Source organism: Streptomyces venezuelae (assembly GCF_008642275.1).
GTDB classification, from domain to species: domain Bacteria; phylum Actinomycetota; class Actinomycetes; order Streptomycetales; family Streptomycetaceae; genus Streptomyces; species Streptomyces venezuelae_E.
The window spans coordinates 1,720,001-1,774,616 of record NZ_CP029189.1; the positions used below are offsets into that span (position 1 = coordinate 1,720,001).

Sequence of the window (54,616 nt, forward strand, 5' to 3'; positions counted from 1 at the left end):
CGTTGGGGGTCTTTGCCTTTCGGCGTTCCACCACTTTAGCGCTTATCCCTTGCGGCTCATAATCGAGCCACTGGCCAGGAATTCGGGCATGCCGAATAGAACCCCGCCAGGGGTAAGTCGTAGGTGTTGGGTTGGCCGCTCTGGGACCTGCCGACAGCAGTGCCCGTTCAAGCGGCTCGGGCTACGTTAGGCGTCCGGCAGGGCCGAGTCAAGTTGAGCGGCGGCGTGGTGAGTGGGGGCGATACGGGCTCACCGTCGGGTCGTGGGTGACCCAGAAGCGGTACGGATGGTCCGCGCCGGCTCCGCCGACTCCCGTACGTGGGCCGCTGCTCGTCAGGTCCGCCGAGGTCGGGGTGCCCGTGAGGACGGACAAGGGGGAATCGGGGCCCCCGCAGAGGTCGGTGCCGTCGAGGGAACGGTCCACGTCCAGGGCTGTGGCCAGGCGGGCCGGCCCTTTGGCCAGTTCTCTCGGGTTTCTGGCCGAGATTCGACGTTTCGCGGCCAGCTCGGCGCCCACCGTGACCTCGCCCGCGCGCAGCAGTACCCCGCTCGCCCGGCCCGGGGGGCCGCACACCAGATTGAGGCTGAACCACATGCCATAGATGAAGTAGACGTACGCGTGTCCGGGTGGACCGAACATCGATGCGTTGCGGGCGGTGCGGCCGCGGTAGGCGTGGGAGCCGGGGTCGGTCTCCCCCTCGTACGCCTCGACCTCCGTGATGCGCAGTTCGAGGGGGCCGTCCGTGGTGCGGCGGACCAGGGTGCGGCCCAGGAGATCCGGGGCCACGCTGAGGACCGGGCGGTCGAAGAAGGACCTGGGCAGGGGCGTACGGTCAGGGCGCGCGCTCATCCGGTCGAGCGTAGTGGAACGCGTCCGCCTGGAACCGGGGCCTAAGGTTCCGCGTTGGTACGGGGTAGTCGCGGCGTAGTCGCCAAGATCCTTCAAGGGGAGTTAGAGCATGGGCTTCAAGAAGCTGTTCGCGAGCCTGGGCGCCGGTGGTGCTTCGGTGGACACGATCATCACCGAGCCGAACGTCGTGCCGGGCGGAATCGTCCAGGGCGAGGTCCGGATCCAGGGCGGATCCGTGGAGCAGCAGATCGAGGGGCTGTCCGTCGGGCTGCAGGCGCGGGTCGAGGTCGAGGGCGGTGACCAGGAGTACAAGCAGGACATCGTCTTCACCAAGCAGCGGCTGGGCGGTGCCTTCAAGGTGCAGCCGGGTGCGCTGCACGTGGTGCCGTTCGGGCTGGAGATCCCCTGGGAGACGCCGATCACCCACTTCGGTGGTCAGCACCTGCACGGGATGAACATCGGGGTCAGCACCGAGCTGGAGATCGCGCGCGCGGTGGACGCGGGCGACCTCGACGCGATCAACGTGCACCCGGTGCCGGCGCAGCAGGCGATCCTCGATGCCTTCCGGCAGCTCGGCTTCACGTTCCGCAGCGCGGACATGGAGCGCGGGCACATCCGGGGCACGCGCCAGTCGCTGCCCTTCTACCAGGAGATCGAGTTCCTGCCGCCGTCGCAGTACCGCGGGCTGCACCAGGTCGAGCTCACCTTCATCTCCGACGGCCGGGAGATGGACGTCGTCCTGGAGATGGACAAGAAGCCCGGTCTGTTCACCGAGGGCAGTGACACCTACCGCTGCTTCCAGGTGGGGCTGCAGTCGTACCAGGGCACGGACTGGGCGGCGTACCTGAACCAGTGGATCGCGAGCGTCGGTTCGCAGCGCAACTGGTTCTAGGCTCGGAGCCGCGTCCGTCCGCGGGCGCGGTTCGTTGTGTCGTTTTCCCGGAGGTTCAGCAGTGTCAGAGCAGAGCAGGGCGCCCCTTCCGCACGACTTCCACCCCGAGGTCGCGTCCTTCACGGTGACGAGCGAGGACGTCGCCCACGGAGCCGATCTGCACGCGGCTCAGGTCCTGACGGGGAAGAACGTCTCGCCGCACCTGCGGTGGGAAGGGTTCCCCGAGGGCACGAAGAGTTTTGCGGTGACCTGCTTCGACCCGGACGCGCCCACGGGCAGCGGGTTCTGGCACTGGGTCCTCTTCGACCTGCCCGTCTCGGTGACGGAGCTGCCGGCGGGGGCGGGCACCGGGGACTTCGCGGGGCTGCCTGCGGGTGCCGTGCACGCGCGCAACGACTACGGGACGAGGGACTTCGGCGGTGCGGCACCGCCGCGCGGGGAGCGGCACCGCTACGTGTTCACCGTGTACGCGGTGGGCCAGGAGCACCTCGGCCCCGACGAGGACTCGTCGCCGGCCGTCGTCGGCTTCCATCTGCGGTTCCACGCCCTGGGGCGTGCGCAGCTCGTCGCCGAGTACGAGGCGCCTCCCGCGCGCTGATCGTTTCCCGAGCGTTCGCCCGGTCCTGGTCTAAAGAAGGCCAGGACCGGGCATTTTTATTGCGTTGTCCCGCGTGGCGCGCGCGGCCAGAGTGGTTGCGGGCCCTGCCGCACGGGGTGGTCGCGGGCCTGCACACGGGAGGTGGGCGAGATGCGGGACACGCTGGTGCTGAATGCGAGCTTCGAGCCGCTGTCGACGGTGACTCTGAACCGGGCTGTGGTTCTGGTGCTCCAGGACAAGGCCGTCGTGGAACAGTCGCACCCCGAGCTCCGTGTGCGCGCGGCCACCATGGATCTTCCGATGCCGCGGGTGATCAGGCTCTGCAGGTACGTCCGGGTGCCGTTCCGAAGACATGCTCCCTGGTCGCGGAGGGGGGTGCTGGTCCGGGACCAGCACCGTTGCGCGTACTGCGGGAAGCGCGCGACGACCGTGGACCATGTGCTGCCGCGGGCTCAGGGGGGTGGGGACAGCTGGCTGAACACGGTGGCTTCCTGCGCCGAGGACAACCACCGCAAGGCGGCGCGGACTCCGGAGGAGGCGGGTATGCCGCTCCTCCGGAAGCCCTTCGTGCCGTCGCCGGCGGACGCGATGCTGCTGGCCCTGGGGGTGGCCGGGCAGGAGGGGCTCCCGGAGTGGCTGGAGCGTTCCGCCTAGGCGGATCCCCTGTATGCAGGAGGGACGGTCGCGCTGGGCGGCGTAGTTTTTCTACGTCGCTCAGCTGACGAGCAGTTGGACGATGGCGATGACGCCGACCGTCACGATGACTGCGCGCAGGACGGTCGGCGAGAGGCGGCGGCCGACCTTGGCTCCGATCTGGCCGCCGATCGTCGAGCCGACGGCGATGAGGACGACGGCCGTCCAGTCGAACTCGGCGACGAAGAGGAAGACGACGGCCGCGATGCCGTTCACGAGAGCCGCGATGACGTTCTTGACGGCGTTGACCCGTTGCAGGTCCTCGCGGAGCAGCAGGCCCATCAGGCCGAGGTAGAGCACGCCCTGGGCGGCACCGAAGTAGCCGCCGTAGGCGCTGGAGAGCAGCATGCCGCCGAGCAGGGCCGGTCCGCCGTCGGGGTGGCCGGCGTCGCCTCCGGCGGCGTCCTGGCGTCGGCGCAGCGCGGCGGCGAGCCGGGGCTGGAGGACGACGAGGACGAGGGCCAGGGCGATCAGGACGGGCACGATCGTGTCGAAGGACTCGGACGGCAGGGTGAGGAGCAGGATCGCTCCCGCGAGCCCGCCGACGAGGGACACGGAGCCGAGCCGCAGGATGCGGGCGCGCTGCCCTTGGAGCTCCTTGCGGTAGCCGATGGCTCCGCTGATCGAACCGGGCACCAGGCCGAGGGTGTTGGACACGTTGGCGGTGACCGGGGGCAGGCCGGTGGCGAGCAGCACCGGGAAGGTGATCAGGGTGCCGGAGCCGACGATGGTGTTGATCGTGCCCGCGCCGATGCCGGCGGCGAAGACAGCGAGGGATTCCCAGATGGACATGGACGGTGCCATCCCCTTTGCATGAGTGAGTCGCCTCCCCGCCATGAAGGTCGAGGGGCCTCACTGATCATGCAGGAAGAGGGTGGCGGGTCAGTCGATGGGGGGCTGTTCGCGGCGGTCCGCGGCGTCCTTGTCCCGGGCTGCCGGGATGCCGCCGCCGTCCTTGCCGGTGTTCTGCGGGTTGAAGCCGGAGCCTCCGCCCATGGGGCCGAAGTTGCCCATGGCGCCGGAGAGGCCCTTGAGGGCGTCGCCGATCTCGCTCGGGACGATCCAGAGCTTGTTGGCGTCACCTTCGGCGATCTTCGGGAGCATCTGGAGGTACTGGTAGGCGAGGAGCTTCTGGTCGGCGTCGCCGGCGTGGATGGACTCGAAGACCGTGCGGATGGCCTGGGCTTCGCCCTCGGCGCGCAGTGCGGCGGCCTTGGCGTCACCTTCGGCGCGCAGGATGGAGGACTGCTTCTCGCCTTCGGCGCGCAGGATCTCGGACTGCCGGACACCTTCGGCCTGGAGGATGGCGGCGCGCTTGTCGCGGTCGGCGCGCATCTGCTTCTCCATCGAGTCCTGGATGGAGGTCGGCGGCTCGATGGCCTTGAGCTCGACGCGGTTGACGCGGATGCCCCACTTGCCGGTGGCCTCGTCGAGGACTCCGCGCAGGGCCGCGTTGATCTCCTCGCGGGAGGTGAGGGTCCGCTCCAGGTCCATGCCGCCGATGATGTTGCGGAGGGTGGTGACGGTGAGCTGTTCGATGGCCTGGATGTAGCTGGCCACCTCGTAGGTCGCGGCCCGCGCGTCGGTCACCTGGTAGTAGATGACGGTGTCGATGTTGACGACCAGGTTGTCCTGGGTGATGACGGGCTGCGGCGGGAAGGGGACGACCTGTTCGCGGAGGTCGATCCGGTTGCGGATCGAGTCGATGAACGGGACGACGATGTTGAGGCCCGCGTTGAGGGTGCGGGTGTAGCGGCCGAACCGCTCGACGATGGCGGCGCTGGCCTGCGGGATCACCTGGATCGTCTTGACCAGTGCGATGAAGACCAGAACCACCAGAATGATCAGGACGATGATGATCGGTTGCATGCGGTTCCCCGTGCCCTTCCGGCTGTCTGTGCTGCCCCGTTGATCGGAGTCTCGCAGACCTGGGGGCCGCGAGCAGGCTGGTTCTCACATCACGACGGCGGTCGCCCCGTCGATCTCGACCACGTCGACGGACTGTCCGGGTTCGAAGCTGGTGTCCGCGTCGAGGGTGCGCGCGGACCAGACCTCGCCGGCGAGCTTGATGCGGCCGCCGCTGCCGTCGACGCGTTCCAGGACGACGGCGGATCTGCCCTTCAACGCGTCGATTCCGCTGCGGTGTTGGGGGCGCTGGGTGCGGTGCCGGTTGGCGATGGGCCGTACGACGGCGATGAGCGCGACCGACACGACGACGAAGACCAGGACCTGCGCCACGACTTCGCCGCCGAGGGCGGCCGTGACGGCGGCCGCGACCGCGCCCACGGCGAACATGCCGAACTCCGGCATGGCGGTCAGGACGAGGGGGATGCCCAGTCCGACCGCGCCGATGAGCCACCACACCCACGCGTCGATGTCCACGTGGTCATGGTAGGTCGGGTGGGCGCGGTCGGGACAGGGTGCGGGGACCCGCAAGAGGGGCTCAGCCGAGCGGAAGGCCCTGGGCGGTCCAGCGGTCGGTTCCGTTGCGCTCGACGACCAGCGGGAGGCCGAAGCAGAGGGAGAGGTTGCGGGAGGTCAGTTCGAGGTCGATCGGGCCCGCGGTGACGACCTTGCCCTGACGGATCATCAGGACGTGGGTGAAGCCGGGGGCGATCTCCTCGACGTGGTGCGTGACCATGACCATCGACGGGGCGAGCGGGTCGCGGGCCAGGCGGCCGAGGCGGCGTACGAGGTCCTCGCGGCCGCCGAGGTCCAGGCCGGCGGCGGGCTCGTCGAGGAGCAGCAGCTCGGGGTCGGTCATCAGGGCGCGGGCGATCAGCGTGCGCTTGCGCTCGCCCTCGGAGAGGGTGCCGAACTTGCGGTCGAGGTACTCGGTCATGCCGAGGCGGTCGAGGAAGGCGCGGGCGCGCTGCTCGTCGACGTCCTCGTACTCCTCCTGCCAGGTCGCCGTCATGCCGTAGGCGGCGGTGAGGACGGTCTGCAGGACGGTCTGCCGCTTGGGCAGCTTGTCGGCCATCGCGATGCCGGCGACACCGATGCGGGGGCGCAGCTCGAAGACGTCCACCTTGCCGAGGGTGCTGCCGAGGATGGTGGCGGAGCCCTTGGTGGGGAAGAGGTAGCTGGAGGCGAGGTTCAGCAGTGTGGTCTTGCCGGCGCCGTTGGGGCCGAGGATCACCCAGCGCTCCCCCTCCTTCACCGACCAGGAGACCTGGTCCACCAGAGCCCGGCCCTCGCGGACCACGGATACGTCCACCAGCTCCAGAACATCGCTCATGAGCGTGTTGTCACCCCTTGCAGTCACGGTTTGCTGTGCGCCGGTAGACGCAGCCCCTATGGGAAAACCTACGCCACTCGGAGCGGGCTCCGGGGCCGGGGCCCTGTGCCGGGGCCGATCCGTAGAGTAGGGGGATGCTTTTCGAACCACGTTCAGGGCGCTTGGCCGCCTGGGGGAACGCACTGCTGGCCGGTCTGGTCTCGCCCGACGAGGCCGTGTTGTCGATCGTGGGCGAGGACGCCGTGCACCGGGTGGAGGGGCTGCCGGGCGAGACCGGTCCGGTCGGGCTCACCCTGGCGCTCGGCCGGCTGCGGGCCCTGGGGGTGTCGGGGCTGCGGGTGGCGCTGCCGGCGCCGGGGCATCCGCTGGGGCTGAGCGGGCCGCCGGAGTTCAATGCGCGGGCGCTGGAGGCGGAGGAGGCGGTCGTCGCGGTGGGGGCGGCGCTGGGTCTGGTGCCGGAGGTGTCCGAGGCCGGGCCGGCCGGGGACGTGCACGTGTCGGTGACCTGGCACGTGCTGCCGGTACGGGAGGCCCCGCCGGCCGACGTGCCTTCGCTGAGCGAGGCGGAGCGGGAGCTCGCGGAGGCGCTGCGCGAGGCCACGGAGGTGCTGACCCGGCTGGACGTGGCGGGGTCCGGGCCGGTCGCGGAGGCCGCGCTGTCGGCGTACCGGGCGCGGGCCGAGGCGGGGCGGGAGACGCTGGCGCCGGGGTATCCGCCGCGGGCGGTGCGGGTGCTGGCGCTGGCGCAGCGGGTCGACCTGATGGTCTCGCTGGCGTACGAGAACGGGCACGGGGGCGCGGTGGCCGCCTCGGAGATGGCGGCGCGGGCGGAGGCGCTGCGGCCGGTCGAGCGGGTCGCTCGGCGGGCGCTGGTGGCGGCGTACAACTCGGCCGTCGAGGAGCGCGAGCGGGGGTGACCCCCGGGCGGGCGGGTGGGGTGCGGCGCCGCTGCGCGGGCCCCGGCTGCGCCGGGCTTCGTGGGGCTCCGCCCCACACCCCGCGCCTCAAACTCCCCCAGCTACCGCTGGGAGGTGCCCCCTGGCGAGGCTGGAATGGGCGCGCCTCTACGTCGAAGGGGCAGAGTGGGCGCGCCTCGACACCGACGAGGCAGAGTGGGTGCGCCTCGACGTCGAAGGGGCAGAGTGGGCGTGCCTCTGCGTCGAAGGGGCTGATCGGGCGTGCCTCACGTCAGCGCGGGGTTGGTTGCGTCGTGACGCCGGTCGGGCCGTCGCCGACCGGGACCGTGACCGTCCGGCCCGTTCTCGTGTCGATCACCGACAGGGTGTCCGAGTCGAAGTTGCTGACGTGGACGCTGCAGCCGTCCGGGCCGACGGCGAGGCCGTTGGGGCCGTCGCCCACGGGGATGGTGTCCGTGACGGTGCGGCTGCGGGTGTCGATCACCGAGACGTCGTCCGACCCGAGGTCGGCCACGTAGACGCGGCTGCCGTCCGGAAGGACTCCGATCCCGGTCGGCTGGTCCCCGACCGGGATGCGGTCCGTCTCCGTGCGGGCCCGGGTGTCGACCACCGACACGTCGTCCGAGGTGAGGTTGGAGACGTAGAGGTGCCGGCCGTCGGGGGTGAGGGCCAGGGCGGTGGGTCCGCTGCCCACGGGGACGGTGGCGGTGACCGTTCCGCTGTCGGTGCCGACCACCGAGACGCTGTCGGAGCCGGCGGTGGCGACGTACAGCGTGCGTCCGTCCGGTGTCACCGCCAGGCCCAGGGGTGCCTCGCCCACGGCGATGGTGTCCGCGACGGCGAGGGTGCGGGTGCTGATCACCGACACGGTGCCCGCGGCGACGTTGGCCACGTAGACGTATCTGTTGTCCGGGGAGACCGTCACCCTGCTCGGTTCGTGCCCGACTCCGACGGTTTCGACGACCGTTCTGGTGCGGGTGTCGACCACGGACACCGTGTCCGCCGCGGAGTTGGTGACGTAGAGCCGGGAGCCGTCGGGAGCGAGCGCCGCGCTGTCGGGCCCGTCCCCCACGGGAACGCCGTCCACGACGGTGCCGGAGCGGGTGTCGACGACCGAGACGGTGTCGGAGTGGAGGTTCGCCACGTAGACGAGGGTTCCGGGCCGCGCGGGCGGCGGTGCGGCCGTCAGGCCCGTCAGGGCAGCCACGGCGCAGAGCACGCCGGCGGTCCGCAGGGCGATCTCCTGGTTCCTCGTCATGCGGGTCACGCTAGGGGTGCCGGTGGGGCGGCGAGGCGAGGCTCGCGCGGGGGTCGCCCGACCGGCACACCGCTGCGGCCCTGCTTCCAGGGAGAGGGGGGAAGCGGGGCCGCAGGTCGGGGCGGGGTCAGGCGTTGACGCCGGTGTTGCCGAAGGCGCCGTTGAGCAGACCGATCACGTTGACGGTGTTGCCGACCACGTTGACGGGGACGTGCACGGGGACCTGGACCTGGTTCCCGGAGGCCACGCCGGGCGAGTTCAGGGCCTCGCCCTCCGCCGACGCACCGCCGTGCGCCGAGGAGACACCGGCGCCGGCGGCGAGGAGGCCGCCCGCGATCATGGTGACGGCTGCGGCCTTCTTGAAGTTCTTCACGTTCTCGTCCTCCAGTGCGTCTGCCGCGACCAGCCGTCGCGGCACGCATGGAAGAACGGCCCGGCCCGCGATCGGGATACGCCATGTGGGCTACATACACCCGACCGTATGAATCTCAGTCCGGAACGAGACGATCCGATTTACCTCAGATCACTCGGCGATTCCGTGCCTGACCGCCCACAACGCTGCCTGGGTCCGATCGGAAAGGTCCAACTTCATCAGGATGTTCGAGACATGGGTCTTGACCGTCTTCTCGGACAGGACCAGCGCGCGGGCGATCTCGCGGTTGGAGCGGCCGTCGGCGATCAGGCCCAGGACCTCGCGTTCGCGGTCGGTCAGCGAGCCGGGCCGGCCCGCCGGGGAGCCCTGGTCGTCCTGGGAGAGCAGGGCCAGGGCCACCTCCGGCTGGAGCAGCACGTGGCCCGCGTGGACGGAGCGGATGGCTCCGGCCAGCGCCTCCGGGTCGATGTCCTTGTAGACGTATCCGGCCGCCCCGGCCCGCAGGGCGGGGACCACGGTCCGCTGCTCGGTGAAGCTGGTGACGATCAGCACCCGGGCCGGGTTCGCCAGCGCGCGCAGCCTGCGCAGCGCCTCGATGCCGTCGGTCCCGGGCATCTTGACGTCCATCAGGATCACGTCGGGCCCCAGCTCCTCGGCGCGGGCGATGCCCTCCTCGCCGTCGGAGGCCTCGCCGACCACCTCGATGTCCTCCTGGACCTCCAGGAAGGTGCGCAGGCCCCGCCGGACCACCTGGTGGTCGTCGACCAGCAGTACCCGAATGCCACTGCCGCCGCCGCGGCCGGTGCCGTCAGCCACCGGGGACCTCCATCTCGATCGTGGTGCCCCGACCGGGCTCCGAGTGCACGGTGAGCCGGCCGCCGACGCCGCCGGCGCGGTCCCGCATGGAGACCAGGCCCAGGTGTCGGCCCGCCCGGCGGACGGCCTTGGGGTCGAAGCCCTTGCCGGTGTCGAGGACCCTGAGGACCGCGCCCCCGGAGGGGGTCCGGGCCAGGGTCACCTCGACGCGGTCGCCGGCCGAGTGGCGCAGGGCGTTGTGCAGGGCCTCCTGCGCGACGCGGAGCAGGGCTTCCTCCTGGGCCGCGGGCAGCGCCCGTACTCCGTCACAGGTGAAGGTGACGTGCGCGGTGTGGGCGCGGTCGAGGACGTGGACGTGCGTACGGAGGGTGGCGACCAGTCCGTCCTCGTCCAGGGCGGCCGGTCGCAGCTCGGTCACGGCGGCGCGCAGTTCGTCGGCGGCCTCCGCCGCCAGGGCTGCCACCTGCTGGAGCTCGTCCTTCGCCCGGGCCGGGTCGCGGTCGACGAGGGTGGCGGCGGCCTGGGCGGTGAGGCGCAGCGAGAACAGTTTCTGGCTGACGGCGTCGTGGAGCTCGTGGGCGAGCCGGGAGCGCTCCTCGGCGATGGTCAGCTCGCGGCTGCGCTCGTAGAGATGGGCGTTGGTGAGGGCGATGGCCGCGTGCTGGGCGAGGAGGGAGAGGAGTTCCTGGTCCTCGTCCGTGAAGCCGCGAGGGCCGCGTTTGTTCGCGAGGAAGAGGGCGCCCAGGGTCTCCTCGCCGTCGCGCACGGGCATGCCCAGGAAGTCGGACATCTCCGGGTGGGCGTCGGGCCAGCCCTCGAAGCGCGGGTCCTCGCGTACGTCGGCCAGGCGCTCGGGGCCTGGCTCGTGGAGCATCGCCGCGAGGATGCCGTGCTGGCGGGGCAGCGGGCCGATGCGGCGCCACTGCTCGGGGCTGATGCCGTCCACGACGAACTGGGCGAAGCCGCCGTGGTCGTCCGGGACGCCCAGGGCCGCGTACTCGGCGTCCAGGAGTTCGCGGGCCGACACGACGATCGTGCGCAGGACGTCGCGGACCTCCAGGCGGCGGCTCATGGCGAGCAGTGCGGTGCTCACGGCGGCCAGGCCGCTGGGGGGCCCGCCGTGCGGGGGGCTACCGGTCATGGGCTCACCGTACCCGCGGCTGTGACCTGCGGGATCGGGCCGTGGACGTAGGTCGAAGGGACCTGCGGGGGTGGGGCTCGTGGCCGACGCGGTGCGGAGGGGGGCGTTCCTAGGTTGGGGGCATCTGCTGATCGGTACGGAAGGCGAGGGTGCTGTCATGTCGGTGGCGATCGTGACGGGGGCGTCCAGGGGGCTCGGCCGGGCACTGGCCGGGGAGCTGGCGGCGCGGGGCTGGGACCTGGTGCTGAGCGCGCGGGGTGCGGCGGCGCTGGAGGAGGCCGCGGCCGGCCTGGCGCCCGGGACCAGGGTGGCGGCGGTGGCCGGGGACGTGTCCTCGGCGGCGCACCGGGCGGCGCTGGTGGCGGCGGCGCGGGAGCTGGGCGGGCTGGACCTGCTGGTGAACAACGCGGGGGTGCTCGGGACCGAGCCGCTGGTGCCGCTGGCGGAGCATGCGCTGGACGGGCTGCGGGAGGCCTTCGAGGTCAACGTGGTGGGGCCGCTGGGCCTGGTCCAGGAGGGGCTCACGCTGCTGCGTGCGGCGGGAGCCGGGGCGGTGCTGAACATCAGCTCGGACGCGGCAGTGGTGGCGTACGCGACGTGGGGGGCGTACGGCGCGACCAAGGCGGCGGGGGACCTGATGTCGGCGGTGCTGGCGGTGGAGGAGCCGGGGCTGCGGGTGTGGTGGGCGGACCCGGGGTCGATGCGGACGCGGATGATGGCGGCGGCCGAGCCGGACGAGGACCTGGCGGGGCTGCCGACGCCGGAGGAGGTGGCTCCGGCGCTGCTGCGGCTGGTGGAGGGGGCGCTGCCGAGCGGGCGCTACACGGCGCGGGAGCTGGCGGCGGAGGAGCGGGCGGGCGCGGGGGCGGGGGCGGGCTCAGGGGCGGGGACCGGGGGCGGGCGGTGAGCGGGTCCCGGGCCTTGCACGAGGAGGGTCTATATATAACGGACATACCGCCGCATTTGATGGCCCGGATTCCGGCCGAGCAGCGGGGGCCGGGGCTGAGGCGGGACTCCGTACGGCTGCTGGTGTCACGAGGCACCGAGCGAGTGTCGCTGCACGCCTTCCGGGAGCTGCCGGGGCTGCTGCGGCCCGGGGACGTGCTGGTGGTGAACACCTCGGCCACGCTGGCGGCCGCCGTGGACGCCCGGCTGGGCGGCGAGGGCCTGGTGGTGCACTTCTCGACCCGGGGCGACGACGCCCGCTGGGCGGTGGAGCTGCGCACCCCGGCCGGCGACGGGACGACGCGGCCGCGCGCCGGGGGGCCACCCGGGGCGGTGCTGGAACTGCCGGACGGCCACCGCCTCACGATCGAGGAGCCCCTCGCGGCGGGCGCGGACCGGCTGTGGTGGGCGCGGCCCTCGCGCGGGCCGGACGGCGTGCCGGCGCTGCTGCGGGCGTACGGGCGGCCGATCCGGTACGCGTACACGGAGCGCGACCAGCCGCTCTCGGCCTATCAAACGGTGTTCGCGGTGCCCTCCCCCGACGGCTCGGGCTCGGCGGAGATGCCGAGCGCGGGCCGACCCTTCACGGCGGAGCTGGTGGCGCGCCTGGTGAGCCGGGGGGTGCAGTTCGCCCCGCTGGTCCTGCACACGGGGGTGGCCTCGCAGGAGGCGCACGAGCCTCCCTACCCGGAGCGGTACGAGGTGTCCGCCACGACGGCGGGGCTGGTGAACGCCGCCAGGGCCGCCGGGGGGCGGGTCATCGCGGTGGGAACCACGGCGGTACGGGCCCTGGAGTCGGCCGCGGACGCGCAGGGACGGGTGCGGCCGGCCGCCGGGTGGACCGGCCTGGTGGTCACTCCGGAGCGCGGCGTGCGGGTGGTGGACGGGCTGCTGACCGGCTTCCACGAGCCCGAGGCGTCCCATCTGCTGATGCTGGAGGCGGTTGCGGGGCGGGCCGCCGTACGGCTCGGGTATGCCGAGGCGCGGGCCCGGCTCTGCCTCTGGCACGAGTTCGGGGACGTCCATCTGCTACTCAAGGATGAGAACCGTGACCATATGCATTGCGACAGCAACTCACGGTGAAACGGATCTCCGGGCGATGTGACCCCGCACATAGGACCCACATCACTTACGAAGCCGCCTAGTGGACGCATAAAGACCCTGTCAGTGCTGTCCCACCTAGCGCCGAGGCCCGAAATCGGGCTTCGGCGCCCGTGCGTGATCCACTAAGCGGGATCGTACGTCACACCTTTGCCACAGGATTTTGCCGCCGCTAAGAATTGCTCCCGTCGCACAGCACCGCGGATCCCCGGATCCACAAAGCGCCTTCCTGCGACTCCCGCTATTCGAAGAGGTTGCCCCGCCATGTCTGCTTCCCGCACTCCCGGTCACAGTCGTCTGACGAAGGCACACAAGCTGTCCATCGCCGGTGTCGCCACGCTGAGCGCCGCCGCCGTCGCCTTCTCCCTCGTGCCGGCCGACGCCGCCGAGGCCGAGGTCGTCACCGCCGCCCCCGTCGCCTGGACCCAGGCCGTGGGTGGCGCGCAGACGAAGACGCTGCAGGGCAACCTCTCCGCACAGCAGGTCATCTCCCAGGCGAACGCGAAGGCCGCGGCCAAGATCAAGGCCGACGCCGACGCCAAGGCCAAGGCCGAGGCCGCCGCGAAGAAGGCCCGCGAGCAGAAGGCTGCCGCGAGCCGCTCCGCCGCCCGCACCCCGGTCTTCGCGAACAACCTCGACGGCTGGATCAAGGAAGCCCTCTTCATCATGAAGAAGGAGGGCATTCCGGGCACCTACGCCGGAATCCACAAGAACATCATGCGCGAGTCCAGCGGTAACCCGATGGCGATCAACAACTGGGACATCAACGCCCAGAACGGCATCCCCAGCAAGGGTCTGCTCCAGGTCATCTACCCGACCTTCAAGGCGTACCACGTCAAGGGCACCAAGTTCGACCAGTACGACCCGGTCGCCAACATCGTCGCCGCCTGCAACTACGCGGCCGACCGCTACGGCTCCATGGACAACGTCAACAGCGCCTACTAGGCCCTGACGCACCCTGGCCCCATGCGCCTCAGGGCGGCACCCGGACTTCCGGATGCCGCCCTGAGGCGTTTGCCGTGCGCGCGGGCGGTCGTGCCGCCCGCGCGCCGGGGTGCTACTTGCCCGCGCGCATGACCTCGGGCTCGTGGCGGCGCAGCAGGCGCTGCACCGCGAAGCCGCAGGCGACGCCGATGAGCAGCAGGATGGTGATGTTCAGGCTCCACTGCCCGATCGTGGCGTCCCAGAGCGGGTCGGTGTTGGTCGGGTTCTCCGCGTCCCACGGCGGCATGAGCTTGCCGAGGTTCAGCGTGGTGCCCGCGGCGGCGATGGCCCAGCGGGACGGCATCAGCCAGGCGAACTGCTCCAGGCCCGGGGAGTCGTAGACCTGGAAGAGGATGCCGGTGAAGACGACCTGGACGATCGCGAACATGACCAGCAGCGGCATGGTCTTCTCGGCGGTCTTCACCAGCGAGGAGATCACCAGGCCGAACATCATCGAGGTGAAGCCGAGCGCGATGACCGACAGGCAGATCTCGACGGCCGGCGGCATGATCAGGCCCTCGGCGGGCAGGTCGCGCGGGAAGAAGCCGATCGCGCAGATGATCACGCCCTGGATGGCCGTGATGACGCCGAGGACGATCACCTTCGACATGAGGTAGGCGGACCGGTACAGGCCGGTCGCGCGTTCCCGCTCGTAGATGACCCGTTCCTTGATCAGCTCACGGACCGAGTTGGCGGCACCCGAGAAGCACATGCCGACCGCGAGGATCAGCATGATCGTGCCGGCGTCGCCGTTGAAGCGGGACGGCGCGACGGGCGGCGCCAGGCCGAACTTCGCGGGGATCACGGTGGAGACCACGCCCAGGACGGCCGGCAGGAGCACCATCAGGGCCAGGAAGCCCACGTCCGACGCGATCACCGAGACGTAGCGGCGGATCAGCGTCCACAGCTGCGAGCCCCAGCCCTGCGGCTTGGTCGGGCGCATCTGCTGGGCCGGGGGCATCGCGACGGACTGCGGGGCGACCGCGTCGATGTCGGCTGCGTACAGCTGGTAGTGCTGGGAACCCTTCCAGCGGCCGGCCCAGTCGTACTCGCGGTAGTTCTCGAAGGCCGAGAACACGTCCGCCCACGTGGTGTAGCCGAAGAAGTTCAGCGCCTCGTCCGGCGGGCCGAAGTAGGCGACCGAACCGCCCGGGGCCATGACCAGCAGCTTGTCGCAGATGGCCAGCTCGGCAACCGAGTGGGTGACGACGAGGACCGTGCGGCCGTCGTCGGCGAGGCCGCGCAGCAGCTGCATGACGTCGCGGTCCATGCCCGGGTCGAGACCCGAGGTCGGCTCGTCCAGGAAGATCAGCGAGGGCTTGGTGAGCAGCTCCAGGGCCACGGACACGCGCTTGCGCTGACCACCCGAGAGCGCGGTGATCTTCTTGTCCTTGTGGATGTCGAGCTTGAGCTCGCGCAGCACCTCGTCGATGCGGGCGGCACGCTCGGACTCGGCGGTGTCGCCGGGGAAGCGGAGCTTGGCCGCGTACTTGAGGGCCGTGCTGACCTTCAGCTCCTTGTGCAGGATGTCGTCCTGCGGGACCAGGCCGATGCGCTGGCGGAGTTCCGCGAACTGCTTGTACAGGTTGCGGTTGTCGTAGAGGACGTCACCCTCGTTGGCGGGCCGGTAGCCGGTGAGCGCCTTGAGGAGGGTGGACTTGCCGGAGCCGGAGGGGCCGATGACGCCGATCAGCGACTTCTCCGGGACTCCGAAGGTGACGTCCTTGAGAATCTGCTTGCCGCCGTCGACCGTGACCGTCAGGTGGCGGGCCGAGAAGGAGACCTCGCCGGTGTCGACGAACTCCTCCAGCCGGTCGCCGACGATCCGGAACGTCGAGTGGCCGACGCCGACGATGTCGTTCGGGCCGATCAGCGCGCTGCCGGACTTCGCCAGCGGCTGGCCGTTGACGTACGTGCCGTTGTGGCTGCCGAGGTCGTGGATCTCGAAGCGGCCGCCGGGCATCGAACGGAACTCGGCGTGGTGGCGGGAGACCTGGAGGTCGGAGACCACCAGCTCGTTCTCCAGCGCACGGCCGATCCGCATGACGTGACCCAGCGAGAGCTGGTGGAACGTCGTCGGGCTGCGGTCTCCGTAGGCCGGGGCCCCGCCCTGCGCCGAGCGGGGAGCGGCGGCGCCCTGCTGGTGCGGGAGGTGTACCTGCGGCTGCTGCGGCTGCTGCTGCGCGTACTGCTGCTGACCCCAGGCCTGCTGCTGGGGCTGCTGCTGCGGGGCCTGGTAGGCCGGCGCCTGCGGCTGGGCGTACGCCTGGGCCGGGGCCTGCTGTGCCTGCTGTGCCACGGCCGGCTGCGGCGCGGCGGCGCCGGCGGTGCTCAGATTCAGCCGAGGGCCGTCCGTCGCGTTGCCCAGGTGGACCGGCGTGCCGGGCACGAGCTCGGTCTGCTGGACCCTGGCCCCGTGCACATAGGTGCCGTTGGTGCTGCCGTGGTCCTCGATGCCCCAACCCCGGCCGTTCCAGGTGATAGTGGCGTGCCGCCACGACACCCGGGCATCGTCGATCACCACGTCTCCCTGGGGGTCGCGCCCCAGCGAGTACGACCTGGACGGATCGAGCGTCCAGGTCCTTCCGTTCAATTCCAGTACGAGTTCCGGCACTCCAGCCCCACTTAAGTCCCCCGAGAATCCCCCATGACGTCAGGGAGTCTAGGGATGGCGAACATCCGGGGGAACTATTTCAGGCCTACCGCCGTATGTGGAATCCGGGCCTTGCCGGGGCGTCTACGACCGCCCGTTGACGGGGTCGAAACTCACCCGGAGAGTGAGATACGGGACTTCTCGCCCGGTGGTCCCGTTCGCGTACCACTCGGTAGGCATCGGGGGTTCACCGTATGCGCCGCATTCGCTGGGGGGACGTGCTGCTGTCCTCCGTCGCCGCCGTGGGCTGGTCCCTGATCACGATGGCCGCCGTGGCCGGACTCGGGCTGCATCTGCTGGGCGCCGACGCCGCGGGCGCCGGTGCCCCGGAGGCTTCGCTCGGCGCGATGACGGCCGCCGCGGTGGTCCTCGCGATCGGTGGAACCGTGACCCCCTCCGGTGACGTCTCGGTCCTCGGAGTCATCGGTACGGGAGCCGAAACCTCCCTGGACGTGATGCCCTTGGGGGTGTCGCTGGCCGGAGCGCTGGTCCTGGCGCCACTGTTCCTCCGTTCGCTGCGGGCCGGCGCGGGCCACGGGGAGACGGCGGTCCGGGTGGTGGTGCTCGCGGGGCTGTTCGTCGCGACGGCGGGCGGACTGGCGCGGGTCGGGCACGACGTGGTCACCTTCGACGGGACGCCCCCGCTGCCACGGACGCCCGCGAAGGTCGAGGTCCCGGGGATCGGCGACATCGGCGGGCTGCTCCCGGACCGCGTCGGGGACCTGATCGAGACCCGGACCCGGGTGGGGTTCGCGGTGGAGCCGGAGCCGACCCTGCTGGGCGCGGGGCTCTGGGCGCTCGCCGTACTGGCGCTCGCGCTGCTGGTGTCGCGGCGCGGGCCGGCCGCGCTCGCCCGGCTGCGGCCCGCCGCCTCGGCGGTGGTGGCGATGCTGCTGGTCGCGGTGGCGGCCGGGTGGGCCGCGGCGGGGTGGGCGGCGCTGGGCGACGACCGGCCGCGTCGGGTGCTCGGCGGAGCACTGCTGGGGGCACCGAACGGCAGCTGGCCGGGGGTGCTGCTGGGACTGGGCGTGCCGGTGCACGGCCGGGTCTCGGGGGCTCCGGCCCGGCTGCTGCCCGATCCGCTGGACGATCTGCTGGGGGCGTCCGCGCGGGAGCCGGTGACGGTGGCCCGCCTCGCCGAGTACGACGAGCGGGTCTGGCTGCTGGTCGCGGGGGCGGCCCTGCTGCTGCTCTACGCGGGCGTGCTGGCGGGCGCCCGGACTCCCGGGCGCGGGGTCCTGGGGTGCGCGGCGCGACTGTCGGCCTGCACCGCCGTGGCCATGGTGGTGCTGGTGTGGCTGACGGGGTTCTCGGCGGACTCCTCGCTCGCGGTGGTGGGTGTGGAGGTGGTGGACGCGGGGGTGGAGCTGCGGGGGGACGCTCCGTACGCGCTGCTGCTGGGCGGGCTCTGGGGGGCGGGGGCCGGGGCCGCGGGCGCGCTGCTGACCCGCAGGCGCCGGGCGGCCCTGCCGGATCCGTACGCCGGGGCGGCGGGTGCGGGCCGGAGCGACCGGCGGCCCGGCTTCCCCGCCGCGGACGCGCCCACGGCCGCGTACCCGGGGAGCCCCGGCGGCGGCCGGGGCGGGCAGGATCCGCCGCCGGGCTGGGCGCACCCGGCACACCAGCACCCGTATCGGCACCCGGATCCGGATCCGGACGTCTCCTGGGACGTGACGGTCACCGGTGTCCCGCCGCGCCCGCCCAGGCACGTGCGGCCCGCCCGGCGGCCGCCCTTCACCCCGCCTCCGCCGCCGGGTGCCCCGCCGCCGCCCCCGAGGCCTCCCGGACCACCCGGGCCGCCGAAGCCTCCCGGGCCACGGTGACGGCCCGGGCGTGCCCGCCCGGCCGGGCGACCGGCACGTTCAGGAAATGGGACGGGGGTCCTGTCACCTGGGCCGGGAAGATACGGTGAGGGCACCATGAGCGCATCGCAGACCTCCGACGTCCCCACCCTCCTCGTCAAGATCTTCGGCAAGGACCGTCCCGGGATCACCGCCGGGCTGTTCGACACCCTCGCCGCCTACTCCGTCGACGTCGTCGACATCGAGCAGGTCGTCACCCGTGGCCGCATCGTCCTGTGCGCCCTCGTCACCAAGCCCGACGGCGGAGCCGAGGGCGATCTGCGGGCCACGGTCCACAGCTGGGCCGAATCCCTCAGGATGCAGGCCGAGATCCTCTCCGGTACCGGTGACAACCGGCCGCGCGGCAGCGGCCGCTCGCACGTCACCGTGCTCGGGCACCCGCTGACCGCCGAGTCCACGGCGGCCATCGCCGCGAAGATCACCGGCACCGGCGGCAACATCGACCGTATCTTCCGGCTCGCCAAGTACCCGGTGACAGCGGTGGAGTTCGCCGTCTCCGGTGTCGAGACGGAGCCGCTGCGCACCGCGCTGGCCACCGCCTCCGCGCACATCGGCGTGGACGTGGCCGTGGTCTCGGCCGGACTGCACCGCCGGGCCCAGCGCCTGGTCGTCATGGACGTGGACTCGACCCTCATCCAGGACGAGGTCATCGAGCTGTTCGCGGCGCACGCCGGGTGCGAGGCCGAGGTCGCCGAGGTCACCGAGCGGGCCATGCGCGGTGAGCTGGACTTCGAACAGTCGCTGCACGCCCGGGTGGCGCTGCTGGCGGGCCTGGACGCGTCCGTGGTGGACAAGGTGCGCGCCGAGGTGCAGCTGACGCCGGGTGCGCGGACCCTGATCCGCACGCTCAAGCGGCTCGGCTACCAGGTGGGTGTGGTCTCCGGCGGCTTCACCCAGGTGACGGACGATCTGCGGGAGCGGCTGGGGCTGGACTTCGCCTCCGCCAACACCCTGGAGATCGTCGACGGGAAGCTGACGGGCAAGGTCACCGGCGAGATCGTGGACCGCGCGGGCAAGGCCCGGCTGCTGCGCCGCTTCGCCGCGGAGGCCGACGTACCGCTGTCCCAGACGGTGGCCATCGGCGACGGCGCCAACGACCTGGACATGCTGAACGCGGCGGGGCTGGGTGTGGCCTTCAACGCCAAGCCGGTGGTCCGCGAGGCCGCGCACACGGCGGTGAACGTGCCCTTCCTCGACGCGGTGCTGTACCTGCTCGGCATCACCCGCGAGGAGATCGAGGCCGCCGACCTGGTCTGAGCCCGACCCCCTGACCCGACGAGCACGAACGGGCCCCGGCAGCCGATGCGGTTGCCGGGGCCCGTCGGTGTGCCGGGCTCGTCGCTGGGCCGGGCCCTTCGGCGGGCCGGGCCCTTCGGTGGGCCGGGACCCTCCGGTGTCCTCGGACCCCCGGTGTCCCGGGACCTCCGGTCAGAGGCCCTTGGGGGTCCAGTAGTCGAGCAGGGTGCCCACTCCGTGTTCCACGGACTTCCACGATCCGGTGAAGGAGACCACGGCGAGGGCCGCGGTCGGGAAGCCCGTACGGGTCATACGCGTCATGGTGTCGCCCTCCGCGCGCCCCGAGAGGGCGTCGGCGAGGGCGTGCATGCCGGGGTTGTGCCCGATGACGAGGAGGTCGGAGACCTCGTCGGAGGTCTCGTTGAGCAGGGCGATGAGCTCGCCCAGCGAGGCGTCGTAGAGCCTCTCCTCGTAGTGGGTCTTGGGCCGGTGCGGCATCTCCTGGACGGCGAGCTTCCAGGTCTCGCGGGTGCGGGCGGCGGTGGAGCACAGGGCCAGGTCGAAGACGATGCCGGTTTCGGCGAGCTTCAGACCGACGGCCGGCGCGTCCTTGCGGCCCCGTTCCGCGAGCGGTCGATCGTGGTCGGACACCTCGGGCCAGTCGGCCTTGGCGTGCCGGAGGAGGGCGATCCTGCGGGGTGTGTCGGCGCTCATGACTCCCAGCTTCGCATGAAACGAGCCATGGGGTGCAGGGCGTTGAGGGGGGTGAGGGGGCGCGGGAGGTCAGCCGACGGCGCGCAGGAGCTGCTCGGCGACCTGGACGAGGCCCGAGACCTCGCCGGTGGCCGCGTGGGCCTCGCCGGATCCGGCGAGGAGCAGGAGCAGGAGCCCGAAGGCGAGGGCGGGCAGGGCCAGTGCCCACCAGTGCAGCCGGGTGGCTGCGGTGGTGGTGGCGCGGGCCCGGGAGCCGGAAGGGCGCGGCGGGAGGGGCCTGAGGTGCGTGGGGGCCGACATGGCCGCCTCCGTGGGTGTGGACCGGACTGACTCGCTGCCTACGAATCTATGGTTCCGGGGCGGTGGTGCCCATCCGGGGTACACCCCACTTCACCCTGAGCCTGGCCCCCTAGGGGTGGTGGGGTTAGCCCCACCTTCCGCCCGGGTCCGCGCTCACGGGGAGGCGATCGTGGCGATGACGGAGATGATCACGGTGACGGCGAGGAACGCACCGAGCACGAGGCCGAGCTTCTTGCGGCCGTCCTGCGGGTTCGGTTCAAGTACGGGCGACATGCCGGTCAGTCTCCCATGCCGCATTCGTCCTCGATCGTGCGGTCCCGTCCTGCGAGGACGCCCAGCGCGATCTGCGGTACGAGGAGTCCGGCCATCAGGGCGAGCGGCAGGTCCCAGCCGCCGCTGTGCTGGTAGAGGGCGCCGACGAGGAGGGGGCCGGGGATGGAGATGAGGTAGCCGGCGCTCTGGGCGAAGGCGGAGAGCTTGACCACGCCGGCCGGGGACTTGGCGCGCAGCCCGATCATGGTGATGACGAGGGGGAAGGCGCAGTTGGAGATGCCGAGCAGGAGCGCCCAGGCCCAGGCTCCGGCGGCGGGGGCGAAGTACAGGCCGAGGTAGCCGACGAGGCCGAAGACCCCGAGGGTGACGGCGATGGCTCCCTGGTTCTTCATCCGGGCGGCGAGGCCGGGGATGACGAAGGCGAGCGGGACGCCCATGACCATGGTGACGGCGAGGAGCACTCCGGCCGTGGCGGCGGAGACGCCGGCGTCGCGGAAGATCTGCGGGAGCCAGCCCATGGTGATGTACGCACCGGTGGCCTGGAGGCCGAAGTAGCAGGCCAGGGCCCAGGCGGTGCGGCTGCGGACGACCCTCGGGCCGGTCCCGGACCCGGTGGGGGTGGTGGGGTCCCCGGCCCGGGCGGAGCGGCGGGAGGCGCGGGCGACGGGCAGCCACGGCAGTACGGCGAGCAGGGCGAGCACGGCCCAGACCAGCAGGCCGGTGCGCCAGCTGCCGCCGAGCGCGTCGGTCAGCGGGACGGTCGCGGCGGCGGCGAGCGAGGTGCCGGCGGCCAGGGACATGGAGTACAGGCCGATCATGGTGCCGACCCGGTCCGGGAAGTAGCGCTTGACGATCACCGGGAGCAGCACGTTGGTGAGGGCTATGCCGGCCAGTGACAGGGCGCTGGCGGCGAGGAAGCCGACGGCACCGGTCGCGAAGGGGCGGATGAGCAGGCCGGTGGCGACCGCGGCCATGCCGGCGCAGACGACGGCGGCCGGGCCGAAGCGGCGGGAGAGCCGGGGTGCGGTGACGCCGAAGACGGCGAAGCAGAGGGCGGGGACGGAGGTGATCAGTCCGGCGAGGGTGCCGCTCATGCCGAGACCCGTGCGGGTCTCCTCGAAGAGCGCGCCGAGGCTGGTGATGGCGGGCCGCAGGTTGAGGGCGGCCAGCACGATGCCGACGATGAGCACCGGGCCGAGCCAGGTCGGCTGAGCCGTCGCCTGCGGGGCGGCGGCCGGGGTGCGGGTCGCGGCGGCCGCGGCGGACCGGTCGAGCGTCTGGGTTTCTTCGTCGGGCATTCAACCATCATAGAATCATGGGATGATTGGTTGTCCAGTCGCCGGTAGCCGCTCACCGGTCCTTCGTGACGTCGCCCCTGAGAGGAACCCATGCCGCTGACCTCGCCCCGGCGCTCCGCACTCGTCGATCAGGTGATCGCCCAGCTGCGGAACCAGATCACCTCCGGCGAGTGGGCGGTCGGCGCCCGCATCCCGACCGAGCCGGAGCTCGTCGAGCTGCTCGGGGTCGCCCGAAACACGGTGCGTGAGGCCGTGCGGGCGCTGGCGCACAACGGGCTCCTCGACATCCGGCAGGGCTCGGGGACGTACGTCATCGCCACCAGCGAGCTGGCCGGCGTGATGCACCGCCGCTTCGCCGGGGCCGAGCCGCGGCACATCGCCGAGCTGCGTTCGACGCTGGAGTCCTCGGCGGCCCGGCTGGCGGCGGAGCGGCGCACCGAGCGGGACCTCGTCCAGCTGGACGCCCTGCTGGCGCGCCGCGAGGAGGCCTGGGCCGGCGGGGACGCGGAGGTGTTCGTGGCGGCGGACGTGAGTCTGCACATGGCGGTGGTGACCGCTTCGCACAACGACGTGCTGATCGAGCTGTACGCGGACCTCGGCGACCTGGTGGCCGACTGGCTGCGGGCGGACGTGGGGACCGAGCTGCGCCCTTCCGCCCATCTGGACCACGCCCGGCTGATCGAGGCGATCCGGCGGGGCGACGGGGACGCGGCGGCCTCGGAGGCCGCGGGCTACCCGTTCGCCTGCCTCGGCAAGAACGCGCAGGAGGTCCCGCTCACGGGCGCCGGTGACTGACCCAGGCCGAGCGGACCTCTTTCCAGCAACGGCCGACGAGCTCGGTCCGGCCGGCCGGACCGACGGCCACGGCGGCGCCGTCGCCGTCCACGTCCCACCAGCGGTCGCACTCGACGTGCAGCCGCACGAGGTCGGTCTCCGGGTAGGCGTTGTGGCAGTACGCCGACACCTGCGAGCCGTTGATGACGGTGTCGCAGTCGGCGCCGAAGAGATCGCCCCCGGCGGGCCGTGCGGGTTGCGTCGGGGGTTCGGCGGGGATGTCGTCGAGCTCCACGACGGCCGGGGCCGCCACCTCGGGGCCGGGCACGTGCTCCTCACCCACGGGCTGAGCGGCGGCTCCGGGGACCATGAGTCCGGTCAGGATGACGGACGTGACCAGCACGGATACGACTCGGCTCGGCCTCGCGCGCACTCCTACCTCCTCCCCGCAGGAGCCGAGAAGATCCCGGCCTGGTCAGTTTGCAGGCATCTGCCCCGGTTTTCGACTCGGGAAGATCCAGTCGGCCGGTGAACATGCGATCGAGCGCGCCCCCGCGGCGCGGCCTCGGCGGCGCCCCGGGGCGCGCAAACCCCGCTGTTCGTCGCTCCGGGGCGCGGAACGGCGGCGACCCCGCCTCCCGGAAGGGAAGCGGGGCCGCCGCCGTACGGATACGGGAGACCGATCGGGGATCAGGCACCCATCGCGTGCAGGCCGCCGTCCACGTGGACGATCTCGCCGGTGGTCTTCGGGAACCAGTCGGACAGCAGGGCCACGACGCCGCGGCCCGTGGGCTCCGGGTCGCTCATGTCCCACGACAGCATGGAACGGTGGTTCCAGGTGTCCGCGAGGTCCGAGAAGCCGGGGATGGACTTCGCGGCCATCGAGCCGAGCGGACCGGCCGAGACCAGGTTGCAGCGGATGTTCTCCTTGCCCAGGTCACGGGCGAGGTAGCGGCTGGTGGCCTCCAGGGCGGCCTTGGCCGGGCCCATCCAGTCGTACTGCGGCCAGGCGAACTGCGCGTCGAAGGTGAGGCCGACGACGGCCGCGCCCTCCACCGGGAACAGCGGCTTGCAGGCCATGGTCAGCGACTTCAGCGAGAACGCCGAGACGTGCATGGCGGTGGCCACCGACTCGAACGGGGTGTTCAGGAAGTTGCCGCCGAGGGCGTCCTGCGGCGCGAAGCCGATGGAGTGGACGACGCCGTCCAGGCCGCCGAGCTCGTCGCGGACGAGGCCCTCCAGGCGGGCCAGGTGCTCGTCGTTGGTGACGTCGAGCTCGATCACCTTGACCGGCTTCGGCAGCTTCTTCGCGATGCGCTCGGTCAGCGACGGACGCGGCCACGCGGTGAGGATGACCTCGGCGCCCTGCTCCTGGGCCAGCCGGGCCGTGTGGAAGGCGATGGACGACTCCATCAGCACACCCGTGATGAGGATGCGCTTGCCCTCGAGAATTCCGCTCATGGTGATCAGTGACCCATGCCCAATCCGCCGTCAACGGGAATGACGGCTCCGGTGATGTACGCGGCGTCGTCGGACGCCAGGAAGCGGACGGCTGCCGCGATCTCCTCGGGCTGCGCGTAACGGCCGAGCGGCACCTGGCCCACGATGCCCGCGCGCTGCTCGTCGGTGAGCACCTTCGTCATGTCGGTGTCCACGAAACCGGGGGCGACGACGTTGAAGGTGATGTTGCGGGAACCGAGCTCACGGGCGAGGGAGCGGGCGAAGCCCACCAGCGCGGCCTTGGAGGCGGCGTAGTTGGCCTGGCCGGCCGAGCCCAGGAGCCCGACGACCGAGGAGATCAGGACGACACGGCCCTTCTTGGCACGGAGCATGCCACGGTTCGCGCGCTTGACCACCCGGAAGGTACCGGTGAGGTTGGTGTCGACGACGGACGTGAAGTCCTCCTCGGACATGCGCATCAGCAGCGTGTCCTTGGTGATGCCCGCGTTGGCCACGAGCACCTCGACCGCGCCGTGCGCGTCCTCGATCGTCTTGTAGGCCTGCTCCACCTGCTCGGAGTCGGTGATGTCGCACCGCACCGCCAGGACACCGAGCGAGGTGAGCGCCTCCGGCGGCTCACCCGACCGGTACGTGATCGCGACCTTGTCGCCGGCCTCCGCGAAGGCTTGGGCGATGGCGAGGCCGATGCCCCGGTTTCCTCCGGTGACGAGAACCGAGCGGCTCAACGGATCACCCTTTCGCTAGCGGTCTGAATACCAAAAACCTATAGGTCGCACCGCTCGTACGGAGAATCGACCCCCGACAGGGCCTTGCGACCGGCTCTGTCGAATCCCTACAGAAAGATGTAGGCACAAGGGCCCCGATCGCGACATGATCGGGGCGACCGGCCCCGACCACGGGAGGACTTCCGTGCCCCATTCCATCGACGCGGCCTTCACCGCGCTGCCCCTGCGGGCGCTCGCCGACGCGGCGCTCGCCCGGGCCCGCGCGCTGGGCGCCGAGCATGCCGACTTCCGGCTGGAGCGGATCCGCAGCGCCTCCTGGCGCCTGCGCGACGCCAAGCCGTCCGGCGGCTCCGACACCACCGATCTCGGTTACGCGGTCCGGGTCGTGCACGGGGGCAGCTGGGGGTTCGCCTCCGGTGTCGACCTGACCATGGACGCCGCCGCCAAGGTGGCCTCGCAGGCCGTGGCCATGGCGAAGCTGTCCGCCCAGGTGATCAAGGCCGCCGGCTCGGACGAGCGGGTGGAACTCGCCGACGAGCCGGTGCACGCCGACCGGACGTGGATCTCCGCGTACGACGTGAACCCGTTCGAGGTGCCGGACGCCGAGAAGGCCGCGCTGCTCGCCGACTGGAGCGCGCGTCTGCTGGCGGCCGACGGGGTGGCCCACGTGGACGCCTCGCTGCTCGCCGTCCACGAGAACAAGTTCTACGCCGACACCGCGGGCACCTCGACCACGCAGCAGCGGGTCCGGATCCACCCGCAGCTCACCGCGGTCGCCGTGAACGGTGCGACCGGCGAGTTCGACTCGATGCGCACCATCGCGCCGCCGGCCGGCCGCGGCTGGGAGTACCTGACCGGCACCGGCTGGGACTGGGACTCCGAGCTGGAGCAGATCCCCGGCCTGCTCGCCGAGAAGATGCGGGCGCCGAGTGTCGAGGCCGGCCGCTACGACCTGGTGGTGGACCCGTCCAACCTGTGGCTCACCATCCACGAGTCGATCGGTCACGCCACCGAGCTGGACCGGGCACTGGGCTACGAGGCGGCGTACGCGGGGACCTCCTTCGCCACCTTCGACCAGCTGAACAAGCTCAGGTACGGCTCCCCGATCATGAACGTGACGGGTGACCGGACCGCCGAGCACGGGCTGGCCACCGTCGGCTTCGACGACGAGGGCGTCGAGGCGCAGAGCTGGGACCTGGTCAAGGACGGCACCCTGGTCGGCTACCAGCTGGACCGCCGGATCGCGAAGCTGACCGGCCTCGGGCGCTCCAACGGCTGCGCCTTCGCCGACTCCCCCGGGCACGTGCCCGTCCAGCGGATGGCGAACGTGTCCCTCCAGCCGGATCCGGGCGGGCTCTCGACCGAGGACCTGATCGGCGGGGTGGAGCGCGGGATCTACGTGGTCGGCGACCGCTCCTGGTCGATCGACATGCAGCGCTACAACTTCCAGTTCACGGGGCAGCGGTTCTTCCGGATCGAGAACGGCAAGCTGGCCGGGCAGCTGCGCGACGTGGCGTACCAGGCCACCACCACCGATTTCTGGGGCTCGATGGAGAAGGTCGGCGGCCCGCAGACCTACGTCCTGGGCGGCGCCTTCAACTGCGGCAAGGCCCAGCCGGGCCAGGTGGCGGCGGTCTCGCACGGCTGCCCGTCCGCGCTGTTCCGCGACGTGAACATCCTGAACACCACGCAGGAGGCCGGGCGATGAGCTCGTCGAACCGCATCACCAAGCCCCACGAGATCGTCGAGCGGGCCCTGGAGCTGTCCACCGCCGACGGCTGCGTCGTCATCGCGGACGAGGGGTCGAGCGCCAATCTGCGCTGGGCGGGCAACGCCCTGACGACGAACGGCGTGACCCGCGGCCGGACCCTGACGGTCATCGCCACGGTCGACGGCAAGGAGGGCACGGCCTCGGGGGTCGTCTCGCGCTCCGCCGTGACCGCGGACGACCTGGAGCCGCTGGTCCGGGCCGCGGAGGCGGCCGCCCGCGGGGCGGGCCCGGCCGAGGACGCCCAGGAGCTGATCAGCGGCACCCCGGCCTCGCCGGACTTCACCGACGCCCCGGCCGAGACGAGCTCGGCGGTCTTCGCCGACTTCGCCCCGGCCCTGGGCGAGGCCTTCGCCCGGGCCCGTGAGGGCGGCCGGGAGCTGTACGGCTTCGCCCACCACGAGCTGGTCTCCACGTACGTCGGCACCTCGACGGGCCTGCGGCTGCGCCACGACCAGCCCAACGGCACCCTGGAGCTCAACGCGAAGTCCCCGGACCGGCAGCGCTCCGCCTGGGCGGGCCGCTCCACCCGGGACTTCAAGGACGTGGACCCGACCGTGCTGGACGCGGAGCTCGCCGTGCGGCTCGGCTGGGCGGAGCGGAAGATCGACCTGCCCGCGGGCCGGTACGAGACGCTGCTGCCGCCGACCGCCGTGGCCGACCTGCTGATCTACCAGATGTGGTCGGCTGCGGCCCGGGACGCGGTGGAGGGCCGTACGGTCTTCTCCAAGCCCGGCGGCGGCACCCGGCTCGGCGAGAAGCTGTCCGGGCTGCCGCTCTCCCTGCGCAGCGACCCGAACGCCCCGGGCCTGGAGTCCGCGCCCTTCGTGATCGCGCACAGCTCGGGCGACGACGCCTCGGTGTTCGACAACGGCCTGCCGGTCCCGGCGACCGAGTGGATCGCGGACGGTCATCTGAACCGGCTGAGCACGACCCGGCACTCCGCGGGCCTGACCGGCATGCAGCTCTCCCCCGGCTTCGGGAACCTGATCCTGGACGCGGGCGGCGAGAAGTCCCTGGAGGAGATGGTCGCGTCCACCGAGCGGGGTCTGCTGCTGACCTGCCTCTGGTACATCCGCGAGGTGGACCCGGCGACGCTGCTGCTCACGGGCCTGACCCGGGACGGCGTCTACCTGGTGGAGAACGGGCAGGTGGTCGGCGAGGTCAACAACTTCCGGTTCAACGAGTCCCCCGTGGACCTGCTGTCGCGGGCCTCGGAGGCCGGCCGGACCGAGAAGACCCTGCCGCGCGAGTGGAGCGACTGGTTCACGCGCGCCGCGATGCCGGCGCTGCGTATCCCCGATTTCAACATGAGTTCGGTGAGCAAGGGCGTCTGACCACCTAGAATGTGCGGGTAGACCCCTCATCCACGCCCCTACTCACTCCATCTCTCAAGGAGAGTCACGACCGTGACTGACATCGTCGACGAACTGAAGTGGCGCGGGCTCTTCGCCCAGTCCACCGACGAAGAAGCCCTGCGCAAGGCTTTCGCGGACGGTCCGGTCACCTTCTATTGCGGCTTCGACCCGACCGCGGCCTCGCTGCACGTGGGGCACCTCGTCCAGGTGCTCACCGTGCGCCGGCTCCAGCAGGCCGGCCACCGGCCGCTGGCGCTGGTCGGCGGGGCCACGGGCCAGATCGGCGACCCGCGGCCGACGGCCGAGCGAACGCTGAACGACCCGGAGACCGTCGCGAACTGGGTGACCCGGCTGCGCACCCAGATCGAACCGTTCCTGTCCTTCGAGGGCGAGAACGCGGCGCTGATGGTGAACAACCTGGACTGGACGGCGGGCCTGTCCGCCATCGAGTTCCTGCGGGACATCGGCAAGCACTTCCGCGTCAACAAGATGCTGACGAAGGACTCGGTCGCCAAGCGGCTCGACTCCGACCAGGGCATCAGCTACACCGAGTTCAGCTACCAGCTCCTCCAGGGCATGGACTTCCTGGAGCTGTACCGGCGCTACGGCTGCGTGCTGCAGCAGGGCGGCTCCGACCAGTGGGGCAACCTGACGGCCGGACTCGACCTGATCCACCGGGTCGAGCCGGGCGCGGTCGTGCACGCGCTGGCCACGCCGCTGATGGTGAAGGCGGACGGCACCAAGTTCGGCAAGTCCGAGAGCGGCGCCGTGTGGCTCGACCCGGAGATGACCACGCCGTACGCGTTCTACCAGTTCTGGCTGAACGTGGACGACCGGGACATCTCCACCTACATGCGGATCCTGTCCTTCAAGTCCCGTGAGGAGCTGGAGGAGCTGGAGGCGCAGACCGCCGAGCGGCCGCAGGCGCGCGCCGCCCAGCGGGCGCTGGCCGAGGAGCTGACCACGCTCGTGCACGGCGCCGACCAGTGCGCCGCCGTGATCGCGGCGTCGAAGGCGCTGTTCGGCCAGGGCGACCTGGCGGAACTGGACGAGGCCACGCTGGCGGCGGCCCTGTCCGAGCTGCCGCACGCCAAGGTCGCTGAGCTCGGCCTGGTGGTGGACCTGCTCGCGGAGACCGGCCTGGTCGCGAGCAAGTCGGCCGGCCGCCGGACCGTGAAGGAGGGCGGCGCCTACGTGAACAACGCGAAGGTCTCCGCCGAGGACGCGGTCCCCGCCCGGGAGGACCTGCTCCACGGGCGCTGGCTGGTGCTGCGCCGGGGCAAGAAGAACCTTGCCGCGGTGGAGGTCACCGGCGCCTGACGCGTCGTGGACGCGGCGGACCCGTAACGGCACGGCACACGGCGGAGGGGCCGGTTCGGACTTCACGGTCCGGGCCGGCCCCTCCGTCATGTGCCGCGGGTCCTGCCCCGGGCCAGAGGTCCTGCGGGGCGGCTCAGGTCATCTGACGGCTGCCGCCGCGCATCGCCTTGTAGGCCATTTCACCGAGGAAGACGAAGAGGACCGCTCCCGCGAGCTGCAGCAGGTGCCGGGTCCAGTCGATGCCGCGGGTGTCGGCGACACCGATCCAGCCCGCGACGGCGTTGCCGAGGACGCTGCCGATGATGCCCATCAGCGTGGTCAGCCAGAGGGGCTGGTGCTGTTTGCCCGGCAGGATGGCCTTGGCTATCAGCCCCAGCACGAAACCGACGATGATCGCCCACAACCAAGACATGTCGAGCCTCCTCCTGGCGCGGTGTGCGCACGTGGGCCCAGTTTCGACCCGTCCGGCGTACGACGCATTTCGGACGGTTCCGTACGGGGGTCCCCCCTCTCCTCCGGTCCCGGGGCGGGCGTACCGTGGGAGGGACCGGGCCGGGAGTGCCCGGCGGGCGATCGGGTGGTGGAGCGTGGAGCGGACGAAGCGGCAGAAGCGGAACGGGGCCGAGGTCTTCCGGATCACCGGCGCGCGGATGGGGCTCGCCGAGGACGTGCGGGGCCGCCAGCGCCGGTACGTGATCTCGATGGCGATCAGGACCCTGTCGGTCATCGCGACCGTGCTGTTGTGGGACGTGCAGCGCCCGGTGGCCATCCTGACGCTCGTGGCCGGGGCACTGCTCCCCTACGTGGCCGTGGTCATCGCCAATGCCGGGCGCGAGTCGACGCCTTCCCTGCCCTCGCACTTCGTCCCGGCCCCCGTACGGCCGGCGCTGGACGCGGGAAACCTCAAGAAAAGCTCAGATCAATCGTGAAGTTCCGGTGCACTCCACCGGGTCCTGCGTGACATACTGCTCACGCGCTCCGCATCCCCCGTCGGAGCGACGGACCGACGCCGGGCAGCTCCCCCCGTGGCTGCTCGGCGTCGCCATTCCGTTCTAATGTGGGGCTGTGACTTCCTCCAACGCCCCCGGCTCCGAAGAGACTCCCACCTGCTCGGCCAAGGGCTGCCGCGACGCGGCCGTGTGGGTCCTGGCGTGGAACAACCCGACGCTGCACACGCCGGAGCGGCGCAAGACCTGGCTGGCGTGCGAGGAGCACCGCGAGCACCTCTCCCAGTTCCTGGGCGTGCGCGGTTTCCTGAAGGACGTCGTGAAGCTGGACGAGTGGGTGCAGCCGGAGGGCTCGGAGCGCCCGCGCTGACCGGACGTGACCCGAGCCGATGCGGCCGAACCGGTGTGGCTCGGGCCGGTCCCGGCCCGAGCCGGCCCGGGACCCGGTCAGCCGCCGATCGCGGACATCGGGCGGTCGGGCTGCAGGAAGGACGGGTCGTCGAGACCGGACCCGGCCTTCTTGCCCCACATCGCGACCTTCCACAGCCGGGCGATCTCCTCGTCCGGGGCGCCCGAGCGCAGGGCCGCACGCAGATCCGACTCCTCGGTCGCGAACAGGCACGTACGCACCTGGCCGTCGGCCGTGAGCCGGGTACGGTCGCAGGCTCCGCAGAACGGGCGGGTGACCGAGGCGATGACCCCGACGGTGGCCGGCCCTCCGTCGACCACCCAGCGCTCGGCGGGGGCGGAGCCGCGCTCGGCGGCGCCTTCCTCGGTGAGCGTGAAGCGGGTGCGCAGGGACTCCAGGATGTCCCCGGCGGTGATCATGCCGTCGCGCTTCCAGCCGTGCTGGGCGTCGAGCGGCATCTGCTCGATGAAGCGGAGTTCGTACGCGTTCTCCACGGCCCAGGCCAGCAGGTCGGGGGCCTCGTCGTCGTTGAGGCCGGGCATGAGCACGGCGTTGACCTTGACGGGGGTGAGACCGGCCTCGCGGGCCGCGGCCATGCCCTCGATGACGTCCTTGTGCCGGTCGCGGCGGGTGAGGGTCTTGAAGACCTCGGGGCGCAGGGTGTCCAGGGACACGTTCACCCGGTCCAGCCCGGCGGCCTTCAGGGCCTGCGCGGTGCGCCGCAGGCCTATGCCGTTGGTGGTCAGCGACATCTTGGGGCGGGGCTCCAGGGCCGCGCAGCGCTCGACGATCCCGACCAGCCCGGGCCGCAGCAGCGGCTCGCCGCCGGTGAACCTCACCTCGGTGATGCCGAGGTGGGTGACCGCGATGCGGATCAGCCGGACGATCTCGTCGTCACTGAGCAGGTCCGACTTGCCGAGCCACTGCAGCCCCTCTTCGGGCATGCAGTAGGTGCAGCGCAGATTGCACCGGTCGGTCAGTGAGACGCGCAGGTCAGTGGCCACGCGGCCATAGGTGTCGAGAAGCACTGTGGGCCCCCTCCCCTGTCCGGAAGTAGAGGTACGCGCGGACATTGGATCTACTTCACGCGTTCTAATTCGAGACTACGTGACCTGTGTGTCATCCAGTGGTGCCCGAACGAACGAGACGTGACGTGGCCGCGTCGTAGGGATCTACCACGCGGCCACGCTCGGTGTTCGGACGATGTCAGTGCGCCCCTGTTCCGGTGAGGGAACGCACCTCCAGCTCGGCGAACTTCTGCGGGTCGGCCTCCTCCTTGGAGAGGACGGTTCCCAGCCAGCCCAGCAGGAAGCCGAGGGGGATGGAGATGATCCCCGGGTTCTCCAGCGGGAACCAGAAGAAGTCCGCGTCCTTGAACATGGAGGTGGGCTTCCCGGACACGACCGGGGAGAACAGCACGAGGCCGACCGCCGAGACCAGGCCGCCGTAGATGGACCAGAGCGCGCCCTGGGTGGTGAAGCGCTTCCAGAACAGGCTGTAGAGGATCGTCGGCAGGTTCGCGGAGGCGGCGACCGCGAAGGCGAGCGCGACCAGGCCGGCCACGTTCAGGTCGCGGGCCAGTGCGCCGAGGCCGATGGCGACGGCCCCGATGACGACGGTGGACCAGCGGGCCGCGCGCATCTCCTCCTTCTCCGTGGCCTTGCCCTTGCGGATCACGTTCACGTACAGGTCGTGCGCGAAGGACGAGGAGGAGGCGAGGGTCAGGCCCGCGACGACGGCCAGGATGGTGGCGAAGGCGACCGCGGAGATCACGGCGAGCAGGATCGCCCCGCCCGTGGAGTCCGGGCCGCCGCCGACGGCCTGGGCGAGCAGCGGGGCGGCGGTGTTGCCGGCCTTGTTGGAGGCGATGATGTCGGCCCGCTTGAGCAGGGCCGCGGCGCCGAAGCCGAGGGCGATCGTCATCAGGTAGAAGCCGCCGATGATGCCGATGGCCCACAGGACGGACTTACGGGCGGCCTGTGCGGTGGGCACCGTGTAGAAGCGGATGAGGATGTGCGGCAGGCCGGCGGTGCCGAGGACGAGGGCGAGGCCGAGCGAGAGGAAGTCCAGCTTGGAAGTCGAGTCCTTGCCGTACTTGAGGCCCGGTTCGAGGAACTTCGCCCCCTGTCCGCTGTTCTCGGCGGCCTTGCCCAGCAGGTCGGAGATGTTGAAGTTGAACTTCACCAGCACCAGGAGGGTGATCAGCAGGGCGCCCGCGATCAGCAGCACCGCCTTGATCATCTGAACCCAGGTGGTGCCCTTCATGCCGCCGATGGTCACGTAGACGATCATCAGTACGCCGACCAGCGCGACGACGGCCACCTTGCCGCCGTCGCTGGTGATGCCCAGGAGCAGCGAGACGAGCACGCCGGCGCCGGCCATCTGGGCGAGCAGGTAGAAGATCGAGACCACGATGGTGGAGGTACCGGCGGCGGTACGGACGGGCCGCTGGCGCATCCGGTACGCGAGGACGTCGCCCATCGTGTAGCGGCCGGAGTTGCGCAGCGGCTCGGCGACGAGCAGCAGGGCGACCAGCCAGGCGACGAGGAAGCCGATGGAGTAGAGGAAGCCGTCGTAGCCGAAGAGGGCGATGGCTCCGGCGATGCCGAGGAAGGACGCGGCGGACATGTAGTCGCCGGAGATGGCGAGACCGTTCTGGAAGCCGGTGAACTGTCGGCCGCCCGCGTAGAAGTCGGCGGCGCCCCGGGTCTGGCGGCCGGCCCAGACGGTGATGATCAGGGTGGCGACGACGAACAGCCCGAAGAGGGTGATGATCAGCGGGCGGTGCTCGGAGGCTCCCGCGGCGAGTGTCGTCAGCTGCGTCGCACCGCTCATTCGGCGGCCTCCATCCGTGCCTTGATGGCCTCGGCCCTGGGGTCGAGCCTCGCGGCCGCGTGCCGGGCGTAGAGCCAGGCGATCAGGAAGGTCGTCGCGAACTGGGCGAGGCCGAGCACGAGGGCGACGTTGATGTTGCCGAAGAGCTTGGTCCCCATGAAGCCGCCCGCGTAGTTGGACAGCAGGACGTAGAGCAGGTACCAGGCGATGAAGGCCACGGTGAGCGGGAAGGCGAAGGAGCGGTAGGAGCTGCGCAGTTCGCCGAATTCCGCGCTCTGCTGGACGCTCGTGTAGTCGTCTGCCGTGGGGACCGCCGGTGGCGTTCCCGCGCTGCCCGGCGGCGGCGCTGCTTCGGTGGTCACGGGGGGATCTCCTTGTGACGCGGGTGCGGTGGGGACGACGGACAAAACAACCTCCGTGTGGGGGGACGGTGGTGCCGATCCCCCCTGTCAACGGCACGGATGGCGCGTCGGGACGGTTCAACACCCGTTGATTTCTCTGTGACCGATGTGTCGTACGCCGTCTCGCACATTCCCAGAACCCGGACTTCGCCGTGCGGCTGCGGGCCCGGCGCGGCCTGTTCGTGTCGGTCGGCGCCACCCGGACGGCCCCGGTGCCGGCGTCGGGGCCCCACGGGCCGGACATGACGAGAGGGCGGGACAGCGAGGTTCACCTCGCTGTCCCGCCCTCTGGTTCGGCCGTCGCGCCGCAGGTCAGGGCTTGATCATCACCTTGAGGGCACTCCGGTCGTCCATCGCCCGGTAGCCGTCCGGGACCTCGTCCAGGGACACGGTCCGGTCGAAGACGGGCGCCGGGTCGATCGCGCCGCTGAGCACGTCCTCCAGCAGCTCCGGAATGTAGGCGCGGACCGGGGCCACACCGCCGCGCAGGGTGATGTTGCGGTCGAACATGACACCCAGGTCGAGGCCGGTGCCGCTGCCGTGCGGGACGCCGACGTAGCCGATGGCCCCGCCGTCGCGGGTGATGTTCACGGCGGTGCGCATCGACTGCTCGGTGCCGACCGCCTCGATGACCGCCTGCGCGCCCCGGCCGCCGAGGAGCTCGCGCACGGCGGCCTCGGCGGCCTCGCCGCGCTCGGCGACGACGTCGGTGGCCCCGAAGAGCTTCGCGATGTCGGTGCGTACGGTGTGGCGGCCCAGGGCGATGATCCGCTCGGCGCCCAGGCGCTTGGCGGCGAGGACGCCGCACAGGCCGACCGCGCCGTCACCGACGACGGCGACGGTGGAGCCCGGGCGCACGCCCGCGCCCAGGGCCGCGTGGTGGCCGGTGCCCATGACGTCGGACAGTGCGAGCAGACCGGTCAGCAGGTGGTCGTCGGAGACGGCCTCGGCGGGCAGCCTGACCAGGGTGCCGTCGGCGTGCGGGACGCGGACGGCCTCGCCCTGGCCGCCGTCGTGGCCGACCGAGCCCCAGAAGCCGCCGTGGTCGCAGGAGGTGAACAGGCCCTCCTTGCAGTACTCACAGGTGCCGTCCGACCACATGAAGGGCGCGACGACCAGGTCGCCGACGCTCAGGCCGGACACCGCGGAGCCGGTCTCCTCGACGATGCCCAGGAACTCGTGGCCGATGCGCTGGCCGGGCTGACGCGCGGCCTCGCCGCGGTAGGCCCACAGGTCGCTGCCGCAGATACAGGCACGCAGGACGCGGACGACGGCGTCCTCGGGGCGCTGGATCGCAGCGTCGGGCACCTCCTCCACGCGGATGTCGTGCGGGGCGTGGATGACGGTGGCGCGCATGGTGGTGCAGTCCTCCGGTTCGAGATCGTTCAGTCTTGTACGACTGTGGAACCGTCCTACCGTACGCCTGCTTCCCGTGAGGTCGCGCCAGTGGCCAGCAAGTACTGGGCGGCGAGGTACGTGGCCATGATCCAGAAGTCCGGGCGGGGCAGCTGGGGCCATTCGGCGACGCCCGTGGCGATGAGGGTGTCGGAGAGCAGGAACAGCGCGCCGCCGGCCCCGGCGCGCAGCCCGAGAGTGCTGGAGCGGAACGCCATCGCGGTGAGCAGCAGGCTGTAGCCGGCCACGGGGATCCGCAGGTCGGGCGGCAGGTCGGACCACAGCAGGGCGACGGTGCCAAGGAGGGCGAGCGCGTACGCGCCCCCGAGCGGTGCCTTCGCGGGCCGCTTGCCGAAGAGGACGAGGTAGCAGACGTGCCCGACGGCGAAGGAGCCCATGCCCACGAGGAAGGCGGGCTCGGCGTCGAAGAGCAGGGCCAGGTCCCCGCCCCAGCCGAACAGCAGGGCGGCGAGCAGCAGCCGGGGCGCGCCGCGGGTGGCCATGTGGGTCACGAGCAGCGGCATCAGCAGCGGTTTGGCGACGACGTGTCCGAGGTGCCAGCCGGCGAGCAGCGAGCCGAGGTCGACGGCGGCGGCCACGGCGAAGGCCACGAGGGCGATGCGGCCGAGGCGCGGCCGGCCCGCGGGCGTCCGGTCCGCGGCCCACGCGGGGGCGGGCCGGCCCGGGGACTCGGCGGTGCTGTCGGCGGTGCTCACGCGGAGGTCTCCTGTACGGAGGGCCGGGTCTGCGCGGCGGCAGCGGCGTCAGGAGCGGGGGCGGCGGGGACCGCGTCCGCGGCGGGGACCGTGTCCGCGGCAGCGGCAGCGGCCGGCTGCCAGCCCGGTCCGCGGAAGACGTGTCCGGCCCGCTGGCGCCAGCTCCCTGCGGCCCGTACGTCCCGGGCGATGGCGGCGTACTCGTGGGTGGCCACGCGCAGCGGGTTGTGGGTGGCGATGTTCTTGGTGAGCCCGTAGACGGGCTTGTCCGTCTCCCCCACCCAGGAACCGAACATCCGGTCCCAGACGATCAGGATGCCGCCGAAGTTCCGGTCCAGGTAGCCCCCTTGGGAGGCGTGGTGGACGCGGTGGTGGGAGGGCGTGTTGAAGACGTACTCGTAGGGGCGCGGCAGCTTCCCGATGCGCTCGGTGTGGACCCAGAACTGGTAGAGGAGGTTGAGTCCGTAGCAGAACGGGATCGCCGCCGGGTGCACGCCGAGGGCCACCATCGGCAGGTAGAACCACCAGGTGGTGGCGCTGGTCCAGGGCTGGCGCAGCGCGGTGGTGAGGTTGAACCGCTTGCTGCTGTGGTGGACGACGTGGCAGGCCCACAGAATGCGGATGACGTGGTGGAGGCGGTGCTGCCAGTAGTAGAGGAAGTCCTGGACGAGCAGCATCAGCAGGGCGGTCCACCACAGGAACGGCACGCGCAGCGGGGTCAGTTCGTAGACCGCGGTGAAGACGGCGACGACCGGGATCTTCCAGAGCAGGTCGAAGCCGATGCTGCCGAGCCCCATGGTGATGCTCGTGGCGGCGTCCTTGGTGTCGTACCCGGCGGCGTCCTCGTCCGGATGGAGCCGGTAGCTCACCACCTCGATGACGGTGAGCAGCACGAAGGCAGGTATGGACCACAGCACGACATCGGGCAGGTTCGGCATGTCCCGCACCATAGAGGCGCTCTCGGGGGTGCCGCTAGGGGTTGTTACCGATCGGTATCCATCGGGGTTACCGGCGGTTCACGAGATGATGTCCGAGCCAAGGGGAGGGCGGGGCATGACGGGCTGGGAGACGGTTGTCTTACGGGTGGCGGGAACGGCGGCGGGGGCACTGGTCAGGTCCCTCCTGGCCCGGGTTCCGGGAGCGGGCCTGACGGCCGATCCCGCCCGGCCGGCCCCGCGCTGGCGCAAGCCCCCGCCGGAACTCGGCGAAGGCGAGATGCGGCGCCTGACCGGAGCCCTGGCCGCCCGGCTCGGCCCGGAGGGCACGGCGCTGCCGGAGCACGAGCGCCTCGCGGCCCTGGACGCGGTCGGCGACGCCTTCGCGGAGCTCGGCCCCCTGGACGCGGAGGCCCTCTTCGCGACGGACCTCGACCCGACGGCCCTGGCGGCGGCCGTACCCCCGCCCCCGGCGGGCCTGTCCCCCTCGGCCGAGGCCCTGTACGGCCGGCTGGTCCGGCTGTGCTGCACGCACGCGGTGGAGTACCTGACCACCCTGCCGGGTTTCGGCGCCCGGGCGGGGGTGGAACTGGTCCGGCGGACGGGCGAGCTGGCCCGGGCGGTGGACCGGCTCGGCGCCGCCGGGGACGGCACGGCGTACGCCTTCGAGGAGCGGTACGCGCAGTACGTCGCGCACACCCACGGCCGCCTGCGGCTCTTCGGCCTCACCCTCAGCCGCTCCCGCCAGGAGTGGCCGCTGGACGTGGCGTACATCAGCCTGTCGGTCAGCGGTGACCAGGTGCCGCCGGGCGGGCCGGACCTCGGCCAGGCGTCCGTCCGGGCCGAGCAGGCCCTCGCCGCCGCCGACCGGGTCCTGCTGCGCGGCCCGGCGGGCTCGGGGAAATCGACCCTGATGCAGTGGCTCGCCCTCGACGCGGCCCGGCAGAGCGCCGGCCCGTGGAGCACGTGCGTACCGTTCGTGCTGCGCCTGCGCTCGTTCACGGCATCGGGGGACCTGCCCCTGCCGGAGGACTTCCTGCGCGCCGGCGCCGTCCCGCTCTCGGCCCCGCCCGGCTGGGTGGAGGACCTGATGCTGAGCGGCCGGGCCCTGGTCCTGGTGGACGGCGTCGACGAGGTCCCGCAGCGGCTGCGCACCCGTACGGAGAGCTGGCTGCGCTCGCTGGTCGCCGCCTACCCGAAGGCGCGGTACGTGGTGACCACCCGCCCGTCGGCGGTCCCGGAGGACTGGCTCGCGGGACTGGGCTTCGCGCCGCACTCGATGCTGCCGATGGAGCAGAAGGACATCCGGTCCTTCGTCGCGCACTGGCACGCGGCGGCCCGTGCGGAGGGGCAGGAGGTGGACGCGTACGAGGCCTCGCTGCTGGAGGCCGTCTCCTCCCGGCGGGACCTGGCCCGGCTGGCGACGAACCCGCTGATGTGCGCGCTGCTGTGCGCCCTGAACCAGGACCGGCGGATGCAGCTCCCGCGGGCCCGCAAGGAGCTGTACGACGCGGCGCTGGACATGCTGCTGGTACGGCGGGACACGGAACGGGAGATCTCCGGGGTGGAGGGCGTCTACCTCACCCGGGAGGAGCAGGTCGCGCTGCTCCAGCGGCTCGCGTACTGGCTGATCCGCAACGGGCAGCTGGAGGCGGGCCGGGACGAGGCCGTCGAGATGGTGGGCGAGTGGCTCGACGCCATGCCGCAGGTGCGGGCGCAGGGCGGGGCCGAGCAGGTCTTCTCCCACCTGCTGATCCGCAGCGGCCTGCTCCTGGAGCCGTTCCCGGGCTCGGTGACCTTCGTCCACCGGACCTTCCAGGACTACCTGGGCGCCAAGGCTGCCGTGGAGTCACGGGACTTCGGGGTGCTGGTGAAGAACGCCCACGACGATTCCTGGGACGACGTGGTCCGCATGGCGGTGGGCCACGCCCGCCCGGACGAACGCGCCCGCCTGCTGAAGGGTCTGCTGAAGCGGGCGGACAAGGTCAAGGGAGCCCGCGACCGGCTGGTCCTGCTCGCGGCGGCCTGCCTGGAGCACGCCCCGGAGCTGGACCCGGGGGTCCGCGCCGAGATCCAGTCGCGCACCGGCGACCTGCTGCCGCCGCAGCGGATCTCCCAGGCCGAGGAGTTGGCCCGGGCCGGTGAGCTGGTCCTGGACCTGCTGCCCGGCCCGGCCGGTCTCACCGAAACGGAGGCCGCGGCCATCGTCCGGACCGCCGCCCTGGTGGGCGGCCCGCAGGCACTCGGCCGCATCGCCCGGTTCCGGACGGACGCCCGGCCTCAGGTGGTGGTCGAACTGGCCGACAACTGGCGGAGGTTCCGCACGGCCGACTACGTCGAGTCCGTGCTGGCGCACGTCGATCTGGGCGCCACCTACGTGAGCGTCTACACCTCCGAGGAACTGGCCCACCTGCCGCTGCTGGCCCACGCCCGGCACGTCAGCCTCAGGGACGGGCACTGGCTGCCCGACGCCGTGGTCAGCCGGCCGGACCTGGAAGGGCTGACCATCCACCGGGACGACCGGCTCACGGACCTCTCACCGCTCGCGGCCCTCCACGACCTCCGGTACCTGGGGCTCTACGAATGTCCCCGGATCGAGGACCTCGGCCCGCTGTCCGGGCTGCCCCTGCGCTCACTGGGCCTCTCGCGGATCGCGGCCCGGGCATCCCTGGCGCCGCTGGCCACGCTCCCCTCGCTCACCAACTTCACGCTGGATTCCAAGGCCGGGATCGCCGAACTCTCCGACCTGCCCCTGCCCGGCACGCTGCGGTCGCTCGCCCTGTTCAAGGGAGCCGTCTGGGTCGGGCTCAAGGGGCTCGAACGGTGGCCGGCGCTCGACATGCTGACCATCTCCGGCGAACGGCAGGCCCTTCAGCTGGCGGCCCAGCCGTCGGTGCCGGCCTTGCGGCTGCTCCAGCTGAACGGGATGACGGTCGTGCCCTCGATGCTGGTCCGGCACCAGGAACTGACCGGCCTCACCCTGCTGACGTGCACGCTGGGCTCGGGGCTGGAGCCCCTTCTCGCACTGCCGCACCTGAACCGGCTCGTGGTGAGCTTCTGCGGCGGGCCCGTCGACCTGTCCCCACTGGCGCCGAGGGACGACCTCGTCGTCGAGGTGTACGGCCCCAACAACCTGCTCGGCACCGAACTGTTCCCGCCGGAGCGGCTCCGCTACATGAGCTGAGCCGCCCGGCGGGCGCCGGAGCTACCAGACGCGGACCGAGCCGCCCCGGGCGAAGGCCGGGCTCGTGGCCGTCGGCGGGACCTGCGTCAGGGGCTCCGCGACCTCCGAGACCAGCGGGCCGTGTTTGGCCGCGACCGCGTCCAGCAGGGCGAGGTCGAAGCCGTACACGCGGGCCGCGTTGCCGCCGACCATCGCGGCGACCTCCTCGCGCGGGAGGCCCGCGTAGGCGATGCGGAGGCCTTCGCGGGAGAAGGGGGTGGTGCCCTCGTCGTGGGGGTAGTCGCTGCCCCACATGATCTTGTCGAGGCCGATCCGCTCCCGCAGCGGGACCTCGTGGGGGCGCATGAAGCTCGCCCCCACGAAGCAGTTGTCACGCCAGACCTCGCTCGGGCCCCGGCCCATCGAATCCGCGAGGCCCGCCCCGAACTTGGACTCGGCCGTGGCCGACGCCGCGACCAGGCGGCCGTGGTAGTAGTCCAGCATCTCCAGCACCCCGGGGATCCATCCGGAGCCCTGCTCCGTCAGGACCAGCTTGAGCCCCGGGTGGCGGTGGAAGGCCCCGCCGAAGACGAGGTGCCACAGGGCCCGGTGCGAGAACCAGGTCGTCTCCACCATGAAGACGGCCCGGGCCGCAGGTTCGTCGCCGAGCGGCGGTGAGGCCGAGCCGCCGTGGTGGTTGACCGGGACGTCCAGTTCGTCGCACACCGCCCAGACGGGGTCGTAGGCGGCCGAGTACAGCTCGGGCACCGCGGAGCCGGGCGGGACGCCCGGCAGCAGGATGCCGCCCGTCAGGCCGGCCGCCCGCGCCCGGCGGATCTCGCCCACCGCCGCGTCCACGTCGTTCAGCAGGATCTGCGCCACCCCCGCCCGCCGGCCCGGCGCGTCCGCGCAGAAGTCCGCCAGCCAGCGGTTGTGGGCCTGCAGACCCGCCCAGCGCATCTCGTACTCGGCGGCCGTCGGGGGCTGGGCCATCAGGGAGGCCTTGGGGAAGAACGGCGGAATGGTGTTCGGGAAGACGACCTCCGCGACGATGCCGTCCGCTTCGAGTTCGGCGAGGCGGCGCGCCGAGTTCCAGTTGCGGTCGGCGGTGTCCGCGAGGAGGTCCTCGTACGGGTTCACGTACGTGGCGGCCCAGGCGTCGAAGTCGTCGTGGTACCGCTTCTCCAGGTACGGCCTGTAGTCCAGCAGGTCGGCGCCCGCGTGGCAGTCCGCCGAGATCACCGTGTAGCGGTCGTCGCCGGTCACCGCGACACCCCCAGTACCGGGAAGTCGTGGTCGGTCAGCCAGTGCCGGCCCACCTCGCGCGAGCGCGCCCAGGAGGCCTCCACCGCCGCCTGGTCCGGGGACTGGCCCAGTTCCGCGGGGGTGGGCCCGATCCGCCGGGCGATCGGGGCGAGCTTCGCGGTGTCGAAGCCGAAGACCTCGGCCGCCGCGAGTCCGAGCATGCGGCGGGTCTCCGCGACCGGGATGTCGTGGAAGGTGTTCTTCAGCCAGGCCCGGGTGTTCGGCCAGGTGCCCTCCGGGTGCGGGAAGTCCGAACCCCACAGGATGTTGTCCACGCCGATCTCGTACCGCTGCGCCAGCTCGCGGCGCTTGGTGTTGGTCGCGCAGATGAACACCTGGCGGTCCAGGTACTCGCTCGGCGGCCGCTTCAGCTCCTCGAACGGCGAGAGCTTCTTGCCGCCGTGCGCGCCGAGGTAGAGCCGGTCCATGAACCACAGCTGGTTGGGCAGCCACCAGCAGCCCGCCTCGGCGACGCCGAACTTCAGGCCGGGGTGGCGTTCGAAGACCCCCGACCAGAGCAGGAACCACAGCGGGCGGGCCGGCCACCAGGTGACCTCGGAGACGAAGATGCCCAGGTGGTCGCCGTACTCGTGGCGCGGCGAGGAGCCGGAGTGGGTGACGATCGGCATCCGCGTCTCGGCGGCCGCCGCCCAGACGGGGTCGTAGCGGCGGTCGTGGTAGGGCGCCTTGTCCACCCACATCGCGGGGATCATCAGCGCGCCCAGCCCGGACTCCTTGGCCCGGTGGATCTCCGCCACGACCTTCGACGGCTCGCCCGTGATGGGCAGCAGGGCGACCCCGCAGTGCCGCTCCGGGTTCTGCCCGACGAACTCGGCGAGCCAGCGGTTGTGCGCCTGGGCTCCCGCCATGCCGAGTTCGGGGTCCTGGTCGCCGGAGAGGCCGAGGCCGACGCCGAAGGGGGCGGCGGTCTGGCTGTCGACGGCGTCCGCGTCGGGGAAGACGACCTCGGCGGCCACGCCGTCGCCGTCGAGCTCCTTCAGCCGCTGTCCGGTGTCCCAGCCGCCCTTGAGGCCTTCCTCGTGGTCGTGGAACCACTTCTCGGCGAAGGCCTCGTTGCGGACGCCGAGGCGGGTGGCCTCCGCGCGGCGGGCGTCGCGTTCGCCGAGGAACTCGTCGAACTGGGGGTGGAAGCGGGAATCCAGGTAGGGCCGGTACTGCTCGGTGGGCAGGCCGGCATGGCAGTCGGAGGAGATGATCAGGTACGGGTCTTCGTACGGCGTGTCATTCGTGCCGTCGCTCGTGCTGTCGCTCATGGCGGACGCTCCTCAGTCGAGGATGAAGCTCTCCAGATAGGCGGGATTGGCGCGGTCGAGCATCGACTGCGACCGGGCGCGGATCTGCCGGTCGCTGTGCTCGCTCGGCGGCAGCATCCAGAAGCGGTCGGCGCGGATGCCGTCGACGACGTGCTCCGCGACCTCCTCGACCGGGGTGAAGTGCACCTCGTGGCCGGCTTTCCGCATCGCCGCCTCGTACTGGTCGAGACTGCGGTACGGGGCCTTGCGCGGCCGCTCCTTCGCGTACCGCTCGGGCCGGTTGCGGTGCGACTCCCACAGCCCGGTGCGCAGCATGTGCGGTCCGGGGAAGAGGACGGAGGCCCCGACGGCGGCGCCCTCCGCCTTGAGGTGGGCGTAGAGCGACTCGGTCATGGTGACCACGGCCGCCTTGGTGACGGCGTACACGGACGCGGTGGGCAGGGGGGCGATGCCGCCGTCGCCGGAGGAGGTGTTGACGACGTGGCCGGGGGCGCCGCCGGCGATCATGCGGGGGACGAAGGCCTGGATGCCGTGGAAGACGCCCCACACGTTGACGGAGAAGGCCCACTTCCAGTCGTTGGGCTCGTGCTCCCACATCCGGCCCTCGGCGCCGGAGCCGACGCCCGCGTTGTTGCACAGGACGTGGACGGCGCCGAAGGCCTCGTAGGCGGCGTCGGCCAGGGCGGTCACGGAGTCGCGGTCGCTGACGTCGACCACTCTGGCGAGCACCTGGGCTCCGTCCGCGGCGAGTTCGTCGGCGGCCTTGCGCAGGGCGGCCTCCTCGACGTCGGCGAGGACCACCTTCAGCCCTTCGGCGGCGAAGCGGCGGGCCATGGCGAGGCCGATGCCGCTCGCCGCGCCGGTGACGACGGCCGTCTGTCCCGGTTCGAGCCGCATCTCACAGGCTCCCTTCCGGGGGGCCGTCGAGGATCTGCATCGGGTCGTCGTAGCGCTGGTGGACGTACGGGAGCAGGGCCTGGGCGCTGACCCGCTCGACGACCCGGCCCTTCTGGTCGGTGGTCTTCTCGCCGATGGTGATCTCCACGATCCGGCGGACGGGCAGGTCGGCGACCGGGTCGTACATCGACTCGCGCAGGACGACGTCCCCGGTGACGTGCTCCAGCCTGCGGACCTTCTCGTTGCGCGTGCAGTGCACGAGCACCGGGTCCACGTCGAAGCCGGAACCGTCGACGGCGGGCAGGAACTTGAAGTAGAAGTCGGTCTTCCGGGTGGGCTCGGGCAGCGGCAGCACGCGGTCCACCGCCCCGCGCACCTCGACGAAGGCGATCCCGTGCCGGGCGAGGGCGGCCCGTACGACGAGGCCGTCGCGCTCCACGGTGACCTCGCCCAGCTTCTTCGGCTCGCCGAAGACCTCGCGGCCGCCGGTCAGGGCGCGCTCCAGGGTCATCGGCATGACCAGGGGGTACCAGCCTTCGGTCCCGTCGTGCCGGGCGGCGACGGCCACGGATCCGGCGCCGAGCGGGTAGCCGGGCAGGTCGACCTTGCTGATGTTGGCCCGTACCAGGGGCCGGTCGGCCGGTTTGAGCGGCGGCGGAAGGACCGCGGCGATCACATCGGGGTCGGTCTCCCAGACGGCCACGACGCCGGTCGACCAGATGTCCGGGAGCCTGGAACTCTTCTCGCGCGCCGCCGCGATCTCGGCTTCGGTCCGCGCTCCGTACCGTACGCGTGCCATGTCTCACACCATCCCTCGGCTCGGGGGGAGTCGGTTCTGTAACACAGTTACACCGCTACCGATGAAGGGTAAAGACCCGCGCACGGAACAGAATTGACGATTCGACAGACAGGTGGTGGACGCCGTGGCCAGAACCACGCTGACCCGCGACACGGTGCTGGACGCCGCCGCGTCCCTGGTCATGCGGCACGGTCCGGCCGCGCTCACCATGCGGGGACTCGCCGCCGAGCTGGGCACGGCCGTGACGTCGATCTACTGGCACGTCGGCAACCGCGAGTCGCTGCTGGACGCCCTCGTCGAGCGGACGGTGGAGGAGATGGGCGCGATCCGGCCCACCGGCCGCACCCCCGCGGACCGGATCCTGGCGGTGGCCCGGATGCTGCGCCGTGAACTGCGGACACGTCCGCACCTGATCGCGATGGTCCACGAACGCGGCCTCACCGAGCGGATGTTCCTGCCCGCCCAGCAGGCACTCGTCCACGAGGTGCACGCCGCGGGGCTGCGTGGCGCCCGGGCGGCGGACGCGGTCCGCGCCGTCCAGTTCCAGGTCGTCGGATACCTGCTCGTCGAACGCAACCGCGAGCGCGCCCCCGCCCAGTCCCCGGCCGAGAGCGAGCTCTGGGACCCCGCCGCGGCCCCCCACGACCCGGCCCTGGCCCGAGCGCTGGCCCGCCCGGCGGACCCGGACCGGCTGTTCCTGCTGTCCGTACGGGCCCTGGTGCACGCCCTGCTCCCGCCGGACGCGGCGGACGCCACCGGCCCGCCCGAAGCGCCCGATCCGGCCGGCGCGACCCCGCCGCGGTGAACCGCTCGGCGCGCTCCCGCGCCCGGGCGACCCCGTCGACGGCCGAGAGCCTGACGCGGCCCTGGAAGCCGAACGACTCGACCGGGGCCACGCCCTGACCGCTCCGGCCTCGAACAGCTGGCGGCGGGCGACCTGGTCGCCGCCCTGGAGTGACGGCCGGGAAGCACCGGTGCGGCCACGGGTGTCAGTCGGGGCCGATATCCTCTGTGACCATGCTCGACGACCGTACGACCGCAGAGACGACGTGGCCGACCGCGTACCCACAGGGGTACGCGGTCGTCGACGTGGAGACCACCGGGCTCGCTCGCGACGACCGGATAGTCTCCGCAGCCGTCTACCGGCTCGACGCCCAGGGCAACGTGGAGGACCACTGGTACACGCTGGTCAACCCGCGGCGGGACCCGGGACCGGTGTGGATCCACGGGCTGACGAGCGCCATGCTCGCCGACGCCCCGCTCTTCGAGGACATCGCCGAGGAGTTCGCCGGACGGCTCGCGGACCGGGTACTGGTCGCGCACAACGCCATCTTCGACTGGCAGATGATCGCCCGGGAGTACGCGCGGGCCGCCGCGACGGCACCGGTCCGTCAGCGGCTGTGCACCATCGCCCTGTCGAAGGAACTGAACCTGCCGCTGCCCAACCACAAGCTGGAGTCGCTCGCCGCGCACTTCGGCGTGGTCCAGCAGCGCGCCCACCACGCGCTCGACGACGCCCGGGTGCTCGCGGAGGCGTTCCGCCCCTCGCTGCACGCGGCCGCGGAGGGCGGCGTGCGGCTGCCCCTGCTGGAGTGCCGGCCGCTGACGGAGTGGTCGGACTCCGCCGTCACCCCGCGGGTCGGCTACCAGGCTTCCTACCGGGGCGGCAGCAGCTGGCGGCCCTCGCGCAAGCGGCCGCCGTGCCCGCACCCGAACCCGGGGCGCTTCGAGGACGGCAAGCCGCTGAAACAGGGCATGCGGATCGCCTTCTCCGGTGACACCTCGGTGGAGCGTGAGCTGCTGGAGGACCGGGCGGTCGAGGCGGGCCTGCACATCGCGACGAGTGTGTCGCGGCTCACCAGCCTCCTGGTGACCAACGACCCCGATTCGGCGACCTCCAAGACGGTCAAGGCGAAGAGCTTCGGCACGCCGGTCGTCGACGAGGCGGCCTTCACCCAGCTGCTGCGGGACGTGGCCCCGGCCGAGTCCTGAACGGGAGGGCCGTTGCGCCGGCCGGGTGCAGGCGCGGCGACTCACCCCGCCGGATCTTGTTCCGCTCCGTCCCCGTGCGCAGCATTCGGCGCATGGCACGTTGTGAGGTCTGCGGAAACGATTACGGCATGTCCTTCGAAGTCCATGCCCAAGGAGCGGTTCACGTCTTCGACTGCTTCTCCTGCGCGATCCACCGCATGGCGCCCGTCTGCGAGCACTGCCGGGTCTCGATCATCGGCCAGGGCGTCGAGGTCGCGGGCCAGTGGTTCTGCGGGGCGCACTGCGCCCGGGCGGAGGGGAAGGTGGGCATCGTCGACCGCGTCTGACTGCGCCGCGTCGCGGCCCCGTCCCGGCGCCCGGCCCGGATCCCCTCCCCACACCCCGTTCCGTACGCCATGACCCCGGACGGCCACCCGGCCGCCGGGGTCCTTCGCACTGCGGGTACCGTCGTGGGCGTGTACCGCTTTGTGCTGACCCGGCAGTGGGTGTTCCTCACCCTGATGGCCCTCGCCCTCATCCCCGCGATGATCGAGCTGGGGTTCTGGCAGTACCACCGCCATGAGCACCGGGTCGCGCAGAACCAGCTGATCGAGGCGAACCTGCGGGCGAAGCCGGTACCCGTGACCGAGATCACCTCGCCCGGACACCAGGTCCCCCGAGCGGACTTCTGGCGCACGGTCACGGCGACCGGTACGTACGACGCCGCGCACGAGGTCGTCGTCCGGATGCGCACCGACAACGACGACAAGGTCGGCTTCCACGTCCTGACCCCGCTGGTCCTCTCCGACGGCCGGGTGGTCCTGGTCAACCGGGGCTGGGTACCGGGCGGCGACGACCCGCGCGCCTACCCGCCGGTGCCGGCCGCGCCCACGGGCGAGGTCACGGTCATCGGCCGGCTGAAGGCCGACGAGACCAGCGGCGGCAGCGGCATCAAGGACCGCAAGGGCCTGCCGGACCGCCAGGTGATGCTCATCAACAGCGCCCGGCAGGCGGAGTACCTGGGCCGGACCGTCCTCGGCGGCTACCTGGAGCTCACCGCTCCGGCCCCGGCGGACAGCACCCCGGAGACCGTCGCCGACCCCGACCACGACTCGATCGGCCCCCACATGGCGTACGCCGTCCAGTGGTGGCTGTTCGCCGGCGCGGTTCCGGTGGGCTGGGTGGTCCTCGTACGCCGGGAGAAGCGCGAGCGCGAGGAAGAGGCGGCCCGGGCCGAAGCCTCCCGGCAGGAACCGGCGACGGCGTAGCGTGTCGGCATGGATCTTGGACTGAAAGACCGTGTCTACATCGTCACCGGGGCCACCCGCGGCCTCGGCCTCGCCTCCGCCCGGGAACTGGTCGCCGACGGCGCGAAGGTGCTCCTGACGGGCCGGGACGAGAAGCGGGCGGCCGACGCCGCCGCCGAGCTCGGCCCGGACGCGGCCGGTGTGGCGGCCGACAACTCCGATCCGGACGCGGCCGCACGGCTCGTCGCCACCGCGCGGGAGCGCTTCGGCCGCCTCGACGGCATCCTCATCAGCGTGGGCGGCCCGGCACCGGGCTTCGCGGCGGACAACACCGACGCGCAGTGGTCGGCGGCCTTCGAGTCGGTCTTCCTGGGCGCGGTCCGGCTCGCCCGGGCGGCGGCCGCCGAGCTGGGCGAGGGCGGGGTCATCGGCTTCGTGCTGTCGGGCTCGGTCCACGAGCCGATCCCCGGCCTGACCATCTCCAACGGTCTGCGTCCGGGCCTCGCGGGCTTCGCGAAGTCCCTCTCGCTGGAACTCGGCCCGCGCGGGATCCGGGTGGTCGGCCTGCTTCCGGCCCGCATCGACACCGACCGGGTGCGTGAGCTCGACGCGCTGTCCGGTGACGCGCAGGCCGCGCGGGCGGGGAACGAGTCCCGCATCCCGCTGCGCCGGTACGGAGCCCCGGAGGAGTTCGGCCGCACGGCGGCCTTCCTGCTCTCCCCGGCTGCCTCGTACCTGACGGGGGTCATGCTCCCGGTCGACGGCGGCTCCCGGCACGGTTTCTGACCCGCAGGAAGCGGCCTACGTCACGCGCTGGGCCCGGTGGGACGTCACCTTGAGGCGGGCCTCCGCGGGCAGTTCCGGGAGGCCCGCCGAGGTCCGGGCGTGGGTCAGCACCGGGCCGGCCACGGCGGCCAGGGCGTCGGCCGGGACCGCGTGGGGTTCCAGCTCCAGCGCGACCCGCAGCGCCGGCGACCCGCGCCGCCCGCGCAGCGCGACCCGGCAGCCGGCGACCCCGTCCACGGCACCGGCCTCCGCGGCCACCGCCTCCTCCAGAGCCCGTCCGCGCAGCGTGGCGAACGCCCCGTCACCGGTGTCGACCACCACCGCCTGCAGTCGCTTGCGCCCGAACTGGGACAGCAGCCACCACAGCGCCAGCAGCACGACCACCGCGAGGCCGGCGAGCACCGCCCACCACCACCAGCCCTCGGCGTGCCAGTACCGGTTCCTGGTCTCCTCGCTCAGCAGCGGCGCGTGCCGGCCGTGCAGCGGCCACCCACCCGTCAGCACCACGATCCCGGCCGCCGTCAGGACCGCTCCGGCCAGCGCCAGCAGGATCCGGTTCACCGTTGCGAGCATCGCGTCATCTCCTGACCCGTACGCGCGGCTGCGGCGGGTGCGCTAGGCCCAGTTCCTCGATGCCGACGGTGAGCACCGCGTCGAGGTCCGCCCGTACGTCGTCCAGCTCGCGGAAGTGCGAGGTGGCCCGCACCCCGACGCGGGACCGGCCCACCTTGACCCGGACGGACCGCACTCCGGACACCTCCATGGCCCGGTCCCGCAGGATCTGCGCGGCGTCCTTGCGGCCGAGCCCGGCCCGGACGCCCGGCCGCCGGTCCGGGGTCCGCATGGGCAGGATCCGGCGCAGCCCGGGGGCCAGTGCCAGCAGCAGGAGTACCGCCCCGGCCAGGACCAGGGCCCCGGCGATCAGCCGCACTCCGAGGTCCGCGGGGGTGTGCGTCGCCAGCCGGTCGGCGAGGTCGCCGCGCCAGCTCATGGCGGGGCGGCCGGCCCGTACGGCGGCCAGGTCGTACAGGAACAGGCCCGCGACCCCGAGCACGACCAGGGCGGTGAGTGCGGCGGGCACCCGCCGGGCCGAGCGGAACCGGTGGACCCGTCCCGGGCGGCGGCCGGGACCGGGCTCGGAGCCGGACTCGAAGCCGGACTCGAAGCCGGATTCGGGGCCGGGTCCGGGGGCCGTCACCGCAGCCGCCGGTCGCGCCCGGTGGCGGTCCGGGTGTGGGTGGAGTGCAGGTGCTCGATGTCGACGTCCACCTCGGGCACGGACATCGACGCGCACTCCTCGATCCGCAGCGCGACCTGCCTGCGTACGGCCGCGCACTGGGCGGCCAGGTCGGAGGGGTAGTCCAGCTCCAGGCTGATCCGGACCCGGGCGATGTCGTGGTGCACGGTGACGGTGGCGTGCGGGGGCGTGCCCGGTGCCGTGGCGAGGGCCTCCCGTGCGGCCTGGGCGGCGATCTTCGCGACGACCCGGTCGGCGATACGGGTGGCGCCGCGCTCGGCGGCGGCCACCCGGGGCGGGGCGGAGCGCGGCGTACTGCTCATCGGCGCCTCACCCGCGCCGGTCGTCGCGGCGGCGGAACAGGTCACCCGGTTCCAGGTCCCCGTCGAGGAACCGTCCGGCGACGAATCCGATGGCGCCGAGGGCGGCCACCAGCAGGAAGGCCCCGAACCCGCCGAAGTAGCCGGCGAACGCGAGGGCCATGCCGGCGAACATTCCGGCGATCGCCATGCTCATGCGGGGTCCTCTCGGCTACTGGAGACGGGATTCCGGCTCCTCGTCGGGCTCATCGGGCAGCTTGACGTCGCTCACCGCGATGTTGACCTCGACGACCTCCAGGCCCGTCATCCGCTCGACCGCCGCGATGACGTTCTCCCTGACGGCACGCGCCACGTCCCGGATCGACACGCCGTAGTCCACGACGATCTCCAGGTCGAGGGCGGTCTGGACCTCGCCGACCTCTGCCTTGACCCCGCGGCTGACCTGGGCTTTCTGGCCGCCGGGCACCCGGTCGCGGACGGCGCCGAAGGTACGGGAGAGGCCGCTGCCGCTGCCCATGGCGTGCACGCCGACCACCTCGCGGGCGGCCAGTCCGGCGATCTTCTCGACCACCCCGTCGGCGATGCTCGTGCGTCCCCGGTCGCCGGGCTCCTTGCCGGTGACCCCTGATGCGGATTCGGTCATCGCGTGTCCCTTCGCGTGCGTGGCGGACTCACTCCGCACCACGTTAGGCGCCGCGGCGCGCGGGCGCCCCGGGACTACGCCGGTCGGCTGGCCGACTTTCCCGGGGCTCCGGCGCTGGGTCGGCCCCTCAGTCGGAGAGACCGGCCAGGTCCCGCAGGCGGCGGGCCTGGGCCGCACGCTCGGCGGCGCGCTGGTCGTCGTAGGGGCGGGCCTGGGCGGACCGCAGCAGCGTCTTCGTCTCGATCACGGCGTCCCGAGGCGGTGCCAGCAGGGCCGTGGTGAGGTCCTGCACGGCGGCGTCGAGCTCGTCCGCGGGGACGACGAGGTTGGCGAGGCCGACCCGCTCCGCTTCCTCGGCGTGCACGAAGCGGCCCGTCGCGCAGATTTCGAGCGCGCGGGCGTAGCCGACCAGGGAGGTCAGGGGCTGGGTACCGGCCAGGTCGGGGACCAGGCCCAGGCTGGTCTCGCGCATGGCGAACTGCACGTCGTCCGCGACCACGCGCAGATCGCACGCGAGCGCGAGCTGGAAGCCGGCGCCGATCGCGTGCCCCTGCACGGCGGCGACGGAGATGATGTCGTTACGCCTCCACCAGGTGAATGCCTCCTGGTACTCGGCGATCGTGGAGTCGAGCAGTTCGTCCGAACCGCGTGCCAGATCGAGGAAGGACGGCTCGCCCTCGAAACCTTCGGGGGTGAACGCCTGCCGGTCGAGCCCTGCGGAGAAGGACATGCCTTCACCGCGCAGCACGACGATCCGGACGGTGCCCGGCAACAACCTCCCGGCCTCGGCCAAAGCCCGCCAGAGCGCGGGGGATTGGGCATTTCGCTTGGCCGGATTGGTCAGTGTCACCGTGGCGACCGTGTCGTCGACGGTGAGTCGTACGCCGTCCTTGTCGAGCAGAGCCATCTTTCATGCCTCCGGTGTGCAGTCGGCCGCAAGCTCGGCCTAAGTGACTGCACAGTAACCACCCGGTCGACCGAAAGGCCGACCGGGGGTCACCGAAGGAATCGTCGGATCATGGTGAACCTTGAAGCCGTTGGAGCGTTGGAACCGATGGGACCGGGGTCAGGCCGTGGCGGCCTTCTTGCCCCGGGTCGCGCCTCCGCGACCACGCAGCGACACCCCGGACTCACTGAGCATCCGATGGACGAATCCGTAGGACCGGCCGGTCTCTTCGGCCAGCGCCCGGATACTCGCACCGGAGTCGTACTTCTTCTTCAGGTCTGCCGCGAGCTTGTCGCGCGCGGCGCCGGTTACCCGGCTGCCCTTCTTCAGAGTCTCGGCCACCCGTGCCTCCTCATGGGAAGTGCGCTCTGGACTTCTCATGATCACCCCTCCCACGCTTCCTGGCCACCCATTCAGCAAGGTCGGTACGACGGCATTTCTCAAGCGGTGGACACCCGAGCAGAACGGAATCTCCCCTTCCGCTGCATGACTTCCGTCACACTCCGCTGCCCTCGCCGGGAATCTCCAGGTCAGGGGCGCGGAACCGGAAAACGAACGGCCCCGTTCGCGCACCTTCGCGGGTGCGGCCGGGGCCGTCGTACGACGCGCAACGGTACGAGACCGTCTCACTCAGATGATGGATCACCCGTGAGCCGAATGATCCATAAGGAACTGGATCAGAAGCGGAACGGGAACCGGAACCCGGTCAGGCGAGCGCCACCAGGTCCCGGTAGTCCGGTCCCCACAGGTCCTCGACGCCGTCCGGGAGCAGGATGATGCGCTCCGGCTCCAGCGCCTCCACGGCGCCCTCGTCGTGCGTGACGAGGATGACCGCGCCCTTGTACGTGCGCAGCGCGCCCAGGATCTCCTCGCGGCTGGCCGGGTCGAGGTTGTTCGTGGGCTCGTCGAGGAGCAGCACGTTCGCCGAGGAGACGACCAGCGTGGCCAGGGCCAGCCGGGTCTTCTCGCCGCCGGAGAGCACCCCGGCGGGCTTGTCCACGTCGTCCCCGGAGAAGAGGAAGGAGCCGAGGGTCTTGCGTACGGCGACCAGGTCCAGGTCGGGGGCCGAGGAGCGCATGTTCTCCAGGACCGTGCGCTCCGGGTCCAGGGTCTCGTGCTCCTGGGCGTAGTAGCCGAGCTTGAGGCCGTGGCCGGGGACGACCGTGCCGGTGTCCGGCTTCTCCGTACCCGAGAGCAGGCGCAGCAGGGTGGTCTTGCCGGCGCCGTTGAGGCCGAGGATGACGACGCGGGAGCCCTTGTCGATGGCCAGGTCGACGTCGGTGAAGATCTCCAGCGAGCCGTACGACTTCGAGAGGCCCTCGGCGGTCAGCGGGGTCTTGCCGCAGGGTGCCGGGTCCGGGAAGCGGAGCTTGGCGACCTTGTCGTTGACGCGGACGGCCTCCAGGCCGGCGAGGAGCCGGTCGGCACGCTTGGCCATGTTCTGCGCGGCGACGGTCTTGGTGGCCTTCGCGCGCATCTTGTCGGCCTGAGAGTTCAGGGCCGCGGCCTTCTTCTCGGCATTCTGGCGCTCGCGCTTGCGGCGCTTCTCGTCGGCCTCGCGCTGCTGCTGGTAGAGCTTCCAGCCCATGTTGTAGACGTCGATCTGGGAGCGGTTCGCGTCCAGGTAGAAGACCTTGTTGACGACGGTCTCGACCAGGTCGACGTCGTGGGAGATGACGATGAAGCCACCGCGGTAGTTCTTCAGGTAGTCGCGCAGCCAGACGATGGAGTCGGCGTCGAGGTGGTTGGTGGGCTCGTCGAGGAGCAGGGTGTCGGCGTCGGAGAAGAGGATCCGGGCCAGCTCGACGCGGCGGCGCTGACCACCGGAGAGGGTGTGCAGCGGCTGGCCGAGCACCCGGTCGGGCAGGCCCAGGGCGGCGGAGATGGTCGCGGCCTCCGCCTCGGCGGCGTACCCGCCCTTGGTCAGGAACTCGGTCTCCTGGCGCTCGTACTGCTTCATCGCCTTGTCGCGGGTGCCGCCCGTGCCCGTGGCGATGCGCTCCTCGTTGGCGCGCATCTTCTTGATCAGCACGTCGAGGCCGCGCGCGGACAGGATCCGGTCGCGGGCCAGCACGTCGAGGTCGCCCGTGCGCGGGTCCTGCGGGAGGTAGCCGACCTCGCCCGAGCGGGCGATGGAGCCGGCGGCGGGCTGTCCTTCGCCCGCCAGGCACTTGGTGAGGGTGGTCTTGCCCGCTCCGTTGCGGCCGACCAGGCCGATGCGGTCGCCCTTGGCGACACGGAAGGAGGCGGACTCGATAAGGACGCGGGCGCCGGCGCGCAGCTCGATGCCGGTGGCGGTGATCACGGAAATACTCCAGGGCGGGTCGGGACGGCGGAAGGGGGGCAGGACGCGAAGCTTCGACGCCGCTAATCCGCGAGGAGATTTGCCATGGGAGACATTCTACCGGGGGTGTGCAACTGGTTTCCGGGCGCGGGCCGGGCCGCCGGGCCCGCGGGATCCGCTCCCGCGTGTCCCCCGTCCGGCCCAGTGGCCGCACGGAGCGGCTGAGCAGCAGATCGGGATGAATGGGTTGATACTCGCCGCATGGGCGGAGACGCGACCGCGCCTGTTTCACGGACGGAGGGCGGTGCGGGATGCAGTTCGACGACGACGCCAGTCTCGACAGCTCCGAGGTCAAGGACATGCGCGGCGGCGGCCGCATCCCGGGCGGGAAGGCCACCATCGGCGGCGGCATCGTCGGTCTCGTCGCCCTGGTCCTCGGCCTGCTCTTCGGGGTGGGGCCGGACCAGCTGGGGCTGTCCACCGGGGAGCAGGAACCGGCGCCGGTCTCCTCGTCGCTCAACCAGGTGCAGCAGGCCTGCAAGTCGGGCCGGGACGCGA

58 protein-coding genes (1 of these 58 only partly in view) are annotated in these 54,616 nt (G+C 71.9%); 22 read left to right on the forward strand and 36 right to left on the reverse strand.

Features of this window, described 5'->3' with window-relative positions; genetic code table 11:
- Positions 1-208 precede the first annotated feature (208 nt).
- The gene (locus DEJ51_RS07130; protein ID WP_150256828.1) at positions 209-850 is read right to left on the reverse strand and encodes a DNA-3-methyladenine glycosylase; all 642 of its coding nucleotides are present in this window, start codon (positions 848-850) and stop codon (positions 209-211) included.
- A gap of 109 nt (positions 851-959) precedes the next feature.
- Here DEJ51_RS07130 and DEJ51_RS07135 point away from each other — a divergent pair, with 109 nt between their 5' ends.
- From DEJ51_RS07135 to DEJ51_RS07145, 3 genes are all read left to right on the forward strand, one after another.
- Positions 960-1,742: a sporulation protein gene (locus tag DEJ51_RS07135; protein WP_030010486.1), complete on the forward strand. Its 783-nt coding sequence runs from the start codon at positions 960-962 to the stop codon at positions 1,740-1,742.
- 61 nt (positions 1,743-1,803) lie between these two features.
- Complete coding sequence (locus DEJ51_RS07140) at positions 1,804-2,340, forward strand: YbhB/YbcL family Raf kinase inhibitor-like protein (protein ID WP_150256829.1); 537 nt, start codon at positions 1,804-1,806, stop codon at positions 2,338-2,340.
- 150 nt (positions 2,341-2,490) lie between these two features.
- Positions 2,491-2,994, forward strand: a complete 504-nt coding sequence (locus DEJ51_RS07145) for an HNH endonuclease (RefSeq protein WP_150256830.1) — start codon at positions 2,491-2,493, stop codon at positions 2,992-2,994.
- A gap of 60 nt (positions 2,995-3,054) precedes the next feature.
- Here the strand turns inward: DEJ51_RS07145 and DEJ51_RS07150 are convergent, their stop codons facing one another.
- The 4 genes from DEJ51_RS07150 to DEJ51_RS07165 all read right to left on the reverse strand — a co-directional run bounded on the left by DEJ51_RS07150 (position 3,055) and on the right by DEJ51_RS07165 (position 6,271).
- The gene (locus DEJ51_RS07150) at positions 3,055-3,825 is read right to left on the reverse strand and encodes a sulfite exporter TauE/SafE family protein (RefSeq protein WP_150256831.1); all 771 of its coding nucleotides are present in this window, start codon (positions 3,823-3,825) and stop codon (positions 3,055-3,057) included.
- Positions 3,826-3,915: 90 nt separating this feature from the next.
- Entirely contained in the window at positions 3,916-4,902 is a 987-nt protein-coding gene (locus DEJ51_RS07155; RefSeq protein ID WP_150256832.1) for an SPFH domain-containing protein, read from the reverse strand.
- An 84-nt stretch (positions 4,903-4,986) separates the two neighbouring features.
- Positions 4,987-5,415 carry an NfeD family protein gene (locus DEJ51_RS07160; protein WP_150256833.1) on the reverse strand — a complete coding sequence of 143 codons (429 nt, stop codon included), beginning with the start codon at positions 5,413-5,415 and terminating at the stop codon, positions 4,987-4,989.
- A gap of 61 nt (positions 5,416-5,476) precedes the next feature.
- A complete protein-coding gene (locus DEJ51_RS07165) occupies positions 5,477-6,271 on the reverse strand; it encodes an ABC transporter ATP-binding protein (RefSeq protein ID WP_030720092.1) in 795 nt (264 codons plus the stop codon).
- A gap of 134 nt (positions 6,272-6,405) precedes the next feature.
- On the opposite strand from DEJ51_RS07165, the gene DEJ51_RS07170 reads away from it, so the two are divergent.
- The gene (locus DEJ51_RS07170; protein WP_150256834.1) at positions 6,406-7,188 is read left to right on the forward strand and encodes a hypothetical protein; all 783 of its coding nucleotides are present in this window, start codon (positions 6,406-6,408) and stop codon (positions 7,186-7,188) included.
- Positions 7,189-7,459: 271 nt separating this feature from the next.
- Here DEJ51_RS07170 and DEJ51_RS07175 read toward each other — a convergent pair whose 3' ends face one another.
- The 4 genes from DEJ51_RS07175 to DEJ51_RS07190 all read right to left on the reverse strand — a co-directional run bounded on the left by DEJ51_RS07175 (position 7,460) and on the right by DEJ51_RS07190 (position 10,776).
- Positions 7,460-8,446 carry a beta-propeller fold lactonase family protein gene (locus DEJ51_RS07175; protein ID WP_150256835.1) on the reverse strand — a complete coding sequence of 329 codons (987 nt, stop codon included), beginning with the start codon at positions 8,444-8,446 and terminating at the stop codon, positions 7,460-7,462.
- Between the two features lie 127 nt (positions 8,447-8,573).
- Positions 8,574-8,819 carry a chaplin gene (locus tag DEJ51_RS07180; protein ID WP_030012639.1) on the reverse strand — a complete coding sequence of 82 codons (246 nt, stop codon included), beginning with the start codon at positions 8,817-8,819 and terminating at the stop codon, positions 8,574-8,576.
- Positions 8,820-8,969: 150 nt separating this feature from the next.
- On the reverse strand, positions 8,970-9,635 hold the full coding sequence (locus DEJ51_RS07185) for a response regulator (protein WP_190620247.1): 666 nt from the start codon (positions 9,633-9,635) through the stop codon (positions 8,970-8,972).
- Positions 9,628-10,776: a GAF domain-containing sensor histidine kinase gene (locus DEJ51_RS07190; protein ID WP_150256836.1), complete on the reverse strand. Its 1,149-nt coding sequence runs from the start codon at positions 10,774-10,776 to the stop codon at positions 9,628-9,630. Before DEJ51_RS07190 ends, DEJ51_RS07185 begins: the two co-directional genes overlap by 8 nt.
- A 157-nt stretch (positions 10,777-10,933) precedes the next feature.
- Here DEJ51_RS07190 and DEJ51_RS07195 point away from each other — a divergent pair, with 157 nt between their 5' ends.
- From DEJ51_RS07195 to DEJ51_RS07205, 3 genes are all read left to right on the forward strand, one after another.
- A complete protein-coding gene (locus DEJ51_RS07195) occupies positions 10,934-11,683 on the forward strand; it encodes an SDR family NAD(P)-dependent oxidoreductase (protein ID WP_150256837.1) in 750 nt (249 codons plus the stop codon).
- 59 nt (positions 11,684-11,742) lie between these two features.
- Entirely contained in the window at positions 11,743-12,804 is a 1,062-nt protein-coding gene (locus DEJ51_RS07200; protein WP_263411698.1) for an S-adenosylmethionine:tRNA ribosyltransferase-isomerase, read from the forward strand.
- Between the two features lie 282 nt (positions 12,805-13,086).
- The gene (locus DEJ51_RS07205; protein ID WP_150256838.1) at positions 13,087-13,767 is read left to right on the forward strand and encodes a transglycosylase SLT domain-containing protein; all 681 of its coding nucleotides are present in this window, start codon (positions 13,087-13,089) and stop codon (positions 13,765-13,767) included.
- Between the two features lie 112 nt (positions 13,768-13,879).
- Here the strand turns inward: DEJ51_RS07205 and DEJ51_RS07210 are convergent, their stop codons facing one another.
- Positions 13,880-16,399 (reverse strand): FHA domain-containing protein, encoded by a 2,520-nt coding sequence (locus DEJ51_RS07210; RefSeq protein ID WP_223835696.1) that lies wholly within the window; start codon positions 16,397-16,399, stop codon positions 13,880-13,882.
- 254 nt (positions 16,400-16,653) lie between these two features.
- On the opposite strand from DEJ51_RS07210, the gene DEJ51_RS07215 reads away from it, so the two are divergent.
- Entirely contained in the window at positions 16,654-18,282 is a 1,629-nt protein-coding gene (locus tag DEJ51_RS07215; RefSeq protein WP_150256840.1) for a streptophobe family protein, read from the forward strand.
- A 96-nt stretch (positions 18,283-18,378) separates the two neighbouring features.
- Positions 18,379-19,578: a phosphoserine phosphatase SerB gene (gene serB / locus DEJ51_RS07220; protein ID WP_150256841.1), complete on the forward strand. Its 1,200-nt coding sequence runs from the start codon at positions 18,379-18,381 to the stop codon at positions 19,576-19,578.
- 171 nt (positions 19,579-19,749) lie between these two features.
- Here the strand turns inward: serB and DEJ51_RS07225 are convergent, their stop codons facing one another.
- The 4 genes from DEJ51_RS07225 to DEJ51_RS07235 all read right to left on the reverse strand — a co-directional run bounded on the left by DEJ51_RS07225 (position 19,750) and on the right by DEJ51_RS07235 (position 22,142).
- Positions 19,750-20,271, reverse strand: coding sequence for a SixA phosphatase family protein (locus tag DEJ51_RS07225; protein ID WP_150256842.1), 522 nt, complete (start codon positions 20,269-20,271; stop codon positions 19,750-19,752).
- A gap of 69 nt (positions 20,272-20,340) precedes the next feature.
- A complete protein-coding gene (locus DEJ51_RS07230) occupies positions 20,341-20,571 on the reverse strand; it encodes a hypothetical protein (RefSeq protein WP_150256843.1) in 231 nt (76 codons plus the stop codon).
- 153 nt (positions 20,572-20,724) lie between these two features.
- Positions 20,725-20,844, reverse strand: a complete 120-nt coding sequence (locus DEJ51_RS35490; protein WP_252309064.1) for an SGM_5486 family transporter-associated protein — start codon at positions 20,842-20,844, stop codon at positions 20,725-20,727.
- A gap of 5 nt (positions 20,845-20,849) precedes the next feature.
- A complete protein-coding gene (locus DEJ51_RS07235; protein ID WP_150256844.1) occupies positions 20,850-22,142 on the reverse strand; it encodes a CynX/NimT family MFS transporter in 1,293 nt (430 codons plus the stop codon).
- 90 nt (positions 22,143-22,232) lie between these two features.
- On the opposite strand from DEJ51_RS07235, the gene DEJ51_RS07240 reads away from it, so the two are divergent.
- On the forward strand, positions 22,233-22,937 hold the full coding sequence (locus tag DEJ51_RS07240; protein ID WP_150256845.1) for a FadR/GntR family transcriptional regulator: 705 nt from the start codon (positions 22,233-22,235) through the stop codon (positions 22,935-22,937).
- Here the strand turns inward: DEJ51_RS07240 and DEJ51_RS07245 are convergent.
- The 3 genes from DEJ51_RS07245 to fabG all read right to left on the reverse strand — a co-directional run bounded on the left by DEJ51_RS07245 (position 22,918) and on the right by fabG (position 25,102).
- Positions 22,918-23,349, reverse strand: coding sequence for a hypothetical protein (locus DEJ51_RS07245; RefSeq protein WP_150256846.1), 432 nt, complete (start codon positions 23,347-23,349; stop codon positions 22,918-22,920). The two genes, DEJ51_RS07240 and DEJ51_RS07245, sit on opposite strands and share 20 nt — an antisense overlap.
- Positions 23,350-23,606: 257 nt before the next feature.
- Entirely contained in the window at positions 23,607-24,377 is a 771-nt protein-coding gene (fabI, locus tag DEJ51_RS07250; protein WP_150256847.1) for an enoyl-ACP reductase FabI, read from the reverse strand.
- A 5-nt stretch (positions 24,378-24,382) separates the two neighbouring features.
- Positions 24,383-25,102: a 3-oxoacyl-[acyl-carrier-protein] reductase gene (gene fabG, locus DEJ51_RS07255; RefSeq protein WP_150256848.1), complete on the reverse strand. Its 720-nt coding sequence runs from the start codon at positions 25,100-25,102 to the stop codon at positions 24,383-24,385.
- 145 nt (positions 25,103-25,247) lie between these two features.
- On the opposite strand from fabG, the gene DEJ51_RS07260 reads away from it, so the two are divergent.
- The 3 genes from DEJ51_RS07260 (at position 25,248) to tyrS (ending at position 29,548) form a co-directional block, all read left to right on the forward strand.
- On the forward strand, positions 25,248-26,810 hold the full coding sequence (locus DEJ51_RS07260) for a TldD/PmbA family protein (RefSeq protein WP_411757290.1): 1,563 nt from the start codon (positions 25,248-25,250) through the stop codon (positions 26,808-26,810).
- A complete protein-coding gene (locus tag DEJ51_RS07265; protein ID WP_150256850.1) occupies positions 26,807-28,207 on the forward strand; it encodes a metallopeptidase TldD-related protein in 1,401 nt (466 codons plus the stop codon). The genes DEJ51_RS07260 and DEJ51_RS07265 overlap by 4 nt, the downstream gene beginning before the upstream one ends.
- 72 nt (positions 28,208-28,279) lie before the next feature.
- Positions 28,280-29,548 carry a tyrosine--tRNA ligase gene (gene tyrS / locus DEJ51_RS07270; protein WP_150256851.1) on the forward strand — a complete coding sequence of 423 codons (1,269 nt, stop codon included), beginning with the start codon at positions 28,280-28,282 and terminating at the stop codon, positions 29,546-29,548.
- A 133-nt stretch (positions 29,549-29,681) separates the two neighbouring features.
- Here tyrS and DEJ51_RS07275 read toward each other — a convergent pair whose 3' ends face one another.
- Positions 29,682-29,960 carry a GlsB/YeaQ/YmgE family stress response membrane protein gene (locus DEJ51_RS07275; protein ID WP_150256852.1) on the reverse strand — a complete coding sequence of 93 codons (279 nt, stop codon included), beginning with the start codon at positions 29,958-29,960 and terminating at the stop codon, positions 29,682-29,684.
- 238 nt (positions 29,961-30,198) lie between these two features.
- On the opposite strand from DEJ51_RS07275, the gene DEJ51_RS07280 reads away from it, so the two are divergent.
- Together DEJ51_RS07280 and DEJ51_RS07285 are read left to right on the forward strand one after the other, a co-directional pair.
- Positions 30,199-30,477: a DUF3099 domain-containing protein gene (locus DEJ51_RS07280; RefSeq protein WP_263411732.1), complete on the forward strand. Its 279-nt coding sequence runs from the start codon at positions 30,199-30,201 to the stop codon at positions 30,475-30,477.
- A 136-nt stretch (positions 30,478-30,613) separates the two neighbouring features.
- On the forward strand, positions 30,614-30,865 hold the full coding sequence (locus DEJ51_RS07285) for a hypothetical protein (RefSeq protein ID WP_150256854.1): 252 nt from the start codon (positions 30,614-30,616) through the stop codon (positions 30,863-30,865).
- A 77-nt stretch (positions 30,866-30,942) separates the two neighbouring features.
- On the opposite strand, the gene moaA is transcribed toward DEJ51_RS07285, so the two are convergent.
- From moaA to DEJ51_RS07315, 6 genes are all read right to left on the reverse strand, one after another.
- Positions 30,943-31,932: a GTP 3',8-cyclase MoaA gene (moaA, locus tag DEJ51_RS07290; RefSeq protein WP_223835698.1), complete on the reverse strand. Its 990-nt coding sequence runs from the start codon at positions 31,930-31,932 to the stop codon at positions 30,943-30,945.
- A gap of 178 nt (positions 31,933-32,110) precedes the next feature.
- Positions 32,111-33,739, reverse strand: coding sequence for a cation acetate symporter (locus DEJ51_RS07295; RefSeq protein ID WP_150256856.1), 1,629 nt, complete (start codon positions 33,737-33,739; stop codon positions 32,111-32,113).
- Positions 33,736-34,101, reverse strand: coding sequence for a DUF485 domain-containing protein (locus DEJ51_RS07300; protein ID WP_150256857.1), 366 nt, complete (start codon positions 34,099-34,101; stop codon positions 33,736-33,738). Before DEJ51_RS07300 ends, DEJ51_RS07295 begins: the two co-directional genes overlap by 4 nt.
- A gap of 351 nt (positions 34,102-34,452) precedes the next feature.
- Positions 34,453-35,496, reverse strand: coding sequence for a zinc-dependent alcohol dehydrogenase family protein (locus DEJ51_RS07305; protein ID WP_150256858.1), 1,044 nt, complete (start codon positions 35,494-35,496; stop codon positions 34,453-34,455).
- A gap of 56 nt (positions 35,497-35,552) precedes the next feature.
- Positions 35,553-36,251 (reverse strand): lysoplasmalogenase, encoded by a 699-nt coding sequence (locus DEJ51_RS07310; protein WP_150256859.1) that lies wholly within the window; start codon positions 36,249-36,251, stop codon positions 35,553-35,555.
- Positions 36,248-37,189, reverse strand: coding sequence for a sterol desaturase family protein (locus tag DEJ51_RS07315; RefSeq protein ID WP_150256860.1), 942 nt, complete (start codon positions 37,187-37,189; stop codon positions 36,248-36,250). Before DEJ51_RS07315 ends, DEJ51_RS07310 begins: the two co-directional genes overlap by 4 nt.
- A gap of 115 nt (positions 37,190-37,304) precedes the next feature.
- On the opposite strand from DEJ51_RS07315, the gene DEJ51_RS07320 reads away from it, so the two are divergent.
- Positions 37,305-40,370, forward strand: a complete 3,066-nt coding sequence (locus tag DEJ51_RS07320) for an NACHT domain-containing protein (protein ID WP_150256861.1) — start codon at positions 37,305-37,307, stop codon at positions 40,368-40,370.
- A 21-nt stretch (positions 40,371-40,391) separates the two neighbouring features.
- Here DEJ51_RS07320 and DEJ51_RS07325 read toward each other — a convergent pair whose 3' ends face one another.
- From DEJ51_RS07325 to DEJ51_RS07340, 4 genes are read right to left on the reverse strand one after another with little or no spacing between them, the layout of a single operon-like run.
- Complete coding sequence (locus DEJ51_RS07325) at positions 40,392-41,615, reverse strand: amidohydrolase family protein (RefSeq protein ID WP_150256862.1); 1,224 nt, start codon at positions 41,613-41,615, stop codon at positions 40,392-40,394.
- Entirely contained in the window at positions 41,612-42,928 is a 1,317-nt protein-coding gene (locus DEJ51_RS07330; protein WP_150256863.1) for an amidohydrolase family protein, read from the reverse strand. Before DEJ51_RS07330 ends, DEJ51_RS07325 begins: the two co-directional genes overlap by 4 nt.
- A gap of 12 nt (positions 42,929-42,940) precedes the next feature.
- Positions 42,941-43,825 carry an SDR family NAD(P)-dependent oxidoreductase gene (locus DEJ51_RS07335; protein ID WP_150256864.1) on the reverse strand — a complete coding sequence of 295 codons (885 nt, stop codon included), beginning with the start codon at positions 43,823-43,825 and terminating at the stop codon, positions 42,941-42,943.
- 1 nt (position 43,826) lies between these two features.
- The gene (locus DEJ51_RS07340) at positions 43,827-44,624 is read right to left on the reverse strand and encodes an acetoacetate decarboxylase family protein (RefSeq protein ID WP_150256865.1); all 798 of its coding nucleotides are present in this window, start codon (positions 44,622-44,624) and stop codon (positions 43,827-43,829) included.
- Between the two features lie 124 nt (positions 44,625-44,748).
- On the opposite strand from DEJ51_RS07340, the gene DEJ51_RS07345 reads away from it, so the two are divergent.
- The 5 genes from DEJ51_RS07345 to DEJ51_RS07365 all read left to right on the forward strand — a co-directional run bounded on the left by DEJ51_RS07345 (position 44,749) and on the right by DEJ51_RS07365 (position 48,628).
- The gene (locus DEJ51_RS07345; RefSeq protein ID WP_150256866.1) at positions 44,749-45,429 is read left to right on the forward strand and encodes a TetR/AcrR family transcriptional regulator; all 681 of its coding nucleotides are present in this window, start codon (positions 44,749-44,751) and stop codon (positions 45,427-45,429) included.
- 206 nt (positions 45,430-45,635) lie between these two features.
- Positions 45,636-46,616 carry a DEDDh family exonuclease gene (locus DEJ51_RS07350; protein WP_150256867.1) on the forward strand — a complete coding sequence of 327 codons (981 nt, stop codon included), beginning with the start codon at positions 45,636-45,638 and terminating at the stop codon, positions 46,614-46,616.
- A 92-nt stretch (positions 46,617-46,708) separates the two neighbouring features.
- Entirely contained in the window at positions 46,709-46,942 is a 234-nt protein-coding gene (locus tag DEJ51_RS07355; protein ID WP_030009585.1) for a hypothetical protein, read from the forward strand.
- Positions 46,943-47,071: 129 nt separating this feature from the next.
- Positions 47,072-47,863, forward strand: a complete 792-nt coding sequence (locus tag DEJ51_RS07360) for an SURF1 family protein (RefSeq protein ID WP_150256868.1) — start codon at positions 47,072-47,074, stop codon at positions 47,861-47,863.
- Between the two features lie 9 nt (positions 47,864-47,872).
- A complete protein-coding gene (locus DEJ51_RS07365) occupies positions 47,873-48,628 on the forward strand; it encodes an SDR family oxidoreductase (RefSeq protein ID WP_150256869.1) in 756 nt (251 codons plus the stop codon).
- Between the two features lie 15 nt (positions 48,629-48,643).
- Here the strand turns inward: DEJ51_RS07365 and amaP are convergent, their stop codons facing one another.
- The 8 genes from amaP to DEJ51_RS07405 all read right to left on the reverse strand — a co-directional run bounded on the left by amaP (position 48,644) and on the right by DEJ51_RS07405 (position 54,079).
- Entirely contained in the window at positions 48,644-49,201 is a 558-nt protein-coding gene (gene amaP / locus DEJ51_RS07370; protein ID WP_150256870.1) for an alkaline shock response membrane anchor protein AmaP, read from the reverse strand.
- A gap of 4 nt (positions 49,202-49,205) precedes the next feature.
- The gene (locus DEJ51_RS07375) at positions 49,206-49,826 is read right to left on the reverse strand and encodes a DUF6286 domain-containing protein (RefSeq protein ID WP_150256871.1); all 621 of its coding nucleotides are present in this window, start codon (positions 49,824-49,826) and stop codon (positions 49,206-49,208) included.
- Complete coding sequence (locus tag DEJ51_RS07380; protein ID WP_150256872.1) at positions 49,823-50,188, reverse strand: hypothetical protein; 366 nt, start codon at positions 50,186-50,188, stop codon at positions 49,823-49,825. Before DEJ51_RS07380 ends, DEJ51_RS07375 begins: the two co-directional genes overlap by 4 nt.
- Before the next feature lie 7 nt (positions 50,189-50,195).
- Complete coding sequence (locus tag DEJ51_RS07385) at positions 50,196-50,381, reverse strand: hypothetical protein (protein ID WP_030762666.1); 186 nt, start codon at positions 50,379-50,381, stop codon at positions 50,196-50,198.
- Positions 50,382-50,396: 15 nt separating this feature from the next.
- Positions 50,397-50,828 carry an Asp23/Gls24 family envelope stress response protein gene (locus DEJ51_RS07390; protein ID WP_150256873.1) on the reverse strand — a complete coding sequence of 144 codons (432 nt, stop codon included), beginning with the start codon at positions 50,826-50,828 and terminating at the stop codon, positions 50,397-50,399.
- A gap of 127 nt (positions 50,829-50,955) precedes the next feature.
- Entirely contained in the window at positions 50,956-51,735 is a 780-nt protein-coding gene (locus DEJ51_RS07395) for an enoyl-CoA hydratase/isomerase family protein (protein WP_030762652.1), read from the reverse strand.
- A 159-nt stretch (positions 51,736-51,894) separates the two neighbouring features.
- Positions 51,895-52,116, reverse strand: coding sequence for a helix-turn-helix domain-containing protein (locus DEJ51_RS07400; protein ID WP_030010789.1), 222 nt, complete (start codon positions 52,114-52,116; stop codon positions 51,895-51,897).
- A 364-nt stretch (positions 52,117-52,480) separates the two neighbouring features.
- Complete coding sequence (locus tag DEJ51_RS07405; RefSeq protein ID WP_150256874.1) at positions 52,481-54,079, reverse strand: ABC-F family ATP-binding cassette domain-containing protein; 1,599 nt, start codon at positions 54,077-54,079, stop codon at positions 52,481-52,483.
- Between the two features lie 290 nt (positions 54,080-54,369).
- On the opposite strand from DEJ51_RS07405, the gene DEJ51_RS07410 reads away from it, so the two are divergent.
- On the forward strand, positions 54,370-54,616 hold the beginning of the coding sequence (locus tag DEJ51_RS07410) for a neutral zinc metallopeptidase (protein ID WP_150256875.1). The gene runs 647 nt beyond the window's last position; 247 of the gene's 894 nt are visible here — the first part of the coding sequence; the start codon lies at positions 54,370-54,372; the stop codon falls past the right edge of the window.

What these genes read in the sequence shown, in the direction of transcription:
- DEJ51_RS07155 (WP_150256832.1), bottom strand. Translation starts at nt 4,902, where the DNA reads ATGCAACCGATCATCATCGTCCTGATCATTCTGGTGGTTCTGGTCTTC.
- amaP (WP_150256870.1), bottom strand. Translation starts at nt 49,201, where the DNA reads ATGCTCGCAACGGTGAACCGGATCCTGCTGGCGCTGGCCGGAGCGGTC.
- DEJ51_RS07280 (WP_263411732.1), top strand. Translation starts at nt 30,199, where the DNA reads ATGGGGCTCGCCGAGGACGTGCGGGGCCGCCAGCGCCGGTACGTGATC.
- DEJ51_RS07305 (WP_150256858.1), bottom strand. Translation starts at nt 35,496, where the DNA reads ATGCGCGCCACCGTCATCCACGCCCCGCACGACATCCGCGTGGAGGAG.
- DEJ51_RS07145 (WP_150256830.1), top strand. Translation starts at nt 2,491, where the DNA reads ATGCGGGACACGCTGGTGCTGAATGCGAGCTTCGAGCCGCTGTCGACG.
- DEJ51_RS07380 (WP_150256872.1), bottom strand. Translation starts at nt 50,188, where the DNA reads ATGAGCAGTACGCCGCGCTCCGCCCCGCCCCGGGTGGCCGCCGCCGAG.
- DEJ51_RS07230 (WP_150256843.1), bottom strand. Translation starts at nt 20,571, where the DNA reads ATGTCGGCCCCCACGCACCTCAGGCCCCTCCCGCCGCGCCCTTCCGGC.
- DEJ51_RS07175 (WP_150256835.1), bottom strand. Translation starts at nt 8,446, where the DNA reads ATGACGAGGAACCAGGAGATCGCCCTGCGGACCGCCGGCGTGCTCTGC.
- DEJ51_RS07260 (WP_411757290.1), top strand. Translation starts at nt 25,248, where the DNA reads ATGATCGGGGCGACCGGCCCCGACCACGGGAGGACTTCCGTGCCCCAT.
- DEJ51_RS07235 (WP_150256844.1), bottom strand. Translation starts at nt 22,142, where the DNA reads ATGCCCGACGAAGAAACCCAGACGCTCGACCGGTCCGCCGCGGCCGCC.
- DEJ51_RS07275 (WP_150256852.1), bottom strand. Translation starts at nt 29,960, where the DNA reads ATGTCTTGGTTGTGGGCGATCATCGTCGGTTTCGTGCTGGGGCTGATA.
- DEJ51_RS07340 (WP_150256865.1), bottom strand. Translation starts at nt 44,624, where the DNA reads ATGGCACGCGTACGGTACGGAGCGCGGACCGAAGCCGAGATCGCGGCG.
- DEJ51_RS07130 (WP_150256828.1), bottom strand. Translation starts at nt 850, where the DNA reads ATGAGCGCGCGCCCTGACCGTACGCCCCTGCCCAGGTCCTTCTTCGAC.
- DEJ51_RS07365 (WP_150256869.1), top strand. Translation starts at nt 47,873, where the DNA reads ATGGATCTTGGACTGAAAGACCGTGTCTACATCGTCACCGGGGCCACC.
- DEJ51_RS07265 (WP_150256850.1), top strand. Translation starts at nt 26,807, where the DNA reads ATGAGCTCGTCGAACCGCATCACCAAGCCCCACGAGATCGTCGAGCGG.
- DEJ51_RS07395 (WP_030762652.1), bottom strand. Translation starts at nt 51,735, where the DNA reads ATGGCTCTGCTCGACAAGGACGGCGTACGACTCACCGTCGACGACACG.
- DEJ51_RS07335 (WP_150256864.1), bottom strand. Translation starts at nt 43,825, where the DNA reads ATGCGGCTCGAACCGGGACAGACGGCCGTCGTCACCGGCGCGGCGAGC.
- fabI (WP_150256847.1), bottom strand. Translation starts at nt 24,377, where the DNA reads ATGAGCGGAATTCTCGAGGGCAAGCGCATCCTCATCACGGGTGTGCTG.
- DEJ51_RS07150 (WP_150256831.1), bottom strand. Translation starts at nt 3,825, where the DNA reads ATGTCCATCTGGGAATCCCTCGCTGTCTTCGCCGCCGGCATCGGCGCG.
- DEJ51_RS07205 (WP_150256838.1), top strand. Translation starts at nt 13,087, where the DNA reads ATGTCTGCTTCCCGCACTCCCGGTCACAGTCGTCTGACGAAGGCACAC.
- DEJ51_RS07170 (WP_150256834.1), top strand. Translation starts at nt 6,406, where the DNA reads ATGCTTTTCGAACCACGTTCAGGGCGCTTGGCCGCCTGGGGGAACGCA.
- DEJ51_RS07195 (WP_150256837.1), top strand. Translation starts at nt 10,934, where the DNA reads ATGTCGGTGGCGATCGTGACGGGGGCGTCCAGGGGGCTCGGCCGGGCA.
- DEJ51_RS07315 (WP_150256860.1), bottom strand. Translation starts at nt 37,189, where the DNA reads ATGCCGAACCTGCCCGATGTCGTGCTGTGGTCCATACCTGCCTTCGTG.
- DEJ51_RS35490 (WP_252309064.1), bottom strand. Translation starts at nt 20,844, where the DNA reads ATGTCGCCCGTACTTGAACCGAACCCGCAGGACGGCCGCAAGAAGCTC.
- DEJ51_RS07225 (WP_150256842.1), bottom strand. Translation starts at nt 20,271, where the DNA reads ATGAGCGCCGACACACCCCGCAGGATCGCCCTCCTCCGGCACGCCAAG.
- DEJ51_RS07390 (WP_150256873.1), bottom strand. Translation starts at nt 50,828, where the DNA reads ATGACCGAATCCGCATCAGGGGTCACCGGCAAGGAGCCCGGCGACCGG.
- DEJ51_RS07295 (WP_150256856.1), bottom strand. Translation starts at nt 33,739, where the DNA reads ATGAGCGGTGCGACGCAGCTGACGACACTCGCCGCGGGAGCCTCCGAG.
- DEJ51_RS07320 (WP_150256861.1), top strand. Translation starts at nt 37,305, where the DNA reads ATGACGGGCTGGGAGACGGTTGTCTTACGGGTGGCGGGAACGGCGGCG.
- DEJ51_RS07190 (WP_150256836.1), bottom strand. Translation starts at nt 10,776, where the DNA reads ATGACCGGTAGCCCCCCGCACGGCGGGCCCCCCAGCGGCCTGGCCGCC.
- DEJ51_RS07385 (WP_030762666.1), bottom strand. Translation starts at nt 50,381, where the DNA reads ATGAGCATGGCGATCGCCGGAATGTTCGCCGGCATGGCCCTCGCGTTC.
- serB (WP_150256841.1), top strand. Translation starts at nt 18,379, where the DNA reads ATGAGCGCATCGCAGACCTCCGACGTCCCCACCCTCCTCGTCAAGATC.
- DEJ51_RS07240 (WP_150256845.1), top strand. Translation starts at nt 22,233, where the DNA reads ATGCCGCTGACCTCGCCCCGGCGCTCCGCACTCGTCGATCAGGTGATC.
- DEJ51_RS07355 (WP_030009585.1), top strand. Translation starts at nt 46,709, where the DNA reads ATGGCACGTTGTGAGGTCTGCGGAAACGATTACGGCATGTCCTTCGAA.
- DEJ51_RS07330 (WP_150256863.1), bottom strand. Translation starts at nt 42,928, where the DNA reads ATGAGCGACAGCACGAGCGACGGCACGAATGACACGCCGTACGAAGAC.
- DEJ51_RS07215 (WP_150256840.1), top strand. Translation starts at nt 16,654, where the DNA reads ATGCGCCGCATTCGCTGGGGGGACGTGCTGCTGTCCTCCGTCGCCGCC.
- DEJ51_RS07135 (WP_030010486.1), top strand. Translation starts at nt 960, where the DNA reads ATGGGCTTCAAGAAGCTGTTCGCGAGCCTGGGCGCCGGTGGTGCTTCG.
- DEJ51_RS07165 (WP_030720092.1), bottom strand. Translation starts at nt 6,271, where the DNA reads ATGAGCGATGTTCTGGAGCTGGTGGACGTATCCGTGGTCCGCGAGGGC.
- DEJ51_RS07200 (WP_263411698.1), top strand. Translation starts at nt 11,743, where the DNA reads ATGGCCCGGATTCCGGCCGAGCAGCGGGGGCCGGGGCTGAGGCGGGAC.